This is a genomic window from Sorangium sp. So ce1014 (genome assembly GCF_051521505.1).
In the GTDB taxonomy this organism is placed as follows: Bacteria; Myxococcota_A; Polyangia; order Polyangiales; family Polyangiaceae; genus Sorangium.
The window spans coordinates 2,362,030-2,418,938 of the sequence record NZ_CP150356.1 but is presented as its reverse complement, the minus strand read 5'-3'; the positions used below and the strand labels follow the sequence as shown (position 1 = coordinate 2,418,938).

Annotated in this window: 50 protein-coding genes and 1 tRNA gene (2 of these 51 only partly in view); 14 read left to right on the top strand and 37 right to left on the bottom strand. The window is 71.0% G+C overall.

Going from position 1 to position 56,909, the window contains the following annotated elements:
• Positions 1–505, bottom strand: the 5' portion of a protein-coding gene (locus tag WME75_RS09295) for an NAD-dependent epimerase/dehydratase family protein (protein WP_437488696.1). Its footprint begins 377 nt before the window's first position; the window shows 505 of its 882 coding nt (coding positions 1–505); it begins with the start codon at positions 503–505; its stop codon lies off the left edge, out of view.
• 140 nt (positions 506–645) lie between these two features.
• Here WME75_RS09295 and WME75_RS09290 point away from each other — a divergent pair, with 140 nt between their 5' ends.
• The gene (locus WME75_RS09290; protein ID WP_437488693.1) at positions 646–2,124 is read left to right on the top strand and encodes a protein kinase domain-containing protein; all 1,479 of its coding nucleotides are present in this window, start codon (positions 646–648) and stop codon (positions 2,122–2,124) included.
• Between the two features lie 31 nt (positions 2,125–2,155).
• Here WME75_RS09290 and WME75_RS09285 read toward each other — a convergent pair whose 3' ends face one another.
• Both WME75_RS09285 and WME75_RS09280 read right to left on the bottom strand, forming a co-directional pair.
• Positions 2,156–3,664, bottom strand: a complete 1,509-nt coding sequence (locus tag WME75_RS09285; protein WP_437488690.1) for a phenylacetate--CoA ligase family protein — start codon at positions 3,662–3,664, stop codon at positions 2,156–2,158.
• Positions 3,665–3,765: 101 nt separating this feature from the next.
• Complete coding sequence (locus WME75_RS09280) at positions 3,766–4,791, bottom strand: NAD-dependent epimerase/dehydratase family protein (RefSeq protein ID WP_437488687.1); 1,026 nt, start codon at positions 4,789–4,791, stop codon at positions 3,766–3,768.
• A gap of 134 nt (positions 4,792–4,925) precedes the next feature.
• On the opposite strand from WME75_RS09280, the gene WME75_RS09275 reads away from it, so the two are divergent.
• Positions 4,926–5,921 (top strand): ATP-binding protein, encoded by a 996-nt coding sequence (locus tag WME75_RS09275; RefSeq protein WP_437488684.1) that lies wholly within the window; start codon positions 4,926–4,928, stop codon positions 5,919–5,921.
• Positions 5,922–5,954: 33 nt separating this feature from the next.
• Here WME75_RS09275 and WME75_RS09270 read toward each other — a convergent pair whose 3' ends face one another.
• Positions 5,955–6,560: a hypothetical protein gene (locus tag WME75_RS09270; RefSeq protein WP_437488683.1), complete on the bottom strand. Its 606-nt coding sequence runs from the start codon at positions 6,558–6,560 to the stop codon at positions 5,955–5,957.
• Positions 6,557–7,267 (bottom strand): thiamine phosphate synthase, encoded by a 711-nt coding sequence (locus tag WME75_RS09265; protein ID WP_437488680.1) that lies wholly within the window; start codon positions 7,265–7,267, stop codon positions 6,557–6,559. Before WME75_RS09265 ends, WME75_RS09270 begins: the two co-directional genes overlap by 4 nt.
• 123 nt (positions 7,268–7,390) lie before the next feature.
• On the opposite strand from WME75_RS09265, the gene WME75_RS09260 reads away from it, so the two are divergent.
• The gene (locus tag WME75_RS09260; RefSeq protein ID WP_437488678.1) at positions 7,391–8,767 is read left to right on the top strand and encodes a hypothetical protein; all 1,377 of its coding nucleotides are present in this window, start codon (positions 7,391–7,393) and stop codon (positions 8,765–8,767) included.
• A 124-nt stretch (positions 8,768–8,891) separates the two neighbouring features.
• Here WME75_RS09260 and WME75_RS09255 read toward each other — a convergent pair whose 3' ends face one another.
• The 15 genes from WME75_RS09255 to WME75_RS09185 all read right to left on the bottom strand — a co-directional run bounded on the left by WME75_RS09255 (position 8,892) and on the right by WME75_RS09185 (position 26,273).
• Positions 8,892–10,454 carry an acyl-CoA carboxylase subunit beta gene (locus tag WME75_RS09255; RefSeq protein WP_437494776.1) on the bottom strand — a complete coding sequence of 521 codons (1,563 nt, stop codon included), beginning with the start codon at positions 10,452–10,454 and terminating at the stop codon, positions 8,892–8,894.
• A 158-nt stretch (positions 10,455–10,612) separates the two neighbouring features.
• A complete protein-coding gene (locus WME75_RS09250) occupies positions 10,613–11,398 on the bottom strand; it encodes an enoyl-CoA hydratase/isomerase family protein (protein ID WP_437488676.1) in 786 nt (261 codons plus the stop codon).
• Complete coding sequence (locus WME75_RS09245; RefSeq protein ID WP_437488674.1) at positions 11,395–12,333, bottom strand: 3-keto-5-aminohexanoate cleavage protein; 939 nt, start codon at positions 12,331–12,333, stop codon at positions 11,395–11,397. The genes WME75_RS09250 and WME75_RS09245 overlap by 4 nt, the downstream gene beginning before the upstream one ends.
• A gap of 16 nt (positions 12,334–12,349) precedes the next feature.
• Complete coding sequence (locus tag WME75_RS09240; RefSeq protein ID WP_437488671.1) at positions 12,350–12,847, bottom strand: MarR family winged helix-turn-helix transcriptional regulator; 498 nt, start codon at positions 12,845–12,847, stop codon at positions 12,350–12,352.
• A gap of 134 nt (positions 12,848–12,981) precedes the next feature.
• Positions 12,982–14,355 (bottom strand): PAS domain S-box protein, encoded by a 1,374-nt coding sequence (locus WME75_RS09235; RefSeq protein WP_437488668.1) that lies wholly within the window; start codon positions 14,353–14,355, stop codon positions 12,982–12,984.
• A gap of 33 nt (positions 14,356–14,388) precedes the next feature.
• Positions 14,389–14,799: a hypothetical protein gene (locus tag WME75_RS09230; RefSeq protein WP_020734190.1), complete on the bottom strand. Its 411-nt coding sequence runs from the start codon at positions 14,797–14,799 to the stop codon at positions 14,389–14,391.
• 34 nt (positions 14,800–14,833) lie between these two features.
• Entirely contained in the window at positions 14,834–15,325 is a 492-nt protein-coding gene (locus WME75_RS09225) for an ATP-binding protein (RefSeq protein WP_437488665.1), read from the bottom strand.
• Positions 15,325–16,314 (bottom strand): PP2C family protein-serine/threonine phosphatase, encoded by a 990-nt coding sequence (locus tag WME75_RS09220; RefSeq protein ID WP_437488662.1) that lies wholly within the window; start codon positions 16,312–16,314, stop codon positions 15,325–15,327. Before WME75_RS09220 ends, WME75_RS09225 begins: the two co-directional genes overlap by 1 nt.
• 48 nt (positions 16,315–16,362) lie before the next feature.
• Positions 16,363–17,280, bottom strand: coding sequence for a slr1658 superfamily regulator (locus WME75_RS09215; RefSeq protein ID WP_012234413.1), 918 nt, complete (start codon positions 17,278–17,280; stop codon positions 16,363–16,365).
• A gap of 24 nt (positions 17,281–17,304) precedes the next feature.
• Positions 17,305–19,701: a SpoIIE family protein phosphatase gene (locus WME75_RS09210; protein WP_437488659.1), complete on the bottom strand. Its 2,397-nt coding sequence runs from the start codon at positions 19,699–19,701 to the stop codon at positions 17,305–17,307.
• A 44-nt stretch (positions 19,702–19,745) separates the two neighbouring features.
• Entirely contained in the window at positions 19,746–20,912 is a 1,167-nt protein-coding gene (locus WME75_RS09205) for a methyltransferase domain-containing protein (RefSeq protein WP_437488657.1), read from the bottom strand.
• A 55-nt stretch (positions 20,913–20,967) separates the two neighbouring features.
• Positions 20,968–21,543 (bottom strand): hypothetical protein, encoded by a 576-nt coding sequence (locus WME75_RS09200; protein WP_437488654.1) that lies wholly within the window; start codon positions 21,541–21,543, stop codon positions 20,968–20,970.
• An 846-nt stretch (positions 21,544–22,389) separates the two neighbouring features.
• Positions 22,390–23,598, bottom strand: coding sequence for a tetratricopeptide repeat protein (locus WME75_RS09195; protein WP_437488651.1), 1,209 nt, complete (start codon positions 23,596–23,598; stop codon positions 22,390–22,392).
• Positions 23,595–25,157, bottom strand: a complete 1,563-nt coding sequence (locus WME75_RS09190; protein WP_437488648.1) for a SpoVR family protein — start codon at positions 25,155–25,157, stop codon at positions 23,595–23,597. The genes WME75_RS09195 and WME75_RS09190 overlap by 4 nt, the downstream gene beginning before the upstream one ends.
• Before the next feature lie 6 nt (positions 25,158–25,163).
• The gene (locus tag WME75_RS09185; protein WP_437488646.1) at positions 25,164–26,273 is read right to left on the bottom strand and encodes a DUF444 family protein; all 1,110 of its coding nucleotides are present in this window, start codon (positions 26,271–26,273) and stop codon (positions 25,164–25,166) included.
• A gap of 198 nt (positions 26,274–26,471) precedes the next feature.
• Here WME75_RS09185 and WME75_RS09180 point away from each other — a divergent pair, with 198 nt between their 5' ends.
• The 3 genes from WME75_RS09180 (at position 26,472) to WME75_RS09170 (ending at position 29,354) form a co-directional block, all read left to right on the top strand.
• On the top strand, positions 26,472–27,521 hold the full coding sequence (locus WME75_RS09180; protein ID WP_437488643.1) for a hypothetical protein: 1,050 nt from the start codon (positions 26,472–26,474) through the stop codon (positions 27,519–27,521).
• 33 nt (positions 27,522–27,554) lie between these two features.
• Complete coding sequence (locus WME75_RS09175; RefSeq protein ID WP_437488640.1) at positions 27,555–28,541, top strand: hypothetical protein; 987 nt, start codon at positions 27,555–27,557, stop codon at positions 28,539–28,541.
• 198 nt (positions 28,542–28,739) lie between these two features.
• On the top strand, positions 28,740–29,354 hold the full coding sequence (locus WME75_RS09170; RefSeq protein WP_437488637.1) for a hypothetical protein: 615 nt from the start codon (positions 28,740–28,742) through the stop codon (positions 29,352–29,354).
• 80 nt (positions 29,355–29,434) lie between these two features.
• On the opposite strand, the gene WME75_RS09165 is transcribed toward WME75_RS09170, so the two are convergent.
• The 4 genes from WME75_RS09165 to glnE form a co-directional block, all read right to left on the bottom strand.
• On the bottom strand, positions 29,435–29,650 hold the full coding sequence (locus WME75_RS09165; RefSeq protein WP_437488634.1) for a hypothetical protein: 216 nt from the start codon (positions 29,648–29,650) through the stop codon (positions 29,435–29,437).
• A gap of 714 nt (positions 29,651–30,364) precedes the next feature.
• Positions 30,365–31,804 carry a carboxypeptidase regulatory-like domain-containing protein gene (locus WME75_RS09160; RefSeq protein ID WP_437488632.1) on the bottom strand — a complete coding sequence of 480 codons (1,440 nt, stop codon included), beginning with the start codon at positions 31,802–31,804 and terminating at the stop codon, positions 30,365–30,367.
• A gap of 424 nt (positions 31,805–32,228) precedes the next feature.
• A complete protein-coding gene (locus WME75_RS09155; RefSeq protein WP_437488629.1) occupies positions 32,229–32,771 on the bottom strand; it encodes a hypothetical protein in 543 nt (180 codons plus the stop codon).
• Between the two features lie 49 nt (positions 32,772–32,820).
• Entirely contained in the window at positions 32,821–35,973 is a 3,153-nt protein-coding gene (gene glnE, locus WME75_RS09150; protein ID WP_437488626.1) for a bifunctional [glutamate--ammonia ligase]-adenylyl-L-tyrosine phosphorylase/[glutamate--ammonia-ligase] adenylyltransferase, read from the bottom strand.
• 125 nt (positions 35,974–36,098) lie between these two features.
• Here glnE and WME75_RS09145 point away from each other — a divergent pair, with 125 nt between their 5' ends.
• Both WME75_RS09145 and WME75_RS09140 read left to right on the top strand, forming a co-directional pair.
• Entirely contained in the window at positions 36,099–36,827 is a 729-nt protein-coding gene (locus WME75_RS09145; RefSeq protein ID WP_437488624.1) for a metallophosphoesterase family protein, read from the top strand.
• 146 nt (positions 36,828–36,973) lie between these two features.
• Positions 36,974–37,906, top strand: a complete 933-nt coding sequence (locus WME75_RS09140; protein ID WP_437488621.1) for a diguanylate cyclase — start codon at positions 36,974–36,976, stop codon at positions 37,904–37,906.
• 118 nt (positions 37,907–38,024) lie between these two features.
• Here WME75_RS09140 and WME75_RS09135 read toward each other — a convergent pair whose 3' ends face one another.
• The 3 genes from WME75_RS09135 to fni form a co-directional block, all read right to left on the bottom strand.
• Positions 38,025–38,402 carry a response regulator gene (locus WME75_RS09135; RefSeq protein WP_012234398.1) on the bottom strand — a complete coding sequence of 126 codons (378 nt, stop codon included), beginning with the start codon at positions 38,400–38,402 and terminating at the stop codon, positions 38,025–38,027.
• Between the two features lie 2 nt (positions 38,403–38,404).
• Positions 38,405–39,250: a GAF domain-containing protein gene (locus WME75_RS09130; RefSeq protein WP_437488618.1), complete on the bottom strand. Its 846-nt coding sequence runs from the start codon at positions 39,248–39,250 to the stop codon at positions 38,405–38,407.
• A gap of 223 nt (positions 39,251–39,473) precedes the next feature.
• Positions 39,474–40,553, bottom strand: a complete 1,080-nt coding sequence (gene fni / locus WME75_RS09125) for a type 2 isopentenyl-diphosphate Delta-isomerase (RefSeq protein WP_437488615.1) — start codon at positions 40,551–40,553, stop codon at positions 39,474–39,476.
• A gap of 160 nt (positions 40,554–40,713) precedes the next feature.
• Here fni and WME75_RS09120 point away from each other — a divergent pair, with 160 nt between their 5' ends.
• Both WME75_RS09120 and argH read left to right on the top strand, forming a co-directional pair.
• Positions 40,714–41,673 carry a hypothetical protein gene (locus WME75_RS09120; protein ID WP_437488613.1) on the top strand — a complete coding sequence of 320 codons (960 nt, stop codon included), beginning with the start codon at positions 40,714–40,716 and terminating at the stop codon, positions 41,671–41,673.
• Positions 41,674–42,966, top strand: coding sequence for an argininosuccinate lyase (argH, locus tag WME75_RS09115; protein WP_437488610.1), 1,293 nt, complete (start codon positions 41,674–41,676; stop codon positions 42,964–42,966).
• Positions 42,967–42,975: 9 nt separating this feature from the next.
• Here the strand turns inward: argH and rpiA are convergent, their stop codons facing one another.
• From rpiA to WME75_RS09080, 7 genes are all read right to left on the bottom strand, one after another.
• Positions 42,976–43,674 carry a ribose-5-phosphate isomerase RpiA gene (gene rpiA / locus WME75_RS09110; RefSeq protein WP_437488608.1) on the bottom strand — a complete coding sequence of 233 codons (699 nt, stop codon included), beginning with the start codon at positions 43,672–43,674 and terminating at the stop codon, positions 42,976–42,978.
• A 26-nt stretch (positions 43,675–43,700) separates the two neighbouring features.
• On the bottom strand, positions 43,701–44,339 hold the full coding sequence (locus WME75_RS09105) for a phospholipase D family protein (protein WP_437488605.1): 639 nt from the start codon (positions 44,337–44,339) through the stop codon (positions 43,701–43,703).
• Positions 44,336–44,779 carry an acyl-CoA thioesterase gene (locus tag WME75_RS09100; RefSeq protein WP_437488602.1) on the bottom strand — a complete coding sequence of 148 codons (444 nt, stop codon included), beginning with the start codon at positions 44,777–44,779 and terminating at the stop codon, positions 44,336–44,338. Before WME75_RS09100 ends, WME75_RS09105 begins: the two co-directional genes overlap by 4 nt.
• A 5-nt stretch (positions 44,780–44,784) precedes the next feature.
• On the bottom strand, positions 44,785–45,363 hold the full coding sequence (locus WME75_RS09095; protein WP_437488599.1) for a DUF3501 family protein: 579 nt from the start codon (positions 45,361–45,363) through the stop codon (positions 44,785–44,787).
• Between the two features lie 59 nt (positions 45,364–45,422).
• A complete protein-coding gene (locus WME75_RS09090) occupies positions 45,423–46,799 on the bottom strand; it encodes a hypothetical protein (RefSeq protein ID WP_437488596.1) in 1,377 nt (458 codons plus the stop codon).
• A 154-nt stretch (positions 46,800–46,953) separates the two neighbouring features.
• Positions 46,954–47,382, bottom strand: coding sequence for a rubrerythrin family protein (locus tag WME75_RS09085; protein ID WP_437488593.1), 429 nt, complete (start codon positions 47,380–47,382; stop codon positions 46,954–46,956).
• Between the two features lie 81 nt (positions 47,383–47,463).
• Entirely contained in the window at positions 47,464–48,147 is a 684-nt protein-coding gene (locus tag WME75_RS09080; protein ID WP_437488591.1) for a Fur family transcriptional regulator, read from the bottom strand.
• A gap of 236 nt (positions 48,148–48,383) precedes the next feature.
• Between WME75_RS09080 and rpsU the strand changes: the two genes are divergently transcribed.
• From rpsU to WME75_RS09065, 3 genes are all read left to right on the top strand, one after another.
• Positions 48,384–48,608: a 30S ribosomal protein S21 gene (rpsU, locus tag WME75_RS09075; protein ID WP_012234386.1), complete on the top strand. Its 225-nt coding sequence runs from the start codon at positions 48,384–48,386 to the stop codon at positions 48,606–48,608.
• A 206-nt stretch (positions 48,609–48,814) separates the two neighbouring features.
• The gene (locus WME75_RS09070; protein WP_437488588.1) at positions 48,815–50,038 is read left to right on the top strand and encodes a glycosyltransferase; all 1,224 of its coding nucleotides are present in this window, start codon (positions 48,815–48,817) and stop codon (positions 50,036–50,038) included.
• A gap of 169 nt (positions 50,039–50,207) precedes the next feature.
• Positions 50,208–50,282: transfer RNA gene (locus tag WME75_RS09065), tRNA-Pro, on the top strand.
• A 152-nt stretch (positions 50,283–50,434) separates the two neighbouring features.
• On the opposite strand, the gene WME75_RS09060 is transcribed toward WME75_RS09065, so the two are convergent.
• Positions 50,435–52,033, bottom strand: coding sequence for an amidase (locus tag WME75_RS09060; protein WP_437488586.1), 1,599 nt, complete (start codon positions 52,031–52,033; stop codon positions 50,435–50,437).
• Positions 52,034–52,122: 89 nt separating this feature from the next.
• Between WME75_RS09060 and WME75_RS09055 the strand changes: the two genes are divergently transcribed.
• Entirely contained in the window at positions 52,123–54,837 is a 2,715-nt protein-coding gene (locus WME75_RS09055) for an ATP-dependent RNA helicase (RefSeq protein ID WP_437488583.1), read from the top strand.
• Positions 54,838–54,860: 23 nt separating this feature from the next.
• On the opposite strand, the gene WME75_RS09050 is transcribed toward WME75_RS09055, so the two are convergent.
• Positions 54,861–55,898, bottom strand: coding sequence for a hypothetical protein (locus WME75_RS09050; protein ID WP_437488580.1), 1,038 nt, complete (start codon positions 55,896–55,898; stop codon positions 54,861–54,863).
• Positions 55,898–56,909, bottom strand: the 3' portion of a protein-coding gene (locus WME75_RS09045; protein ID WP_437488578.1) for a bifunctional chorismate mutase/prephenate dehydratase. The gene runs 83 nt beyond the window's last position; only the last 1,012 of its 1,095 coding nucleotides appear in the window; the start codon falls outside the window, past its right edge — the gene reads right to left on this strand; its stop codon occupies positions 55,898–55,900. Before WME75_RS09045 ends, WME75_RS09050 begins: the two co-directional genes overlap by 1 nt.

Below are 56,909 nucleotides of genomic sequence, written 5' to 3'. Positions count from 1 at the left end.
CGCCGGTCATGCGGAAGTCGCCGCGCAGTAGCCGCTGGTGCAGGCCGCGGCCGGGGCCGTAGATGCCCGCGGCGCGCAGCACCACGGCGCCGCGCTCGCGGTACACCGCCTCGGCAGCGAGGCGCGCCGCGGCGCGCGGGCCGTCGGCCGACGTGGGCGTCGCCTCGTCGATGCGCCCCGAAGCGTCGCCGTACACGGCGGTCGACGACACGTACGCGATCGCGTGAGCGCGGCGGAGCGACGGCGCGATCGCGGCGTCGGTCGCGCCGTCGGGCGGGAAGGCGACGAGCACGTCCGCGCCTTCCGCCACGAGCCGGTCGACGGCCTCGGCGGTGAGCGCCGGCAGGACGCTCACCTCGATGCCCGCCTGCGCGAGCTCGGCGGCGCGCTCGGAGGAGCGCGTCGTCGCGACGACGCGGCCGCCAGACGCCCGCCGCAGGCCGGCGACCACCGCGCCGGTGAAGCCGCAGCCGAGGACGAGGAGCGGGGGAGAGGGATCGAGCATGGTCTGGCGACCCTTCTACCAGCAAAGAGAGGGGATCCCACGGATGGTCGAGGGCCAGCGCCGCCTCTGGTAGCCTGGTCGGCGCAGAGCGGGCGGCCGAGACACAGCGTGCTCGCCGCCGCAGCGACGCTTTTCAGCGCATGGCGGTCAACGTTTTCATCTCCTACGCCCCCGCGGATCGGTCGCACCTCGAAGCGCTCGAGGCGCACCTCGCCGCCCTCAAGCGGCAAGGCCTGGTGAGCACGTGGCACCGCGGCCGGATCGGGGCCGGCGCGGCGCGCGAGGAGTCGAGCGCGGCGGAGCTCTCCGCCGCCGAGGTGGTGCTGCTGCTGGTGAGCGAGGCGTTCCTCGCCTCGGACAGCTGCTACGAGCGGGAGCTCGGCAGCGCGCTCGAGCGGCATCGCCGGGGGGCGGCGCGCGTGGTGCCTATCCTGGTGCGCGCGTGCGACTGGGAGGGCACCGCGCTGGCGGAGCTCCAGGCGCTGCCGCGGGACGGCGGGGCGGTGACGAGCTGGGCCAACCCGGATGAAGCCTGGAGGGACGTGGTCCAGGACATCCGCGCGGCGCTGGAGGAAGCCGCCGTGAGCGCGCGGCCGGAGGCGGGACCCGTCAGGGCAGCGCCAACGAGCGCGCTCGCGGCGACCCTGCGCGAGGCCGAGGAGGCGATCCGCGCGATCGACAAGCAGATCGCCGCGGCGCAGAAGCGGCGGGTGAGACTCAAGGCCGCCAGCGCGAGCACCGCGGAGGTGGAACAAGAGATCGTCGACCTCCGGCGCAAGCGCCGGGAAGGCGGCCAGCTCCACGTCGGCGAGGAGCTCAGCGAGGGCCGGTACTTGCTGCTCGAGCGGATCGGCCGCGGCGGGTTCGCGACCGTGTGGCGCGCGCTCGACGCGGGGCGGGGTGATCAGCCGGTGGCGATCAAGGTGCTGCACCCGAACCTCGCGGGCGACGAGGGGCGGCGCGAGCGGTTCTTCCGGGGGGCGCGCGCGATGGCGGAGCTCGACCACCCCGGCGTGGTGCGCATCCTGGAGCCGAAGGGCGAGGACGGCGGCTGGCACTACTTCGTGATGGAGCTCGTCCACGGCGAGGACGTGCACAGCGCGGTCATCGGGAAGCGGCTGCCGGCGGAGCGGGCGATTCCGATGCTCCTCCGCGCCGGAGAGGCGCTCTCGTTCGCCCATGGGTGGGGGCTGGTGCACCGGGACGTGAAGCCGGCGAACATCCTGCTCGATGCGGAGGGAGTGCCGCGGATCACGGATTTCGATCTCGTATGGGCGCGCGACACGACCGGGGGCACGAGGAGCGGCGCGCTGGGGACCTTCCTCTACGCGGCGCCGGAGATGATGCACCGCCCGCAGGACGCGGACGCGCGCGCGGACGTGTACGGGCTCGGTATGACGGCCGTGTTCTGCCTGCACGGGGGGGAGCTGCCGCCGATCATGATGCGGTATCCGGGGCGGGTGCTCGAGCGGCTGCCGTGCAGCGATGCCGTGCGGAAGGTGCTGGAGCGGGCGATCGAGTTCGAGGCGTCGGAGCGTTATCCGGATGTGGCGGCGTTCTGCGAGGCGCTGCGCGGCGCCGCAGACGACGGTGAGGGCGGGCCGGGGCGAGAGGGCTGAAGAGCGCGCGGCCAGCAGAGGGCGGCGGGGATCACCCCCCCGGCTTTCTCGTGTACCGGTGCTTCACCCCGCGCGGGAAGTACTCCGGATCTCCCGCCGCCTTCAGCGTCACCCGCGGCGCGCGCTTCCCCGCCGGCACATAGCTCCTGAACTCGCTGTTCAGCCGGACGAGGTGCTCCTCGATCGACAGCGCCGCGGACTCGCGCCGCGCGTCGCTCTCGCCCTCCCCCGGCGCGAGCTCGACCACCACCGAGAGGAACGCGTCCCTGTCCGCGCCCTCGCGGACCTCCAGCACGAACTTCCCGGTCACCCACTCCTTCACGCCGGGCTGCTCGATGCCCACGACCACGTTCTCCGGATAGATGTTCGCCCCGAAGTACGACACCGTGAAATCCGAGCGCCCGAACACGTAGACGAACGGCAGCTCGCGGGCCCCGCGCTCCCCGTCGAGCTCCCGCCGCGGATCGAAGCCGAAGCCGGCGAGCGCCGCCATCAGGTCCGCGTGCGCGTAGACGCCCCCGCTGTCGAGGATCGCATAACGGACGAGCGGAACGCCGTTCTCGCCCGAGAAGAGGAGCATCCCCTCGCGCTGCTCGAAGAACCGCACCGCCGGGTCGTACTGCACGAGCGTGGGGAGCCGGTCCTGCCCGAAGAGGGCGCGCGCGGCGTCCGGCCTCCCGGCGAGGAACCTGCGGATCGCGATGCTGAGCGGCGTCTCGTTGCCCAGCACGCCCGCGTCCGCCGTCCCGTACAGCGACGCCGAATCGTAGCAGGGCGACGTCGACCCGACGCGCTCGCCGACAAGGCTCCGCCACTCCTCGCTGAACACCTCGCCGGCCATCACGAGCTTGATCCGGAGAGGCGCCCAGTCGATCCCGCGCGCCCGCCCCGTGTCGATCACGTCCTTCAGGAAGGGCGGATATCCGAGCAGGACCACCTGCTCGAACGCCGGCCCCAGATCCAGGACGACACGGAAGATCTCGTCCGGGTTGTTGCCCGGCGTGACGACCGTGATCGGATACCCCTTCGCCGCCAGGTGACGGCAGCACGCGGCGGTGTACATCCCGCCGACCCACGAGCCGAGCGCGAAGCACACGACCGCGAGCGTGCGGCGCGCGTCGGCCCGGAAGCTGTCGTGAAACACCTGCTCGAAGCGCCGGGCGACCGGGAGCTCGTCCGTGACGAAGCGCGGCCAGAACGTCGGCTTGCCCGTCGAGCCCGACGAGACGGCGACCATGTCGCAGGACTCGACGCGCCCGCCACGGCACAGGTCCGCGATCGGATGCCGGAGCACGTAGTTCTGCTTCGTGATCACCGGGAGCGCCGCGAAGTCCGCGGGGGTCCGGACAGCCGCCGGATCCACGCCGTGCTCGTCGAGGAAGCGGCGATACGCCGGGACGGTCGCGGCGACCTCGTGGAACAGCGAGAGCGCGCCGGCCGCCGGATCGACCTCGCGATGCCGCGACAGCGCCGCGTCGAGCGGCGTGCTCAGGAAGGCGTCGATGGCCGCCAAGACCCGCCTGGGTTGCACATCCTGCATCGCGAGATCTCCACTCCTTCGGACGTTTCACGGCGAGGCGCGCGGGCGGCGCACGACCTCCCGGCCCTCCCGCCTTCCGCGGGCTCAGCTTACCTCTTGTCTCACGTTGCGCCGGCGTTCCCCGCCCCCGCCCCGGCGGCGAGCGACACCTCCTCGGCGCGCCGCTCGTAGCCCGGCGGCGGCTCGGACGGCGGGTTCGCGAGCAGCGACGTGATCACCGTCTCCAGCCAGCGCCGGAGCGGCGTGTGCTGGAAGCCGAGCTCCGCCCTGGCCTTCGCGGGATCCAGCTCCGACATCCAGCGGTCGCTGAACGGCGACATCGCGACCGGGTCGATGCCGCGGGCCCGGAGCGCGGCCGAGGAGATCGGCGCGAGGCGCGCCGGTGCGCCGAGCAGCTCGGCGACGAGCGCGAGCAGCTCCGAGAGCGTCGGCGCCTCCTCCATGCAGAGGTTGTACGCCTCGCCGAAGGTCGACGGCGCGAGGAGCAGCTTCGCGATCGCCCTCACGACGTCGCCGCTGTACACGTGCCGCACGCGGTGCCTGCCGCCGTCCGGGACGAGCAGCGGGCCGGCGTCGAGCACGCGCGCGATGTAGCGCTCGAGGCGGCGGTGGGGGTCGCGCTCCCCGTTCACCATCGGGAGGCGCAGCACGGTCGCGGGGAAGCCATCGTCCCGCCAGGCGGCCGCGAGCACCGCCTCGGCGCCGCGCTTGTCCATGCCGTAGGCCCACGCCGCGCGATCTTCCTCGCCCGCGGGCTCCGGGAGCAGCGGGCCGTCGTAGTCGCGCTCGCGCGACGGCCGCGGGCACCCCTCGCGGACGAGGTACACCGAGCCGGTGCTGATCATCACGTAGTGGCCGACGCGCCCGCCGCCGAGCGCCAGGGCCGCCGCGCGGCCGTCCGCGGCCGTGTACGTGGTGAAGTCCACCGCGGCGTCGAACTCGCGGCCTCCGAGCGCCTGCGCGAGATCGTCGGCCGCGCGGTCGCAGCGGACCCGCGCGACGCGATCGCCGAACAGGTCGGGCGTCGCGCCGCGGTTCAGGAGGGTGACCTGGTGGCCCGCCGCGAGCAGGCGATAGACCAGGAAATGACCCATGAATCGAGTGCCGCCGAGCACGAGGACGCGCATGCGCGGCAACCTATCACCGCCGCTCGCAAGGATCGCTCATGAGGAGCGGCACGCTCGCGGCGCGGGCGGACGCCGGGCGGCCTCTCGCGCGAGCCGGGATCAGGCCGCGCCCCGGTCGTGCTAGATAACGGGCCGTGCCGTTCTCCCACATCCTTGGCCAGGACACCGCGGTCGGCACGCTCGTGCGCGCGCTCGAGGCGGGTCGCGTGCACCACGCTTACCGCTTCGAGGGCCCGCCCGGCGTCGGCAAGGAGCTCGCGGCCGTCGCGCTCTCGCAGGCGCTCGTCTGCACCGGGGGCGACCCGCTCGGCTGCGGCCGCTGCGACGCGTGCCGGCGCGCGGCCGGGCGCGCCGCGGGGCGCCCCGCCTCGCCGCTGCACCCCGACGTGCAGATCGTGGCGAAGAACTTCTACCCCGCCGCCGTCATCGGCCGGAGCCGCGACGAGCTGACCGAGATCTCGGTCGACCAGGTCCGCGCCATCGTGCTCGCGCACGCCGCCTACACGCCGCACGAGGGGCGCGCGCGGGTGTTCATCGTCCGCGACGCCGAGGACCTCAGCGTCGGCGCCGCGAACGCGTTCCTCAAGACGCTCGAGGAGCCGCGGCCCGGCACCCACTTCGTCCTGCTGACCTCGCGCGGCGATCGCCTGCTCAACACGATCCGCTCGCGCACCCTGCCCGTGCGCTTCGCCCCGCTCTCCGAGCCGATCATCCGCGGCATCCTCCGCGATCACGGCGTGCCCGAGGCGCGCCACGACCTCGCCGTGGAGCTCGCCGCGGGCAGCGCCTCCGCGGCGCTCGAGCTCGCGGACGAGGAGCAGACCGCCTCGCGCGACGCCTTCGTGAAGAGCGCCCTCGCGGCCGCGGCCGCCCGGGACCTCGGTCCCGCCGTCGCGTTCGCGGAGTCGGTGGATCGCGACAAGGGCGCCCTCAAGGACGACCTCCGCGCGCTCAACGCGGCGCTCGCCCGCGAGGCCCGCGCCACGGTCGAGGCCGATCCGCGCCGCGCCGTCGTCTCGGCCAGGCGCTACGCGGCGGTCTCCCGCGCCGTGACGCAGCTCGAGCGCAACGCCTCGCCGAGCCTGGCGATGGCCTCGCTGATCGCGGAGCTGCGCAGCGTCATCGGCTGAGGGACGCAGCGATCCCCGCAGGGCAGGCCCGCGTCAGCCCTCGCCGCCGCCGCCCAGCCGCTCGTATCCGCCGTCCTCGATGCGCCGTCCGGCCCAGGCGTGGATGCGCCCCTCGCTCGCGATCACCACGGCCGCGTCGTGCCCGCCGCCCTCGTACAGGGCGATGATCCCCGCGTGGCCCAGCGAGGGCGCGCCCTGCCCCAGGCGCTCCAGCGCCGCCGGCAGCCGCGACCGCCGCCGCAGGGTCATGCCCGCGATCTCGAGCGTCGCCGGCGGCTCCTCCGGCGAGTCGACGGCCGCGGGCGCGAGCCACAGGATCTCGCGCCGCGGCGCGGGGAAGGCCGCCACCGCCCCCTGCGCCGCGCCCTCGGGCGCGAGGAACACCGCGGCGACGACCTCGCCCCGCTCGCGCGCCACGATCGCGCCCGAGAGCCAGCGCTCCTCGATCCCGGCCAGGACCACGTCGCCGAGCGCGAACGGCAGCTCGTCCCACGGCGCGTCCTCGGGGGACGCCGCCGGCGCGGCGCGCTCGTCCTCGCCGCCGTCCTCTCCCGCCGCCTCCCGCTCGCGGCGCGCCGCCATGTAGCCGATGGTCGCGGCCACCGCCGCGGCGACCGCCGCGAGCAGCGCCAGGCTCATCGCGCGCCCCCTCCGGCCGGCGCCGCGGCCGCCGGCGCGAGGGCCTCCTGGAGCGCCCGCGCCCGCGCGCTCACCTCGTCGAGGGCGCGCGACGTCGGCGCGCCCTGCTCCGGCAGCAGCGCGGCGATGATCGCCGCGGCGGAGCAGAGCGGGCCCACGTCGCGCGCCCTCTCCAGCGAGATCCCGCCGATCGCCACGACCGGCAGCCCGGGCCGCGCCCGCTCGACCATCGCGCGCAGCGACGCGAGCCCCTCGAGACCGACCTCGGCGTCCGGGCGCTCCTTGCTCGAGGTCGTGAAGATGGGTCCGATCGCGACGTAATCGAGGTGCTCGGGCGGCCCCTGCAGCGCGGCCTCGAGCTGCGCGCGCGTGTGCGTGGAGAGCCCGACGCGCAGCGTGACGCCGGCGCGCCGCGCGAGCGTGTGCACCGCGGGCACCGCGAGATCGTCCTGGCCGACGTGCACCCCGTCGCAGCGCGCCAGCACCGCGAGATCCGCCCGGTCGTTCGCGAACAGCGGCACGCCCGCGCGCGCCGCGAGCGGCTGGATCGCGCGGAGGAGCGAGAGCGTGCCTGCCGTCCCGCCCCGCTTGTCGCGGAGCTGGAGGGCCGCGGGGCGCGCGTCGAGGACGGCCTCGGCGAACGCCGCCGGATCGAGCCCGCGACGCGCGAGCGAGTCGGTGTCGACGATGGCGTACAGACCGCGCATGACCACGCTTCGAGCGATGAGGAGAGCGGCCAGGTCCTCCGAGGGAGGCCGGGCGCGCTGGCCACGCTAAGGTTGACGCCCCCGGAAAGAAAGCGGAAGCGTTCGCTCCCGAACGGATCCTCCATGCGCACACGTCTCGCCCGGATCGCCTGTCTGTTCGTATCTGCCGCGTCGGCCATGTCGGCCGCCATGGCCGTTCTGGGGCTCGCGTCGAGCCCTGCGCTCGCGGAAGAGAAGTCGGGTCCCGCGCAGCCGGGAGAGAAGCCGAGCTCCGCCGTGCCGGCAGGGAGCCCGAAGGCCGACGCCGCCGCGCCGGCTGGCAGGGCCAAGGCCGCCGCGCCCAGGGCGGGCGCGAAGAAGAAGGCGTCCGAGCCCCCGCCCCTGCCGCCGGCGCCGGCGCGCGTCTGGCTCATCGCGCCGTCTTTCCGGGGGCCGTGGACGCTGCGGATCGACAACGACGGGGAGCGCCCCATGCGCATCCCGGCGGACGTGCGGCTGCTGCGCTTCGAGATCGACACGCTGAACAAGCGCACGAAGAAGACGGTCCGCTGCGCCGCCCCTGCGGGGCTCAAGCCGAGCGGCTTTCCGGAGCGGCGCGCGCTCCTGCTCGCGCCCGGCCAGTCGTACATGGAGCATTTCGATCCGCGCCTGCTCTGCTTCGGCAAGGACGCAGCTGCGCTCGCCGGCGGCTCGGTGGTGAGGGCGTGGTACGGCTGGGGCCCGCCGCCCAAGTGGTCGAGAAAGGCGCCCTCACCGCCGTTCGCCGTGGAGTCGACGGACGATCCGCCGGCGTTCGCCCCGGCGCCCGGGCTCGCCGCGCCCACCGTCGTGCTGAGCTACGGCCTGCCCCGCAAGGAGGCCGCCGCGGACGATCCGGACGGCGCCGAGCCGCCCTCTCCGGCAGGCGAGCAGGCGCAGCCGTCGGCCGACGCCTCCGGCTCGCCGGGCGGGCTGATCGTGGACGCCAACGCGCCTCGCCTGGAGCTCACGAGCGAGCCCTGGTCCGACGCGGCGAGCCCTCGCTCGATCGTCGTCCGGGTCAGCGCGAGGAACGCCGGCAAGCGCCCCATGACCGTGGCCATCCGGCCGCGGATGCTCGAGTTCTACGTCGCCGGTCCGAACGGCACGACCGTGTGCGAGGCGTCCCCGCCGATGGGGGCGATCCCGCGCGACCTGTACAGAACGCTGAAGCCCGGCGCGTCGGTCGACCTCTCGCTCCTCCTGCGCGAGGTCTGCCCCGGCAACACGTTCGCCCGCGAGGGCCTCTACCGGGTCACGGCCACGCTGCACGCGAACGAGCCGGGCACCCAGCTCGGCCTGGACGCGTACACCGCCATCGTCCCCGCCACGAACTCGACGCTCCTCCGCGTGAAGAGCGCGCCGGAGCCGTTCTACGCGGCCGCGCCGCGGCCCGTGCCGACGCCGAAGCCGCCGGAGGCCGATGAGGGCCAGGCGCCGGAACGGGACAACGAAAAGGATGACGATGCGAAGGACGAGTGATCCCTGAACAGGCTGGCCCACGCGTCGGCGCGGCGCCAACCTAGAAGGTTTCCCTCTCCTCTCGGTGTCCTGACGGTCTTCGTTCTCCTCCGAGCCGCCGCCCCCGCCGCGGCCGCACCCCGCGCTAGACCGGGAGGATCCCCCGCTTCTTCTCCGGCCGCTCCACCCGCTTCTTCCGCGCGAGCTCGAGCCCCCACGCGATCGCCCTGCGCGTGTCCCGCGGATCGATCACGTCGTCGATGAGCCCCCACCCGGCGACCTTCATCACATCGATGTTCTTCTGGATCGCCTCGACCATCCCCTGCTTCACCTCGGCGGACGGCGGCGTGTCCCCGAACATCTTCTTCGCCGCGATCCCGAGCATCCCCTCCGGCCCCATCACGCTGATCTCCGCGGTCGGCCAGCCGACGATGAGGTCCGGCTCGTACGCGCGCCCGCACATCACGTAATAGCCGGCGCCGTACGCCTTGCGCACGACCACCGTGATCTTCGGCACGGTGGCCGCGGCCATGACGTGCAGCATCTTCGCCCCGTGGCGGATGATCCCCTCGTGCTCGACCTTCGAGCCGATCATGAAGCCCGGCACGTCCTGCAGGAACACGAGCGGGAGGTTGAACGCGTCGCAGATCTGCATGAAGCGCGCGGCCTTGTCGGCGGCGTCCACGTCGAGGATGCCGCCCATCTGGGTCGGCTGGTTCGCCACGATGCCGACCGGCTGGCCGCCGATGCGCGAGAGGCAGGTGATGATCGAGCGCGCCCACCGCGGCTTCAGGTCGAGCCGATCGCCGTGATCGACGATCGCGTCGATCAGCTTCAGCATGTCGTAAGCGCGCCGCGGGCTCTCGGGCAACAGGTCGAGCAGCGACTCCTCCCGCCGCTCGATCGGATCGGTGACCGGCAGGCGCGGCGGCTCCTCGTCGCAGCTCGACGGGAAGAACGAGAGGTACCGCTTCACCGCGGCGACGCACTCGGCGTCGCTCGCGACCTCCGCGTCGCCCACGCCGCTCTTCGTCGCGTGCACCTTGCTGCCGCCGAGCTCCTGCTCGGAGATGTCCTCGCCGGTCATCGCGCGCACGAGCGCCGGGCCGCCGAGCGCCATCGAGCCGATGTCCTTGACCATCGGCACGAAGTCCGCGAGCCCCGGGATGTACGCGGTGCCCGCGGCGCCTGGCCCCACCATGGCGGCCACCTGCGGCACCACGCCGCTCATGTGCACCTGCTCGCGGAACAGGTGCCCCGTGCCGGCGAACAGCGAGATGCTGTCCGGGTGCATCGAGCCGGGATCGATGCGCGCCCCGCCCGAGTCGATGAACCACACCATCGGCCAGCGGCCGCGGAGCGCCATCTGCCGCAGCCGGGTCACCTTCTCCTCGCCCGTGTGCCCGATGCTGCCGCCCTTCACGGTGAAGTCGTACGCCGCCGCGCACACCATCCGCCCGTCGACCTTGCCGAACCCGCACACCACCGCGTCGGCCGGCGGCCGGTCCTTCCCGTCCGCTCCGGCCGCGATCCCCATCTGCGTGCCGTGCATCCCGACCTCGAAGTGCACGCCGTCGTCGAAGAACGCGGCGAGCCGCTCCCGCGCCGTCAGCTTCCCGCGGGCGTGCTGCTTCGCCACCCGCTCCTCGCCGCCCATCCGCCGCACCTGCTCCCGGCGGGCCTCGAGGTCCTTCACGAGCTCACGCATGTTCACAGGCCACCTCATCCTGCGGCCCCGCTCTCCGGCGCGCGCCTCGCCTTCGTGGCGCGCGCCGGAGAGCGGGGCCGCCTCAACCGAGAGCCGGCGAGCGCCGCGGACTGCGACGCCCTCCCGTCCCCCGCAAAGCTCTCACGCGCCCGGCGCGCCTACCTGCCCGACCAGCGGGGCTGCCGCTTCTCCAGGAAGGCCATGAGCCCCTCGCGCGCGTCGTCCGTCGCGAGGCAGCCGGCGAGCCGCTCGCGCAGGAGCGGCAGCGCCGACTCGAGATCGAGGTCGTCCTGCGCCGCGAACGCCTCCAGACCGAGCCGCACCGCGATCGGGCTCTTCGCGGCGAGGGTGGACGTCACCTCGTCGACCGCGGCGTCGAGCGCCCCCGGCTCCACCGCCTTGTTGAGGAGGCCGCACTGCGCGGCCTCGTCGGCGTCGAGGCGTTGCCCGAGGAGCATCATCTCCAGCAGCTTGCGGCGGCTCACGTGCCGCTGGAGCACCGCCATGATCATCATCGGGAACAGGCCGACGTTGATCTCCGGCGTCCCGAGCTTCGCGCCGCGGGCGCCGATCGCGACGTGCGACGCCGCGACGAGCCCGAGCCCGCCGCCCAGCGCGTGCCCGTTCACCCGCGCCACGATCGGCTTGCCCGCGTTCGCCATGGCGAGCAGCAGATCCGCGTAATCGCCCTTCACCTCGGGCTGCGGCGCCCCCTCCGCCCCCGAGAGCTGCGCGAAGTCGCCCCCGGCGCAGAACGCGTCGCCCGCGCCGGTCAGCACCACGCAGCGCACCGCCTCGTCGGCCATGCCGGCCTCCAGCGCGTGGAGGAGCTCGCTCACCATCGCCGGCCCGATCGCGTTCTTGCGCCACGGGTTGTTCAGCGTGAGCCGGAGGACGCCCCCCGCGGAGGCGGCCTGGATGACCGTGTACGCGCCCGCCGTCACGACGCCGCCCCCTCCGCTGGGCCCACCGCGTCGTCCCCTCGCAGCCCCAGGATCTGCCGGGCTTCCTCGACGGTCGCCGGCCTGCGCCCGACGTCGCGCACCATGCGCACGGCCACCTCGCAGAGCTCGCCGTTGCTGCGCGCCATCTCGCCGCTCGGCAGATAGAAGTGGTCCTCGAGCCCGCACCGCACGTTGCCGCCGAGCACGAGCGCCGCCGCCAGCATCCTCCACTGCCCGTGGCTGATCCCGATCACCTCCCACTCCGAGCCGGGCGGCATGATCTTGGTCTGGAGCTGGAGCGACTCCACGTGCGCCGGGATGCCGCCCAGCACGTTGACGATGAACGAGAACTGCAGCGGGGGCTTGAGCAGGCCCATGTCGATGAGCGGCCACACGCCCTGGGTGTGCCCTGTATCGAAGCACTCGAGCTCGGGCTTCGTCCCCGCCTCGTTCATGACGGCGAGCAGCTTGCCGATCTTCGCGTACGTGTTCGGAAACACCATATCGAAGTCGAAGCTCTTCCGTGCGCGCGAGTACTTCGAGTAGTTCATGGTGCCCATATTGAGGGCGGCGATCTCCGGGCGGCTCTCGCGGATATAGGTGCACTGCTCGCTGACGTCCTCGAGGAGGGTGCCCGACGAGAAGTTCAGGATCACCGGGCAGCGCCGCCGCACCTCTTCCTTGATCTTCGCGAACACGGCTGGCGAGAACGTCGGCGACCCGTCGTCGTTGCGCGCGTGGATGTGCACCGCCGCCGCCCCTGCGTCGTGGGCCCGCTTCGCCTCCTCGGCGATCTCGACCGGTGTGTACGGGATCGCGGGGCACTGCTTGCGGCTGGCGAGCACGCCTGACAGCGCGCAGGTCACCACGCAGATATCGGGATCTCGCTCGTCTGGCTTCCTCGGTTCCCCGGTGAACGTCGGCTTCTCTCTCATGCCCCCTGCCTCCCTTTCACGTCCTGTCGCCGCCGTCGCTCTTCTTCTGCCCGTCCTGGGCGACCCGCGCGACCACCTGCCGCTGTAGCTTCGTCAAGATCCGGAGCAGATCGCGCAGATCGGTCGAGCTCAGGCTCAGCAGCGCGCTCCGGAAGATCTCCATCGGCTCCACCTGGATCTCGCGGGCGAGCCGCGCCCCCTTCTCGCTGAGCCGGAGGTGCACGACCCGCCGGTCGGCTTTCGAGCGCTCGCGCCGGACAAGCCCTTCTCGTTCCATCCGATCGACGATCCCCGTCACCGTGCTGTTCTGTGCCCGGATGCGCTCCGACAGCGTGGACAGCGACAGATCCTGAAATGACTCGAGCAGCTTGAGGATGGTGAGCTGGGGTCCGGTGAGGCCGAACCCGCTCGCCATGCCCTTCGTGAGCCGGCGCGACTCCGTGTAGAGATAGAGGATCATCTCCACGATGGCGTCGATCTCCGGCCTCTCTGGCTGCGGCAGGGTCGCGGTCACGATGCTTCGTGTACGAAATATTCGCTCCCGCAGGGCGCGTCAAGGCGCGAGCGCCCGCGCCCCGCGCCTACCGAGCGGACGCATCGCTTCCCGTCCCTCCCCCTCCCGCTCCCCTCTCTCTACCGCTTCGCCCTCTACCGCTTCACCCTCTGCCGCCGCTTCCCTCGACGCCCGTCCGCCTGGATCTCCCGGATGCACCACCGCAGCGCCTCCTGGAGGTCCCGGTGCACCTGGACCGACGAGAGCTCGATCCCGAGCGACGACGCCGTCTGCGCCACCTGGGGCTGGACGCCGGCCACGACGCCCTGAGCGCCGAGCAGCTCGATCGTCTGCAGCATGCTGAGGAGGTGCTGCGCCGTCGTCGAGTCGACCTGCTCGACCCCTGTCACCTCGACGATCGCGTACCGCGACTTCGTCTCGACGATCGTGTGCAGCAGCTTCTCCGTGATCTCGGACGCTCGGTGTCGATCGATGCTCCCCACGAGCGGCAGCACGAGCACGCTGTTCCAGACCTGGATGATCGGCGTCGACAGCGTCTCGATCGCGGACTCCTGCCGCTCGATCACCGCCCGCAGCGACTCCTGCTGCTCGACCACCGCGCGGAGCGACTCCTCGGCGCGCATGCGTTCCAGCGTGATCGCGAACATCTCGCCGACGACCTGGAGCAGCGCCCGCACGCTCTTGTCCCACGCGCGGATCGAGCGCACCGCGTCGATCCCCACGACCCCCACGAGCCGCCCCGCGTACGCCGCGGGCATCCGGACGAGCGAAGCGATCCCGAGCTCAGTGAAGGCTCTCCGCTCGCTCGCGGCCTCATCCGGCAGGTCGGCCACGCGCGGCACGTCGCACACCTCGAGGCGGCACAGCCTCTCGACGAGCCACGGATACTCATCCCTGGAGACGACGGACCGCTCCGCGAGCAGCGACGGGACCCCTTCGGCGCACCACTCATGCGTGCTCAGGAACCGCCGCCCGTCCTCCGAGAGCAGGAACAGGCTCGTCCGGTCGGCGCGCAGCGTCTTGCCGAGCTCCGCGAGCGCTGACTGAAAGCCGCGGTCGATGTCCGCGAGCTTCACATTGATGAAATGGGCCGAGATCGACGCGACCAGCATCTTGGTCTCGATCCGCTGCATCAGCGCCCGCTCGACGCGCTTCTGCTTGCCCACGTTGCGCGCCCAGGCGTAGATGAGCCCCTCGCTGGGCACCGAGAGCATCGACCAGGACAGCCAGACGTAGAGGCCGCTCCTGCTCCTGCACCGGTTCTCCATCCCGAGCGTGACGGGCTCCTCCCGGAGCCGATCCAACTGCTCCCGGGTCGCGGGGAGGTCGTCCTGGTGTATGAGATCGAGGAGGTTCCGGCCGACGAGCTCCTCGGCCCTCAGGCCAAGCGTACGCTCCCAGGCCCCGCTCACGCGCAGGAACGCCCCGTCGACCCGCAGAACACAGAGCGGATCGGGACAGACAGCGAAGAACCTCTCCACGTCCGCTTCGTTCGCAGGTGCGTGCATCACCGATCGCCTTAGCCAGCCCACACCCCACGGCTACGGCTCTTTGACGTCCTCGAACGTCGTCCGCGCGGCCACGTGCTCCTCGTTCAGGTTGAGCAGGATCGGCAGGGTCTCGTGCTGCCAGTCGTCGTCGAGGATCCGACGCACGGTCACCCGCCCGGGCACCAGGTTGTACACGGCGTCCACGATATCCATGATGACGTAGAAGCCGTTCGAGTTGCAGAACCGCATCTTCACGAAGTCCATCACCGTGGACGTGATCGGATGCTGCGGGAGGACTCGCGCCAGCTCGTCGAGGTAGCTGGACAGGTACCGGTACGGGTTGTCGATCCGGATAGCGCCCTCGAAGGTCAAGACGAGGCGGTTGTCGTCATCGAGCCGGGCGACCGACTGAAAGACGCTCAGCCCGCCATCCGTGATTTCTCCATAGCTGAGAGCCTTCATACGCGACCTTTCGTGGAAAACATACGCAGCCTTTTCAAGGGAAAGTAGCCTGGACGACGAGAATTCCATCGACGTACTGCGTCGAGAGATGGAATTTGTTCTCTGCGGTCAGCCGAATGAGGCCGAGCCCGCCCCTGCGTCGGTCGTTGCGCCGCTCGCGCACCGTCCTGGCAAAGAGCTCCCTCGGGTCCTCCGCGGCGAAGATCTCGTCGAATACCGCCTTGACGGTTCGGTACTCTTCCGGCGTAACGCGGTTGGAAACCTTGATGAGTAGCCGGTCTGGGTCGATGCTCAGATCGAGTCGTACCTCGCTGTCACGCTCGGTCCCGTGCTGGATCACGTTGGTGACCAGCTCGGTGACGACCACGTTGACCTTCTGGCAGATCCGTCTGGGGTAGAACCTCACCAGCAGCGCGTCCAGAAAGTTCGCAAGCAGGCCGGCCACGTCGCCCGTGATGTGATCGACCGGAGATATATATATCGATGCACCGACCGACGTCTGCGAATGATTCTTCTCGGGCTTCATCAGGCGCACCTTCGCAGGATGATCAGTGTGATGTCGTCCGCGTCCGCCACTCGGAACCGCGTGTAGTCCTCGATGCACCGGTCGAGGATCACCTGCACCGGCTCCTCGCTGTGCTTGACCACGATTTCGTTGAGACGTTGCACGGAATATATCTCCCCGCTCGCGTCCTGCGCCTCGAACATCCCGTCTGTGTACAAGGCGAGGACGTCATCCTCCTCGAACGGCAGCTCGAACTCGTGAAACGGCTTGATGCGCAGACCGATGAAGTTGCTCACCCGATTGAACGAGCGCGGCGTACCGCGACGGACCAGGAGCCCGTACCCTCCGCCCGAGACGTAGCGGAGGAATCGGTCCGTAAACATGACGAAGTTCACCGTCGCGTACCGGCGAACTTCCCGGAGGAACGAGTAGGCGCTCCGGTTCACCCAATCCACGATGGCCCCTGGGCTGTCGAGCCGCTTGGTGGCGTGGGCGAACTGGGCCTTCAGAAACGCCATGATGAGCGCCGACGATACGCCGTGACCCGAGATATCGTAGACACCGATCGCGTGGCGCTCGCCGGGGAGATAGAAGAAGTCGTAATAGTCCCCTCCCACCTGCGCGAGCTGCTTGTGGAAGATGGCCATGTCGAACGAGGAGGCGATGGTCCCGCTCGCCTCCGGCAGCAGGGCGCGCTGAACCTGCCGCGCCACCGCGAGATCGTCGTCGATGGCCCGGTTGTACCCTTCGAGCTCGTTCTCGATGCTGGTCGCGTGCTCCAGGATGGCCTCGTGCACCAGGGAGAGGTCGTCGAAGTCTAGCTTCAGCTTATCGACGTACTCCAAGAGTGCGCTGCAGCGCTCCATGAAGTCGTTGAAGTTACCCTCCTCGCGCAGCAGTGTGTTCCACGCCTGCCGCTCCTTCACGATCGCCCTGATGGCATCCAGATTACTCTGCTTCTGTATGAAGCCTCTGGAGTGCATCGAGCTGAGGTCCTTAGGTGCAGTCATGGCTCGACCTGGACGCGATTCGGGTTGGACGGACGATCCCATCCGATCTCAATCACAGAGTATCATCTCGAAGTTCTGGTTGAACTTCTTGAGGTTGGGCAGCGACTTCCCCTGCCACGGGATGGACTTCGACCCGCGGACGATGAGCTGGAGCTCACCCTTCTTGCGGGTGGCGATCGCGAACTTGTAGAGGACGTTGATCCCCGAGCTGTTCAGGAAGTTCAGCGCCCTGACGTCGAGCGTGATGGTGGGTGGGTTCGTGGCCAGGACCTTGTCGAGCAGCTCCTCGATGGGGGCGTACTCGGTGGTGCCGCCAAGACGAAGGATGCCTTCCAGGTACACCACCACCTCGGAGGGATCGTACCAAACCCGGTAGTTACCACCTTTGATTTCCATTCTCGACCTTTCGTTCAAAATAGGAATCCTGGCCATCGTCTTGATGCTGAAGCTGTTGACCGAGATCGGGTCCAGCTTCCACCCAAGACTGACACCGTAGTCGTTCATGATGATCAGATAGCCGAGCCCCGACCCGGCGTTCTCTGCGTCCTCGGCGTTCGCCTCCGCCTGCCTCCGCAGGAGCTCTCCTGGGTCCTCCTGCGTGAGCTCCAGCAGCTTCTCGCGCAGCGAAGGGACAGCGGCGTTCGTGATCTGGTTGCTGACGAGGCAAACCAGGTCCTCGCGCCCGATGCCGACGGTCACGGTGATGTCACCGTGCTGGTTGAACTTGACGGCGTTCTCAACAAGCTCGTTCAGAACGTAACCGATGGCGCCTGAGACTTCGTCTCGGCTGATGAGCCTGTCCTCGCCGTCGATCTCCGGGAAGAGCTCTCCGAAGTACTCGGCCATGAAATTCGCCGTCAGGTTACACAGGCTCCATCTCACCGCGAACGAGTCGGGGTACAACGTCAGCGACATGTGTTCGCTGAACGAATCGTCTAAAGAGTAGACGCCGATGATTTCGCTCATGGTAATGCCCAGTCTCCCCCTTGCTCATACCCTCTTAATGACAAGTACCGTAATGTCATCATGGATTTTGTTGTAGCCAACGTGCGCCAAGACATCCTCGATGATAGCGTCCTTGATCTCTCTCGAGGTTCTTTCGTGGTTCCGCGAGATCACGTGACACAGGCGGTCGATGCCGTATTGCTCCTCTGAAGAGTCCTCCGCCTCGGTGATACCGTCGCTGAAGAGCGTCACGACGTCCCCGGGCTCGAGCGTCACCTCGATGCTGCTGATGAAGTCGCTGATATCCAGATCGATGCCGATCGGCAAGCCGAGCCCCATGGTCTCGATGCGATCGAGGGTGCCGTCCTTCCGGACGATGATCAGGTCCTCGTGCTGACCGGTGAACTGGAGCTGCCCGTCGCTGTAGTCGAGCAGGGTCAGCGACAGGTTCTTGTCCGAGCGGATCCGCTGGATGTTCTGGTAGATGACCTTGTTGACGATGCTCAGGAACTTCTTCGGGTCCCGCTCGTCGGCGGCGAGCAGCGTCCGGACGGCCGTCTGCACCATCAGCATCAAGACGCCGCTCTCCAGGCCGTGGCCGGTGACGTCGCCGATGCCCATCTTCACGAGCCCGCCGCTCTGGAGCACATCGTAGTAGTCGCCGCCGACCTCGTCGGCCGGGGCCATGTAGCCGGCGATGTCGAGGCCCGGGATCTCCTGGAGCTCGCTCGGCGCCGGCAGCACCATCAGCTGGAGCTGGCGAGCGACGTTCAGCTCGGCGCCGAGGCGGATGTTCTCCTGCGCGAGCTTCGAGTTCAGCTCGCTGATCTCCTCGTTCGCCTTCTCGAGGGCCATCGTCCGCTCGCTGACGAGCTCCTCCAGGTTCGCCGTGTACCGCTCGATGTCGGACGCCATCGCGTTGAAGGTCATGCCGAGCCGCCCGATCTCATCCTGGCTGTCGATGTTGACCCTCATCGAGTAGTCCTTGTTCATCAGCCGGTGCGCCGCCTCGGAGAGATCGACGAGGTTGGCCGTGATCCTCCGCGCGACCCAGGCGATGCCCACCAGCACGGCGAACAGGCTCAGCACGACGACGATGATCTGCTGGCCCAGGATGTTCTTCGCCGTCGACTGGATGGCGCGCTGGGCCGTGTGCACCGTGGAGAAGAGCTCGGACTCGGGCACCACGAACCCGAGCACCCAGTACTCCATGCCGATGGGCTTCTCACCCCGGTAGAAGTTCATCCCGGGCAGGCGCCGCAGGACGATGACGTAGGGCGTGGCCGGCTCGTTGGGCGCCCGCTGGATCGAGACCCGGTGGAAGACCGGCTTCTCGCTCGACGGCATCGCGATCTTCGCGACCTCGGGGTACTGGCTCTGGCTGAGGAGCCGCTTGACCTCCTTCACGCCCTCGTTCTGCCCGTCGCGCGTGCCGATCCCGAGGACCTTCTCCCCCTCGCTGTTGATCGCGAGCACGTTCGAGTCGGACATCGACATGAACGCGAAGCCCGATGACTTGATGTGCACGTGCCGGATGAGGGCCACCGCCTGATCCAGCGTGACGTCGATCGCGACCGCCCCTGCGCAGTCCGCCCGGTCCTTCGTCCAGAGAGGATTGAAGAACGTGACGATATTGCCGCCGGTCGCCGCGTCGATGTAAGGAGGATAGCCGGTCACGTCGGTCTTCGCGACCGGCTTGCTGCTGGGATCCGTCAACCACCTCTGCCATCCCTCGTAGATGCCGGGGAAGAAGGAGTCCCAGAAGTTCTTGTCCGTGTGCCCCGGATAGAGCCTATCGAACGTCTGCGCCATCTCGAGCCAGGGCGTCAGACGCATGATGGGTCGCTCTTTCGACCCCACGTAGTACACCTGGAGCTTCTCGCTCCCGTTCTTCCAGATGGCGGGGCCGAACAGATCGAAGATGGCGTTCTTCTTGACGTCCTTCAGGATCTCCGGCTTGATCGAGCCGTCCGGCTGGAGCATGTAGTGCCACACGCTCATCACGGACTGCTCGCCCGGCTTGTTCTGGGTCCACTTCCCGTTGGGATCGACCTGGAAATCGTCCCTGAAGAAGGGCGATTGGTCGGGGAGGTTGCCTATCGCCTCCGCGGCGTCCGGGTTGTCGATCAGCGTCTGGAAGATCGACGCCGTCATCCGGAGCTCGGAGAACGTCTGCTCGAACAGGAGGTCGAGCCGGAGCGCCGTCGTCTCGATGTAGTTCTCGAGGTACTCGTCGTTCGCGCGGGCCATACCGCCGTAGACCTCGGCGCTGGCCTCCTGCTCCAGTCGTGTAACGTTGTACAGGGCCGTCCCCGCGCTCGAAGCCAGAGCGATGAGAACGCCGAGCGAGGCCACGAGCATGAACTTCGTGCGGAAGCGCCCGGAGGACCGCTCGACGATCCATTGAACGATCGAAAATTTCTTGCGCTCCTTAGCTTCCATATGTCGGCTCGCGGCGCCTCATCGGCTCCTCCAGTTCACTCGATCTATCGCATCAGCCGTTCTGGCTTACGCCCGGAGCCGGCGAGGATCGGCCAGTTCGCGTACCCCTTGTCGCTCAGGATCGCAGAGACATGGGCCCGGAGCCCGATGCCAATCTCCTCGAAGATCACCGGATCAGCGCTCGCCGACGCCGCGACGTCGCCGCAGAATTTGATCCAGCTCTCCACGACCTTCGCGAAGTGGTTCGGGTCGGTGTTCATGTTGTTGATGTCGATGAGATCGCTGCGGATGTCCTCGAGGCCCGCGGTCGCGAGCAGCTCGCGGGTCCTCACGCCGATGTCGAAGTCCATCCCGACCATCCGGCTCAGCTCGAGGTACCGCCGGTACCCCATGCGGATGAGGTCCTGATCCGGAAAGCCGGTGACGCACGCGAGCATCTCGTTCGTGATGTAGACGCGGCCGCCGGGCTTGCAGATCCGGCAGAGCTCCTTCATCAGCTGGTCCGGCATGTGGAAGACCTGGATGGCGAGCCGGCAGGACACGAAGTCGAAGGCGTCGTCGGGGATCAGGAGCGCGGCGGCGTCGCCGTACTGATACTCGATGTTCTCGATCCCGAGGCTCCGCGCGTGCGCCTGGGCGTGCTTCAGGAATGCCCTGGAGTGGTCGACGGCGGTGACGTACTCCGGCTTGTACTCCGCGTTGAGCCGGACCGCGAAGTCCCCGAGCCCGCAGCCGATGTCGGCGACCTTCATGCCCGGACGCAGGCCGTGCCGGTGGAGAAGCTTGCGCTCGTGGTTGTACACGATCTTCTCCTGGGTCCGCAGCACCCGGACGAAGTCCTCATCCTCGATGACGCTCTGGATCGGATAGAGGGCCTTGTCGTACACCTCCACAGAGACGTTGGGATAGAGCTCCTCCATCACCTGGAACTTGCGCATCGCCCAGGGGATGACGCTCGAGATGATGAGGCGGATCTTGAGGTTCGGTCGCTCTTCCACGGCCCACCGGACGAACCGGTTGATCTCGAGGAACGCGACGTTGTTCATGTACTTGAGGCGCTTGAAGTCGAGGGTCAGCTCGCCTGTCGCGTTCTTCGCGGCGGTCTCCAGCGTCCCCCGGATCGCCCGCATCTGGTCGCCCACGAACGGCCGGAGCATGCCGGCGAGGGCGACCTCCTGGTCGTCCTGGTCGACCCGCATGTTGAAGGTCACCGACGAGCGCCAGGATGGCAGGCTCCCCGATGAAGACGACGGCGGGACAGCGTTCTCAGGGTAGATTGAAGCACTCATTTTCATCTACCTCAGTAAACGGCAGCTCGATGTTCAGTGTCAGCGAGGTCCCGTTCTTGGGTTCAGTAAGGCTTAGCGTCGAACCGTACACCACCGCGAGCTCCAGCAGACCTAGAGTCGTAACATCGTTGTCGGGCACGTCGTGCTCGAGCTGCTCTCGGTACCAGGCCATCGGATCCGGCTGATTGAGCAGCTGGACGGCGTGCTTGTAGAACGCCAGATTCTCGCTGCTGGCGGGCACCTCAGCCGTCACGATGATGCGACCGTGGTTCCTCTGGAAGGTGATGATGATGTCGCCCGACGGCTCGTGATTGCGATAGATGGCTTCAAGCAGCTCGTTGAAGAAGGTCGACAGCAGCGTCGCATAGCGCTCCGGGTCGTCCTCGTTTGCGCTCGCGTACCGCGCGAGGAAGTTCGCCATCTGATGGCAGTGGCTCCAGCGCTTGCTGAAGCCAGTGACCGAGAAGTTGGCTGAGATGATCATGCCGCTCGGCGCCATGACCGGCGGTGGTCGCAGCGTCGGGGCTACATCGGTCGGCTTCGAAACGGACATCAAGGCCTCGGGGTTGGTTTGCGAGAGGAGGCAGGACGCAGAGTACCTGGAGTCTGGGTGCCGCGTCGAGTGCATCGCGCTCCCGTTCGAGGTCGCCATGGTGAACTCGGACGAGCACAGCGCTAACGAGGACTGCCTTGAAGATGCCCGGATTGCTACAGGATCGAGACAATAATGTGATATAAATCACACTCGATCGTTGCTGAATATTTGTACAGGTAGAGAAAGGTACCCGTCCGCTGCGCCTCTGGGGGTCCGGACCGCTACCTGCGCAGTTGCCCGGGCTCAGCGCCTTGTGGGAAGACCGCGGCGCGGGTGCTCGTCGGCCCATTTGTCCACAAGTCGACGCGCGCGCGCCGTGCAGCGGCGACGTAGAATTCGCCGCTGCGCGCACCGGCCACAGATCCTGGCAGGCGGCGCCTGCTACCGTCGAAGCCCTCGAGAACACCGTCAAGGGAGGTAATCGAAAGCGCGTCGGTCCTGTCAACACTTTCATGCCATCGCCCGGCACTGCGGAGATGACTCAAGGCGTGTGGTCGCGAGTCGCTACGGAAGTGTGCGGATCTCGGTGGGGCGACCTACCCAGTGCAGGCGGGCGAGGAGCGCGGAGGCGAATGGCCCTCTCCGGCGGGTGGTTTCACAGCGACGTACGGATCCGGGCGCGCACCCCCCGCGGTCCGGCCTCGCGAGAGCGCGCGCGGCCGCCGGCGACGCGCGTTCCGTGAGCTCGCTTGGCCCGCCAACTCGCTCTCTCCGCCGACCGCGGCGAGCGCTGGGGGCCAGGCGCGCGCTCGACGACGATTGCGCTTGACACGCGCCCGCGCGGCAGCCGCGAATAGGCGGCTGTCACCGCGGCGCGGCGCCGCGCCGCTCGATCGCGTCGAGCTCGTCCATCACGGCCTTCACGCGCGGATCGGTGGGATCCACCGCGCGCGCCTTCTCGTACGCTGCGCGCGCGTCCTTCAGCTGGCCCGACTGCGCCAGCGCGTTGCCCAGGTTGATCCAGGCGCTGCCGAGCCTGTCGTCGAGCCGCAGCGCCTCGCGGTAGAGCGCGGTCGCCCTGGGCAGGTCGCCGCGGAGGTGGTGCGCATACCCGAGGTTCGAGCGGTACGTTGCGCGCGTCGGGTCGCGGGCCACGGCCGCCTCGAGGTACGGGACGGCGCGCGCCGGATCGTTCGCGGCGAGGAGCGCCGTCCCGAGATCGTTTTGCAGGCGCGCGTCGGCCGGCGCGAGCTTCGCGGCGCGCTCGTAGGCGCGGATCGCGTCCGCCGTCTTCCCCGCGGCGAGCAGCGCCGTCCCGAGGTTCGCCTGCCGCTCGGCGTCGCCGGGGGCGAGCTCGGCGGACCGCGTGAGCTCGCGGACGGCGTCCTGCAGGTTGCCGAGCGCGAGGTGCGCGACGCCGAGCGCGGAGCGGGCCTCGGCGTCGCTCGGTGCGAGCTCCGCGGCCCGCGCGAGCTCGGAGAGCGCCGCCTCGGCGCGGCCGAGGACGAGGAGGGCGCGGCCGAGCTCGAGGTGCGCCGGCGCGTGGCCGGGATCGAGCTTCACCGCGCGCTTCAGCTCCGGAACCGCGGCGAGCAGCGTCCTGTCGCCCGGCGCTCCGTTGTAATCGGAGGACACCCCCGCCCTGGCGATCGCCGCGCGCTGGGTCCCCACGATCGCCGCGGGGTCTCTCCTGTCGAGCAGCGCGGCCGCGCGATAGGCCTTCTCCGCGGCGGCGAAATCACCTCCCGCGTAGGCGGCGTCGCCCTCCTCGAGCTTCCTGTCCGCCGGCGTGCCGGTGCCGCGCGCGACGCGCGGAGGAGGGCTCGCCGCCGCGGCCTCGCTGGTGGACGGCGCGTCGAGCGGGACGCCCGAGCCGAGCGCCGGCGCTCCCGCCGCGCTCGCGGCGGACGCGCTCCCCGCCGGCGGCGCGGCAGGGGCCGGCGGCGGCGCGGGCGGGTCGAGCGAGGCCGATCGCGCGGGCGCCTCCGCCGGCTGCCGCGCCGCCGGCGCGCCGGCGCAGCCGGCGAGCGCGAGCAGGACCGCGAGCCGGCGGATCGATCCGCAGGAGCTCACAGCTTGTACGGGGTCATCGCGTGCTCCTTGCCGTCGTACCGGAGCAGCACAGGCTTGTTGTCCATCTTCGTCGCCACGCCGACCGGCCGCTTCCAGCACCGGACGAGCGCCATGAGCGTCTCGCGCGCGTAGTCGGCGCGCAGGTCGAAGCCGCCGTGCACGTGCTCGAGCAGGAGCTCGCCGCGGTTGCCGTAGTTGGCGTCGACGACGCGGATGTAGGGGTCGCCGAAGTTCGTGAGCTGGAAGAGGAGCTTCTCCTTCACCTCCTTGAACTCGCGGCTCTCGATCTCGAACCTGTCGTTCCGCCCCGAGAAGCCGAACGTGTACATCTTCTGATCGATGATGAACTCCGGTGTCAGGAACTCGTCGATGAAGGTCACGTCGTTGTAGAGCGCGCGCACCTGGAAGATCTTCTCGCGGCCGAGGCCGAGCCGCATGTCCCAGGTGCGCTTCGCGTCGAGGTCGGTGCACTCCTCCCATTCGCGGCCGAAGCGGCCCTTGTTCCACCGCTCCTCGATGTAGCGATAGAGCTCCACGCCGACCTTGTAGGGGTTGAACCGCCCCGGCGCCGTCGCCATGACACCGGCGTTGTTCTCGGCGTAGTCGATGATCTCCGACGCATCGAGGACCTTCTCGGTCATCATCCTCGAGTGCCAGTACGAGGCCCACCCCTCGTTCATGATCTTCGTCTGGCGCTGGGGCACGAAGTAGTAGGCCTCCTCGCGGATGATCTCGAGCACGTCGCGCTCCCACCGATCGAGCGGCGCGTGGTCGAGCAGGAACTTGAGCACGTCGCGCTCCGGGCGCTCCGGGACCCTGCGATCCGGCTTCTTCTGGTCCTGCCGCTTCTTCTTCTGCGCCGCGAGGATCTCCTCCGGGTTGATGAAGGAGTCCATGTACTCCTTGGCGCGGAGCTTGTAGGTGTCCATCGGCTCCTCCGTGGGCTCCTCTTCCTCCCTGGGCGCCGGGCGGCCGGTGAACGGGGCCCACGGGTCGATCAGGTTCTCGAGCGAGAGGCAGTGGTCGACGAACGCCTCGACCTTGTTGATGCCGTGGCGCTCGATGTGGCGCGACACGCGGGCGCCGTGGTTCGCCATCTTGTCGATCCACTTGCGGTCCGGATCATAGGACTCGCTCTTGCGCACGGGGTCGACGAGCGGGCCGCGATAGTCGAGATCGGTGGACCGGAAGCAGAAGTTGTTCTTGAAGAAGTCGACGTGCGCGTACACGTGCGCCATCACGAGCTTCTGGTCGGTGAGCGAGTTGCCCTCGAGCAGGTAGGCGTACGAAGGGTTGTTGTTGATGACCATCTCGTAGATCTTCGAGAGGCCATACTCGTAGCTCTTCGACAGCTGCTCGTACTCCATGCCGAACCGCCAGTGCGGATAGCGGCTCGGGAAGCCGCCGTACGCGGCGATCTCGTTCATCTGGTCGTACGTCAGCATCTCGAAGATGACCGGGAAGAAGTCGAGCCCGAAGTCCCGGGCGATCTTCTCGATGCGCTCCTTCTCGGTGCGCAGGTACCGGGGGAGCGCGGTGTTCAACGCGAACTTGCTCATACCGCTCTACTTCCCCTTCCCCAGGAAATCCTTGATGCTGCCCACGATGGCGTCCTTGTCCCTGATCTCGCTCACCACGACCCGGTCGTCATGCGAGAAGTGCTCCTTCAGATCCTTGATGAACTGGCCAGAGCCGTACGGGCTCTCGACCTGCCCGTAGGCGAACATGTTGACCCGCGGCAGGAGCTGGTTCTTGAGCACGTCCACGCAGGAGAGCGTGTCGTCCATCGACCAGTTGTCGCCGTCGGAGAAGTGGAACGGGTAGATGTTCCACTCGTGCGGCGGGTAGTCGTTGTCGATGATCTGAGAGCAGAGCTTGTAGGCGCTCGAGATCATCGTGCCGCCGGACTCGCGCGTGTGGAAGAACGTGTCCCGGTCGACCTCGCGGGCGATCGCGTCGTGGATGATGAAGCGCGACTCGAGGCCCTTGTACTGGCGCGTCAGCCACGCATCGATCCAGAACGACTCGATACGCACGATCTCCTTCTGCTCGTCGCCCATCGAGCCGGAGACATCCATCATGTAGATGATGACCGCGTTCGCGACGGGCTCGGTGATCGTCTTCCACGAGCGGTACCGCTTGTCGTCGGGGATGGGGACGACCACAGGCGCCGTCGGGCGGAACGTCCCGCTCGAGATCATCCGCTTCAGCGCCTCGCGGTACGTCCGCTTGAAGTGACGCAGCGACTCCGGGCCGACCCGGCGGATGCCCGAGTAGCGGTCGTGGGCGTTCGAGATCTTGCTCTTGCCCTTGTCCATGATGTCGGGCAGCTCGAGCTCCTCGCCGAGGATGCCGGCGAGCTCCTCGAGCGTGACGTCGACCTCGAGGAGGTGGTCGCCCTCGCCGCTGCCCGCCTGCCCCTGCCCGGGCTGCTTGTCGTCCGAGCCTCCCACAGGATCGCCGGGGTTGCCCTCGCCCTGCCCCACGCCACCGCGCTGCTTGTCGCCGAAGCGGAAGCGCGGGATGTCGATCTGCGGAATGGGAATCGAGACGAGGTCCTTTCCCTTTCGCCCGATGAGCTCGCCCTGCGAGATGTACTTGCGCAGGTTCTCGCGGATGCGGCCGCGAACGATCTGACGGAAGCGCCCGTGATCCTGGTCGATCTTCAACGACACGCTGGCGAGTGTAGCATCGGAAGCGGCCCCGGGTCCGAACGTTCGGCGGGCCGCCGAGGTCTCCCGCACCGCCGTCTCGCGCTCCCCCTACCGCCGTCCCCTACCGCTCCGTCCCGCCACGCTTCACGCCGCTTCACGCCGCTTTCCCCACCGTCACGCCCGCCCGTCATGGACTGCGCCCGTGATAGCCTCGAGCCCGTGCTTTCCCGAGCGCCCGCCCTGCTCCTGGTGGTCCTCCTCGCCCTCGCGGCGCCGGCCCTGGGCTGCGGCTCACGCGAGCAGCTCGTCGGGCTGTCCGAGCTCGCGGACGCAGGGGGCGCCCCCGACGCACGTCCGGACGCGACGGTGTGCCGGGAGGACGGGCTCCCCTGCCGGGGCGCGGCCGACTGCTGCAGCGCCGCGTGCGCGCGGGGGATCTGTGGCGGCGGCAGCTGCGCGCAGGACGGCGCGCCGTGCGACGCCCCGGGCGACTGCTGCACGGGAGCGTGCTGCAGCGGCGCCTGCCGCGATGGCGGCTGCGTCGAGGCGTGCTCGCCCGATGGCTCCGGCTGCGACGCGGGCGCGGACTGCTGTTCCGGGCGCTGCAACGCGGGTGTCTGCGGCGGGTGCAGCCCCGACGGGGAGGCGTGCGGCTCGGCCGACGCGTGCTGCTCCGGCGTCTGTGACGAGGGCGTCTGCGGGGGCGTGGCCTGCTCGCACGAGCCGTGCGCGATCGGCGCGCCGCTCACGGCGGACTGCGGCGGCTGCGAGGCGGAGATCTGCCGGTTCGACCCGTTCTGCTGCAGCTCCAGCTGGGACGAGATCTGCGTCGGCGAGGCCACGGGGCTCTGCGGGCTGACCTGCGGCGCGTGCGCCGGAGACGGCAGCGCCTGCGCGTCCGACGCGGCGTGCTGCAGCGGCGCGTGCGATCCGGTCTCCGGGTGCGTGACCGAGTGCAGGCCCGACGGCCGGCCGTGCGCGGGCTCGGACGAGTGCTGCGACGACGACTGCCAGAACGGCCTCTGCGGCGGCCCCGCCTGCCCGTCCGACGGGACCGCGTGCGGGGGCTGCGTGGCCGAGAGCTGCTGCGCGCAGCTCAACCAGTGCCTCATCAGCCTCGCCTGCGCCGAGGACGTGGCGTGCTTCTTCGGCTGCCTCGACGAGGGGAACGGCCCCGCGGTCTGCGGGTTCGAGTGCATGAACAGCCCCGAGACGTTCCAGCTGCTGCGCTGCGTGGGCAGGAGCTGCGGCGGCGGCACCTGCTTCTGAGGGACAATGCGAGGAGCGATCGTGCGAGGCGCAATGGGAAAGGTGTCCGCGCTGGCGTGGGGTCCGGTGCTCGCCGCGTTGCTCGCGGCGTCGGCGGCGCCCCTCGCGGAGGCCGCGCCGCCGCGGGCGCCGCCGGAGGAGGCCGCGCCGCGCGATCTCGCGGTGGTCGGCCTGCTCGTCGATCTCGAGAAGATGGTCGAGGTGCAGCAGTCGCTCGGCTGGACGATCGATCGGTACGAGATCGACGAGATCATGTCGCCGGCGCTGATGAGCGTGTGCTCGGCGACCGCGGAGACGCGCGCCACCGCGCTCGCCGCGCTCGACCGGCAGATCCTCGAGCTCGGCGGGCCCGTCGAGGAGGCGTTCCGGCGCGGCGGGGGCGATCTCGACGAGGTCGCGGAGCTCCTGTTCGCGACGCGGGTGCGCGCGCTCCTCGCCGAGGCGATGCGCCGCGCGCGCGGCGCCGGCGATGCGCCGGCCGAGTGCCCGTTCTGGCTCCGCCCTTCCCCGGCCTTCCGGGGGCGCGAGACCGACGCCTACCGGACCACGCTCAACGTGGAGGGGGGCGGCATCGTGGTCCTCGAGGGCGCGGCCGGCCGGGTCCTCCCCGGCGCCGGCGGCTCGGCGCGGATGCTGCTCGGCAGCGGGCTCGACGAGCGCTGGACGTTCCTGGCCGGCGGCGAGTTCGGCGGCACGGCGCAGCTCGAGCAGACGGAGACCAAGACCCGCTTCCCCATCAGCTTCGTCGCCGCGTTGCCGATGGTGCTGCGCTACCACGCCCGCACCTGGCACTACGAAGGCGAGCTCGCCTCGCTCGCGTACTTCACCCAGGACGACCTCCGCTTGAGCCCGGGGCTGCGCGCCGGCGCGCTGGTCGGCGTCTCGTCCCTGCGGATGCGGGGCGTCATGCCGTGGGCCGGTCTCGGCATCGCGGTCGAGCACGTGCTCGAGACCCACCGGCGCCCCGCCCAGTGGAACCTCAAGGGCGGCGTCCGCGTCGGCTTCGACTGGGATTTCTGAGCGCTTCCGAGCGGGTCTCCGGCGCCGATCTGCCGCGTGCCTGACGCGCAATAGGCGCTTTCGCCGGGGTGGGCTACAGCGATTCCTGATTTCGATTCCGGTACTTCCCGCCGATTTTCCGACCGGGAAAGAGGAAAGGCTGTGGCACCATGAGTCCACGAGCGAGCTCATGTCGAGAGAGCTCGGGGGGAGGGCTCAATGCCGAGAGGCGAGACAGCAAAGGATACGTCCAAGCAGCGGAAGCGGGTCGGGAGCGGCGAGCGCGAACAGGCTTCGCCCGCGACGTCCCAGGGCGAGGCCGGCCGGACGGCGCCGGGCAGGCGGACCAAGGCCGCGGCCAGCGGCGCGAGGAAGACCGCGAGCCCGACCCGGCGCGCGACCCAGGCCGGGAAGGGGGCGCGCAAGGCAGGAGCAGGCGCCGCCGCGCGACCGGGCACGGCGCGCACCACAGCGGGGGCAAAGGCGGGGGCGAAGCCAAGGACGGGCAGCGCGGCGAGGAAGGCGGCCGCCGGCCAGACGAGCGGGCCGCGGAGCGCCGCGGCCAAGAAGGCGGCTGCTACGAGGAAGCGGGCCGCCGCCGGAGGAGCGGCGGCGGGGCGCGCCCGGGGCACGGCCGGGCCGGCGGCGGCCGGCGGGCGGAAGACGGCGCGCAAGGCGGCGAGCACCAAGCGGGCGACACCGCAGCGCGCCGGCGCGGCGAGGCAGCCGCCTGCCGGCGGGCGCGGTGGAGCGCGGCGGACGAGGTCAGCGCAGCCGGGCGCGCAGAGGGCCGGCCAGAAGCGCGCGACCGCCGGAAGGCGGTCGGCCAGCTGAGCCGCAGCGTCGGGCGCGCCGCGCGTCGCGGAGCGCCCGCCTGCATTTTTCCTACAACAGCAGATCTCAGCGGTGCCCGGTCAGGGCTGCGACGGCGACGGCTCGCCGACCATGAGGACCACCCAGGTGGCGGTCAGGAAGTGGTACGCCGTCCCGCCGAGCCCCGACAGCGTCGCCCCCCCGCGCGCGCGCCTCGCGCAGAGCGGGCAGCCCGCGTCACCGCGCCGGCCAGCGAGGTACCGGCGCGAGGACGGCGGCAGGGACGCAGGACAGACCTGAATTTCATCGCCCTCCATCGCTCCGCACACCCCCCCCATCCCGCTCTGCGGCGGAAGCGCCTCCGTGCGCCCGGTACCCTGCAATGTCCCGGGAGACCGCGGCGCGAGGCCGCCTTCGCGAGGCCCGCGCTCGATGGTCCCACATGCAGCCGCTGGCGTAGGGCGATGCTGGACCATCGTAGGAATGCTCCTTCGGGCGAGCCGAAAACCAGCGACCCAGGCTCGGGAGTGGCACCGCACTGCGGTTGAGATTCATGCTAGCAGGATCCCCGGGCCATGCATGGATGACATTCCGTATGTGCGTGGTGCTTCCCACCGCGACAGCCTCTTGTCTCTGCTGTCGTCCTCCTTGCCGTCTTGCTCTGCTCAATCGCTGTCGCAACGCGGCGAGGAAGAGCGGCGGAATGGCTGGCAGCGTGAGCCTCCGGCCGATCGCGCGCAATGTGAGAACCGACGGTCCAGGGCTCACGGCCTCGCGCGTCAGGCGCAGCGGATTGAAGCAGGGTGTTCCGGAGAAACGCTCAGGCGTGGCCCGATGACGAGCGACGCTCGTCCAGGGGCGCGGGGCGCCCATTTCCCGCGTTCCCGCGCGTGGCCAAGCATCGTTTACGGCAGCTCGGGAGGGGGACGACGTCTGTCGGGAGAACGCTGAGTTCCGTCATGCAGCCCTGGCAGAGGGCTCCGGGGCCGGCCCACGGCGCAGAGCGGGCGGGCGGAGTCAGACGGGGGGCGTCACTGCGGAATGGGAACCTGCGGCACCTCGTCGTCGGGCACGATGCAGGACGACAGGTCGAACAGCATGAAGAGCAGCGCCTTCTCCTGAGGCGTCAGCTCCTCCTCGGAGCACCCCTCCGGGAAGGGCGGGCCGGTGACGTCGCCCGCGGAGACATGGATGTCCGTGAACACGAGGCGCCCGCACTGCTGATCTTCGTCGACGCCGATGGGCGTGTTGAATGTGAAGTACTGGACCCCGGCCGGCTCAGGCTCGTTGTAATAGATCCACCGGGTCGAGGTGCCCTCGACCACGTCGTTCACCGTGTGCTGCGCCCCGTTGATCACGATCTCGCCGGGCGCGGTCGACGCGCCGACGTTGACGAGCCAGTCCGCCAGGGCTTGCCCCTTCGGAAGCGTGGTGTCCACGAGCGCCGTGAGGGGGCTCACCGGGTCCTCGTTGAAGTTGTCCCAGACCGCCGTGCTCGGGAACGGCGCCGGCCCCCGCTTCAGCCAGACGTTGTGCCAGTGGGACGCGAACACGCGCCCGCCCATCGAGGTGTAATCGAGCATGGCCTGGCGCGCCGTCTCCGGCTTGTCTTCGACGTGCGGATCGGCCTCGCAGGCGAGGATCACCATGTCGTACTGGCGCAGGCTGTCGACGGTCCCCCAGAGGCTCGTGGCCGGCGTGAGCTCCACACCTTGATTGAGGCCTTCCGCATACCGCGTCGTCACGGGGTGCCCCGCGTCACCACGGCCAGCGAACAGGTTGATCCGCCCCGTCCCGGTCTCCGGAGTGAACTCGCTCTCGTCGATCCCGAGCTTGCGCAGCAAGCACTCGAGGGGATCGGCGCCGCCCGTCGTGAGGGCGATCTTGGGGATGTGCCCCTCCGCCTGGTTGCGCGGCAGCCGGACGACCCCCGCATCCGTCGCGGTGTCCTTGCATCTCTCGACCACCGGGAGCGTGATCTCGCGCCGCCACTTGCCCACCTGGACGACGAGCGGGATGCTCTCGCCAACCGGCACGTCCTCCAGGACGAAGCTTCCTTTCGTGTCGGTCAGCGCCGTCACGAGGGGCGAGCCCGAGAGCGTCGCGCTGCATTGATCGCACGTCGCGCCGTCGGTGAGCGGATCGAGCGGCGCATTCGGAACGTAGACAATCACGTTGTAGAGGGGCAGTTTGCCCGAGGGGTCGTAGACGGTGCCGCTCACCGTGGTCTTCGCCCCGTTCTCGCATTGGACCTGCTGGCATTCGAGGCCCTCGCACGAGCCGTTACCCCCCAGGCCGCCCCCGCCGACATTCGCCAGGAAGCCGCCGAAGCCGCTGCCGAAGCCGCCTCCGTCTCCGTCTCCGCCTCCGCCACCAGGCCCCGCGCCGCCGGATGCCGGGATCGCCGTGCCTCCCGTATCGCCGCAGGAGCAGCCAGCGATGACGCCCGGCGCTACAGCGATCGCAGCCATCAAGACTCCCGCCTTGCCCGACCAAGTCAACATTTCGAGCCTCCCGGGCGATGCGAGCAAAGGTACCCTGCTGCCGCCCAGTCTCTATCGTAGGCCAGAGCGTAGAAATCGGGAAGTATGTCCAGCAAAGAGCAGGGATGAAGCGATAGTAGATCAGGGTGAGCCCTGATACTCCTGACCACTGCCTCCGCGCAGGACGCGCGCATCTCGGCGTCGGACGGATCGAACAGCGGATCTCCGCGCCTGCGACATGTGCGCGACACGATCACACGAAGGATCGACGCGTGGGTGATTGTGATGGAGCACGCCGCTCCAGCGGCTGCGCGCAATCGCGCCGCGAGCGAGGCGAGCGACGCCGCGGGTGCTGCCGGAGCTGGCCGCGCGCGGCGACGGCTGTCCGGGGCTGTTCGATCCGGACCGCCGGTCAGTGCGGATCGACCCGCGTCAGCCCGAACCAGAGCACGACGTGCCACCGCTCGTGCCATTTCAACAGCACCGGCCCGATCGCGACCCCGGTCGACACGGTCCGCAGCTCGTCCTTGAACGCGCTCACGGGCCAGGGATTGCCGAACGCCTTCTCGCCGTAGGTCAGCGCGAGCGTCGGCTCTCCGTCGAGCTCCGAGGGCACGAGCTGCGCCTTGAAGCGGCACACCTTGCTCCCGAGGACCACGTTCGTGCCGGAGTTGCCTCCATGGTCGAACTCATTCCCTTTCCAGGGCATCCAGCTCGACGCGAGCGCCCTGATCAGCGGGCGGGTCGCCAGGTGAACCCCGGCCGTCGGCTGCAGGGCGAGCAGGCGCCCTCGCGGCGCGTCGCCGAGCTCCGCCGGATCCGCCGGCGTCCCTGTGCCGTAGATCTGCCTCAACGCATCCGGGTGCGCGCCGATGAGGCTGTCGAGGGAGGTCACCTGGGTGAAGCGATGGCGCCCGTTCGCCGCGCCTGCGTTCTTCTCGCTCTGAGTGTTCATCGGATCGCCTGACATTCCACCGCGCCCGGTCGAGGGTCAACGGCAACCATCAGCGCGCGTCGCCCGGCGCGCTCGCCTCCCCCCCGGACCCCGCGCTCGGCGCCGCGCCGGGCGCGACGATGGCCTCGTACGCACGGCGGACGCGCTCGGTGATCGCGCCGTAGCGCGCGAGCAGCTCCCTCGCGGCCTCGGCCGCGGTGCGGCCCCGGATGCCCGTCCGCCGCGCGAGGAGCGGGACCCCGGGCGCGTTCTCCTCGAGCAGCTGCGAGGCGTCGGCGTGCACGATGCGGATCCGCTGCTCCAGCTTGCGCAGGAACGCGTGGCCCTCCCGGAAGATCTCGGCGTGCGCGGCCGAGAGGTGCCCGGCCGAGGCGAGCGCGTCGATCGCCCCGAGCGTCTCGGTGGTCCTGACGCGCGGGTCGGCGCCGTGGCGGATCTGCAGGAGCTGCACCGCGAACTCGATGTCCGCGAGGCCGCCCCGCCCGAGCTTGAAGTCGCGGCGACCGCGGCGCTCGTGCGAGAGCTCGCGCTCCATGCGCAGCCGGAGGCGGTGGATCTCCTCGGCGATCCGCTCGAAGTCGTCCGCCTGGAGGTACGCGGCCTCGTGCGCGATCGCCATCGCCTCCGCCCCGAGCCCGGAATCGCCGGCCGACGCGCGCGCCCGGATCAGCGCGAGGCGCTCCCAGATCGCCGCGCGGATGTGCCGCGCGGGCGACGGCTCCGGCTCCGCCGGGTCCGCCCCGTCCGCGGGGCGGATGCCGTGATAGCGAGCGAACGAGTCGATGGACGTGACGAGCAGCCCCTGGCTGCCCGACGGGCGCAGGCGCGTGTCGAGCTCGTAGCCGGGGCCCGCCGCGTGCGACATCGAGATGAGCCGGATGATCTGCCGCGCGCGCCGCGCGTAGTAGGTGCCTGGATCCGAGCCGGGACCCTGATCGCCGGACGGGGCGCACGTCGGATCGAACAGGAAGAAGACGTCCAGGTCCGAGCCGTAGCCGATCTCGCGCCCCCCGAGCTTGCCCATCGCGATCACGGCGAGCCCCCGCACCGGCTCCCCGGGCGGCGTCCCCAGCGCGAAGCGCGTCGCGGCCTCGAGCGACGCGTCGGCCAGATCCGAGAGCGCGAGCGTCGCCTCGCGCGTGCCGACCTCGCCGCTCAGGTCCGCGAGGCCGACCTCGATGGTGACGCGCGCCTTCGCGCGCCGGAGCGCGGCGATGAGCGCCTCCTCCGGATCGTCGTCCGGCGCGGCCTCGCTGAGGCTCTCCTCGATCGTGTGCCTGATGACGTCGGCGCTCGGCGCGCCGCGCGCGAACAGGACGACGTCGACGAGCTCGGGGTACCTGACCATGGCGTCGCCGATGAACGCGCTCGACCCGAGCGCCTCGACGAGCCGGCGGAGCGCGCGCGGATCGTCGCCGAGCATGCGCGCATAGACGGCGGAGTGCCTGATGCGGGAGAAGCACAGCCGGAGGAAGCGCGCGGCCTGCTCCGGATCGGCGGCGTCGACGACCGCGGCGAGCAGCGTCTCCGCGAGCGACGAGGACGCCTCGCGGCTGCGGGCGCCCAGCAGGCCATCCGGGTGGCGCGAGAGCTCGAACAGATCGTCGGCGACGTCGCGGAACCGCGCGGTCAGCGAGGTGTTCGCGCCCGGCTCGGGCGGCGCGCCGGCGGGCTGCGCGTCGAGGTCGGCCGCCGCGACGTCGGCGGCGGCGGCCTCCGGCTCTCCCCCCGCGCCGCCGAGGACGAGCACGGCGTGCTTCGCGAGCGCCTCGGCGAAGGCGTCGCGATCGCCGTGATCGAGCGCGGCCATCGCCTCGATCCACCGCGACGGCCGGGAGCTCCCCTTCGGCAGGAGCGACAGGAGCCGGGCCTTGATCCGGCTCCGGCGCTGCGCTGTGTCGGCGAGGAACGCCGCGGCGTCCTTGAAGCGCAGCGTCCGGGCGAGGCGCTCGATCTCCGCCTCGCTGTCGGGGAGCTGGTGCGTCTGCAGCCCGGTAGCGGACTGGACCGCGTGCTCCGCGCGCCGGAGCGCGAGGTAGCCCTCCACGAGCTCCCGCCCTTCCCGGTCGGTCACGTACCCGAGCGCGCGCAGGCGCCTGAGGCCATCGAGCATGCCCTGCGCGCGCGCCCGGGGCACCCGCCCTCCCCAGATGAGCTGCAGGATTTGCACGAAGAACTCCGCCTCGCGGATCCCGCCGGGGCCGAGCTTCAGGTCGCGCGACGCGTCGTGCGAGAGCTCCGCGCGGGCGCGGTCGACGAGCTCGATCATGTCGACGGCGAGCTGCGGATCGACCTGGCGCCGCCACACGAACGGGCCGAGCACCCCGAGCGCCTCGGCGCCGAAGTCGAGATCGCCGGCGATCTCGCGGGCGCGGAGCAGCGCGGCGCGCTCCCAGAGGCGGCCGAACGACTCGTAGTAGCGCTCGGCGGCGGCCAGCGAGTTGACGAGCGGGCCGCTCCGCCCCTCGGGGCGAAGCCGGAGATCCACGCGCCAGACGAACCCGTCCTCCGTGACCTCCTCGAGCGTCGCCGTGAGGCGGCGCGCGACGCGGGCCCAGAAGTCGTGCAGGGTGACCGAGACGGCGCGGTCGTCGGAGGGGCCCACGTGCCCTTCGTCGGTGTCGTAGAGGTAGATCAGGTCCACGTCGGAGCCCGCGTTGAGCTCGTCGCCGCCGAGCTTCCCCATGCCGAGGACGACGAACTTGGATCGCGCGCCGGTCGCGGTGCGCGGCTCTCCGAACCGCGCGGTCACGGCCGAGACGGCCTCCGCGAGCGCGACCTCGATGGTGGCCTCGGCGAGCGCGGTGAGCTCACGCGCGGTGACGTCGATGTCCGCGCCCCCCGCCGACGGCGGGAGCATCTCGCGCAGCGCGATGCGGATCCGCTCCTCGCGCGCGATGCGCCGGAGCTCCCGCCGGACGCGAGCGGCGTCCGAGACGTCGCCGATGCGGCCACGGATCCGCGCCAGGTAGGTGGCGCGGTCGCGGGCCGTCTGGTGCCCCTCCGCCGCGAGCCGCTCCGCGAACTCCGGATTTGCCTCGATGATCGCGCCGATCGCGGGGTAGGCGGCCGTGAGGAGCGCCGCGATGGCGAAGGCCATCGTCCCGGGGTGCAGGCGGGGCGCCAGCCGCGCCGCGCGGTCCTTCACGCGTTGCTCATCGATCGCGTTCGCGATCTCCAGGAGCCTCGAGACCTGTTGCATGGCGGGAGGCTAGCAAGACCGTGGGGGCGCGAACGCCGGTTCCGCAGCGCCCGACCGCCAGTTTATCGCCGCCAAGCGTCGCCTCGCGCCTTGGCGGCGTCGCTCTCAGATCCTATGCTCGCCGGGTGCGATTGCTCTGCGTTTCGGATATCCACGGCCACGCCGACGCGCTCGCGGCGGTCCTGGCCACCGCCGAGCGCCGAGGTTACACCCAGCTCCTGGTCGCCGGAGATCTCTGCTTTCCCGGTCCGAAGCCGCTCGAGACGTGGCGCCGGCTGACGCAGGCCAAGGCGGTTTGCGTACAGGGCGTATCGGATCGCGCCCTGGCGACGCTGGACATCGACAAGGTCAGGCCGCGAAGCGAGCACGAGCGGGCGCGGCTCGATCGTCTGGCCCAGACGCGCACCGAGCTGGGCGAGCTGATCCTTGCGCGGCTGGCGCGGCTCGCCCCGACGCACCGCCTGCCGCTCGAGGACGGCGGCGAGCTCGTCCTTGTCCACGGCTCCCCTGCGGATCCGCTGGAGCCGATCTCGCACGACATGACGGACGAGGAGGTGCTCTCCCTCCTCGGCGACGACCCGGCGGATGTCGTGATTTGTGGTGGCTCCCACGTCCCGTTCGACCGGATGGTGGGCGGCGTGCGCATCATCAACGTCGGCTCGGTGGGTGAGGCGCCGTGCTCGGTGCGGAGCGACGTCGACCGGATGCGCGGCGGAGCGCGTCCTGCCGGCGAGCTTGTGCGCAGCGGGGCCGTCTCCTACGGGGCCGGGCACGCCGATGCGACGTTCGTCGAGCTCCGGGCGGGCGAGCTCTGGGTCGAGCAGCTCGTGGTGCCGCTCGGCAGGGCTGCCTGAGCGCTCCGGTGAGCGGGAGCGCCGCGCGCGAGACGCTGGAAACGCGGGCGGAGCTCGTCGCGCATCCTACCAGGCAAGGAACATCGTCTGTGCCATGCCCTCCCGCTTGAACCTATATCAAGGATTTAGGATCATCCTCAGGGAGCATGGGCAACTACTCCCCCGACGATGACTTCGAGGCCACGCGGGTGGCCAACGTTGGGGAACTCCAGAAGGAGCTCCCGGCGCGCTCGCCGAAGGATCGCGCCTACCTCATCGTGCTCGCCGGCTCGAACGTCGGCGAGATGTACCGGGTCGAGGGCGCCGAGATCGTGATCGGCCGGGCCGCGGGGACGACGATCCGGCTGAACGACGACGGCATCTCGCGGCGCCACGCCCGCCTCCTCCAGATGGACAGCCAGGTGCTCATCGAGGACCTCAACAGCTCCAACGGGACGCTGGTGAACGGCGAGCACGTGACGCGCCTCGCCCTGCACGACGGCGACAAGATCCGCCTGGGCTCGACGACGATCCTCAAGTTCACCTACCACGACCACCTGGACGAGTCGTTTCAGCAGCAGATGTACGACGCCGCGCTGCGCGACGCGCTCACGAAGGCGTTCAACAAGAAGTACTTCCTGGACCGGCTGGAGAGCGAGGTCTCGTATGCGCGGCGGCACAGCGCGCACCTGTCGCTGCTCATGTTCGACGTCGATCATTTCAAGAGGATCAACGACACCTTCGGGCACCTCGCCGGCGACTACGTCCTTGCGAGGATCGCCAAGATCGCGAGCAACACGGTGCGGACCGAGGACGTGTTCGCGCGCTACGGCGGTGAGGAGTTCGGCATCCTGTGCCGCGGCGTGACGCTGGAGAACGCGGGCATCCTCGGCGAGCGGCTGCGCCTCCTCATCGAGGGGTCGCTCTTCGAGCACGAGGGCGTCCGCGTGCCGACGACGATCAGCGTCGGCGTCGCGGCGCACCCCGTGGTCCCGGTGCAGAGCGGCGCGGAGCTCATCGCCGCGGCTGACGAGGCGCTCTACGAGGCGAAGCGCACCGGCCGCAACCGCGTGCTCCTGAAGTTCGGCCCGAAGCCCTGAGCCTGGCGCGGGGCTCGCGGCGACGCCGGCCGTCGAGGCCGCGCCGCGCTGCCCGGGCCGCCTGACCGGCCGCGAGAGCGCCGTGGCCCCGGCTGGCGGCGCAGGGCCGGCGCGGGCCTCAATCGATCTTGAGGAGCTCCTTGACCTTGGCGATGACCTGCGGCGCCTGGATGGGCTTCGTGATGTACGCGTTCGCGCCGAGCTGCAGCGCGCGCTGGCGATCCTCCTGAGACCCCTCGGTGGTGATGATGATGATCGGGGTGTCCTTGTGGACCGGATCGGTGCGCACGCGCTTGACGAGCTTGAGCCCGTCCATGATCGGCATGTTGATGTCGGTGATGATCACGTCGTACTTGGTCGAGGCGAGCTTGCGGAGACCGTCGACGCCATCGTCCGCCTCGGTGACGCGGAGGTTCTTCACGCGCGCCAGCGCGAAGACCAAGAGCTGCCGCATCATGGGCGAGTCTTCAACGATCAGACACGAGTACTCGGCCATGATCAGTCCTCCAGGTCCAGGAATGCCTGGACGCCGGGCACCTTCCGGCCGGCGTCGGTGAAGAGCCGCGCGTTGATGAGGGCGGGGGCGGCCTGGGCCCCGAGGAGCTTGAAGAGCTCGGTGTCCACGTTCACGAACTCCGTCTTTTGCGGGAGCGTGCTGAAGATCGCGATGACACCCACGGTGCGCCCGTTGAAGTCGAGCGGGATCACTGCCGCCGGCTCCTCGATGCTCCCCTTGGAGACGTCCTTGGCCTCGTCGAAGAAGATTTCCCCCTTCGAGAATGCCTGGCCTGCGATGCCTTCGGTCACCGGCATGCGCACAATCTCCTCGACGGCCACACCTTCGCTCGCGATCGAGACGAGCTCCTTACCATCAGGAGACGCCAGGTACACGGAGAAGGCGCCCGCCCCGAGGAACTGCGCCAGGAGCTCCTTCAGGTTGCGGAGGACATGGCGCACGTTGCGCGCCGCGTGCAGCTGCGAGAGGGCGACGTACAGGTTCGCGAGGTTCGCGAGCTCCCCCTCCGCCTCCGAGTAGCGGCTGTTGAAGCGGTCCGAGGCCGCCACCATCCGCACCGACTGCGTCACGAGGTCGCGCTTCTCCTGCTCGAGCTCCTCGATCTTGCGGAGCAGGTCACGGATGGCCGAGTCGCTCGCGAGGTGCGCGCGCAGCTTGCCGTTCTCCGATTCGAGCTCGGTGATCTTGTCACGAAGGCGCTCGTTCTCGCGGAGGAGCTCCTCGGTCAGCTGCGCCCCCTTGCGGAAGAACTGCTGAATGAAGGCATCACGCTCCTTCTTCAGGTCCTCGGGGGGACGATCGCTCGGACGCCCTTTTTTCTCCGTCATTTTATCCCGGGGTTCTCCAGAGCTTCGGACCGTATCATGCGGGGCTGACCGGACGGAAGCGTCGAGCGCGGGCCGCCGGCGCCGCCCGGACCCGCCGCCGAGGGGGCGAGCGCCCGGCGCCTCGCGGCCCCGGCCGCGGTCAACGATGTCGACTCGGGCGCGCTCGCCCTACCTCGGGGACCGGACCCCCGCCTTCCCGGCCCGGCCACCCCCGCCTCCACGACTACGCCTTCTCCATCTGCTTCAGCAACTTGGTCCACTGGCGCAGCTCCCGCCCGAGCAGCGCAGGAGTCTTCCGGAGCGACGCGACGTCGCGCGCCCCGACGAGCAGCATGACCGCCCGGAGCTCCGCCTCGATGCCCTCGAGGTACCGCACCGCGGCGTCCCGTCCTCCCGAGACGAAGGCCTGGAGCACCGGACGAGCGATCCCGGCCGCATGCGCGCCGAGCGCGAGCGCCCGAGCGATGTCAAGGCCGCTCGTGATGCCCCCGGTCGCGATGATCGTCTTGAAGCGAGGACGGATGGTGCGGGCGATGAGCACCGACGCGGCCGTCGGGACGCCCCACTCGCGCAGCGCCTCGCCGAGGGAGCGGGCTGCGCCGCTGGCGCGCGCCGTCTCGACCGCGACCCACGATGTTCCTCCGGCGCCGGAGACGTCCAGGTTGCGGACGCCCGCCTTGACCAGGCGGTACGCGGTTCCGGGGCCGATCCCGCAGCCGGTCTCCTTCGCGACGACCGGCACGCTGAGTCCATTCGCCAGCCGGCTCATCGCCTCCAGCGCGCCGGTGAAATCGCGGTCGCCGCCCGGCTGGACCAGCTCCATCGCGGGGTTCATGTGGACGCAGAGCGCGTCGGCGCCGACCTGGGCCACGAGCTCGGCGACCGCCTCCGTCGACAGCGACCGCGCCTGCACGGCGCCGATGTTCCCGAGGACGAGCGTCGTCGGGGCGTGCTCGCGGACCTCGTACGAGGCGGAGGCGTCGCCGTTCAGCATCGCCCGCTGACTCCCGAGGCCAAAGCCGTACCCGCGCTCCTCCGCGATCTGCGACAGCTCCCGGTTGATCGCCTGCGCGCGCTCCGTCCCGCCGGTCATGGCCGCGATCAGGAGCGGAGCGCGGAGCCGCTTGCCGAGCAGCAGCACCGAGGTGTCGATCGCGTCGAGGGAGAGCTCCGGCAGCGCGTCGTGGATCAGCTCGACCTGTTCCAGAAGCGTGGTCTTGGCCCGGAATCCGACATCACCCGTCGCGCAGAGCTCGATGTGGTCGGCTTTCCTCTCGGAGATGTCGTTCGCCTCTTCCGTCATGGGGGCACAACTTTACGCGGTCGCTGACCGCCGTCGAAAAGGAAGTGGCATGGACAAAAAATCGCCAAAAATCGCGCCCCGAGGCCCGCGCCGGCGTCCGCCCCCCCTCCCCTTTCACCTACCGCGCGACCGGCGGGCGGCCGTGGCATAAACTAGCCACATGGACCTCCCGGACGAATCCCAGATCCGCTGGATCCTTCGCACGACCTCCACGCTCCTCCAGCACGGCGCAGAGCCGGTGCGGGGGCTGGTGCAACCGACGGCCGAGTTCTTCCCCGATCCGTACGACGGCTCCCCCAAGACGGTGGCCGCCCTGATGCTGCGGGTGCAGGAGCACGCCGGGCTCCAGGATCTCCCGGTGGAGCTCGCGGTGGTCAGCCCGGAGGGGCAGGCCAGCACCGTGAGCTGCTCGAGCGGTGCCTGCGGCGGGATGGCGCTGGAGACGAAGCTCGAGCGGGTGGCCCGGCGCGATGACGGCGGCTACCGGGTCGCCGTCTCCGCGGGCGAGCTCCGCAACCCGACGGTGCTCACGACGGCGTTCGTGCGCGCGGTGTCGTTCATGTTCCTGAGCGAGGCCGGCACGTTCGACGCGCTCGTGCCGCCGGACCGCGAGCCCGCCGTCGATCTCGCCGCCGTGCTGCTCGGCTTCGGCGTGCTCGCGACGAACGGCTCGTACCTGTACGCGAAGGGCTGCGGCGGCGTGCAGGTGCACTCGGCGACCAAGATGCCGGTCGACGAGCTCGCGCTCGCGCTCGCCATTCACTGCCGGCTGCACGACGTGCCCGACCGGACCGCCGCGCGGCACCTCGACGTGACGCCGCGCGCCCACTTCGACGAGTCGGCGGTCTGGGCCAGCTCCAACATCGCGCTCGTCCGCATGCTGCGCTCCGCCCCGGATCGTATCGCCGCGGACGACTACGCGATCGGCGAGTCGAGGAGCTGGCTGGCCCGCGCGCTCGGCTTCGGCAAGCGCCGGCCGGCGCCGACGGCGGACGACGACCTGCGCGAGCTCGAGCGAGAGCTCGCGGCCGGCGCGGCGAAGACGCGATCGCTGGATGAGGGCAAGGCCAAGAAGCTTGCGGAGATCCGTGCTCTCGTGGACGAGAGCCTGGGGAGCTGAATGAGCGTACGACTCTGGGACAAAGGGGGCGCGACCGACGCCCAAATGCTGCGTTACACCTCGCGCGACGACTGGCAGCTCGATCAGCGCCTGCTCGCCTACGACCTGCGGGCCACGATCGCGCACGTCCGCGGGCTCGCGCGGATCGGCGTGCTCAGCGAGACGGAGCGGGACGCGCTCGTCCGCGAGCTCGAGGTGCTCGCAGCGCAGAACGAGGCCGGCGAGCTGCGGCTCACCGAGGACGACGAGGACGGTCACAGCGCGATCGAGGCCGCGCTGGTCGCCCGCATCGGCGACGCGGGCAAGAAGGTGCACACCGGCCGGAGCCGCAACGACCAGGTGCTCGTCGCGATGCGCCTCTACGAGCGTGACGCCCTGGACGAGCTCGCCGAGCAAGCGACGGCCGGCGCCCGCGCGCTGCTCGATCTCGCCCGGCGCGAGGCGGAGACGCCGATGCCCGGCTACACGCACCTGCAGCGGGCGGTGCCGTCGTCCGTCGGCTACTGGGCCGCTTCCTTCGTCGAGGGGCTCACCGACGCGGTCGATGTCATCCGCGCGACGCGGGCGCTCGTCGACCGCTGCCCGCTCGGCGGCGCCGCCGGCTTCGGCGTGAACCTGCCGCTCGATCGCGCCGGCGTCGCGCGCGAGCTCGGGTTCGCCGGCGTGGCATTGAACCCGCTGGCCTCCCAGACGTCGCGCGGCATCATCGAGGCGCAGATCCTCGCGGCCGCGTGGCAGGTCGTCGCCGTGATCCGCCGGCTCGCGTGGGATCTCAGCCTGTTCGCGATGAGCGAGCTCGCGTTCATCCGGCTCCCGGAGGCGTTCACCACCGGCTCCTCGATCATGCCGCAGAAGCGCAACCCGGACGTCGTCGAGCTCATGCGCGCGGCCTGCTCCGTCGTGCAGGGGGCGCTCGCCGAGGTGCAGTCCCTCGTGGCGCTCCCGTCCGGCTACCACCGCGATCTGCAGCTCACGAAGGGCCCCACGATGCGCGGCCTCGACGAGGCGCTCGCGACCTCGCGCCTCTTGCCGCGGCTCGTCGAGGGGCTCGCGTTCGACCGCGAGCGCATGGCCCGCGCGATCACGCCCGAGTGCTTCGCGACAGATCGAGCCGTCGAGCTCGCCGTGCAGGGCATCCCGTTCCGCGAGGCCTACCGGAGTGTCGCGGCCGAGATCGCGTCGCTCCCCGCCGGCGACGCCGCGGCGAGTCTCCGCGCGCGCGTGTCGCTCGGCGCCCCAGGCAACCTCGCGCTCGACGACCTGGCCCGCAGGCTGGAGCGGCAGGCGCGCTAGGCGGTCGCTTTAGCGGCGCTTGCGGAGCTCGCGGACCGCGCCTGTGTCTGCCACCAAGACGAGGGTGGCCATGTCGAGGAAGAGCCCGGTGTCGACGACACCGGGGATCTTGCGGATGCGGGCGTCGACCGCAGCGGGCGCGTCCATCGGGCCGAACGCGGTGTCGAGGATCCAGTTGTGGTTGTCGGTCTGCAAGGGGTACCCGTCCGCGTTCTTGCGGATCGCCGGCTTGCCCCCGAGCGCGGTCAGGTGCCGCGCGGCCGACGTGCTGGCGAAGGGCACGACCTCGACCGGGATGGGCACGCGTGAGCCGAGCTTCTCGACGAGCTTCTCGGGGGTCACGAGGATGATGAACTCCGCGGCCTCGTAGGCCACCACGCGCTCGCGGAGGAGCGCGCCGCCGAGGCCCTTGATGAGCCCGAGATCGGGCGCCACCTCGTCGGCGCCGTCCACGGCGACGTCGAGGCGCTCGACCTCGTCGAACGGCACCATCGGGATGTTCTCGCGGCGGGCGAGCGCCGCCGAGCGCTCCGACGTGGCGACACCCCGGATCTGGAGGCCGCCGCGGACGCGCTCGCCGAGGCGGCGGAGGAAGGCCTCGGCCGCGCGCCCGGTGCCGAGCCCGAGCAGCATCCCGCTGTCCACGCGCGCGAGCGCGGCGACGGCGATTCGATCGAGGTCGGAGGGGTCCGGTCCCGCGGTGCTCATGGGCTGCTCATCGGTCATCAAGGCCGTCAGCGCAACGGGATTTTGTCGAGCTCGTCGAGCGGCCCCGGGCAGAGGGGCCGGAGCCGACAGCCTTTGCACTCGGCGCCCGTCCAGATCGCCTCGAACGTCGCCTGCATCTCGTCGAGCAGGAGGTCGTCGTCCGTGAGCACGCCCGCCTCGAAGTTCCTCCGCCCCTCGCCCTTCGCCCCGAGCCCTGCGCCGGTGAGGTTCGCGGAGCCGAGGTACAGGAGCGCGCCGTCGACGGCGATCATCTTCAGGTGGACGCGCGGGCAGCGCCGCATCGCGATCGGCGACCGGGGCCGGCGGCGGAGCTCGGCGCGGAAGGCGCGCGACGGGACGCCGGCGTGCAGCAGGCGCAGCTCGACCCCGCGGGCGGCGAGCGCGTCGAGCAGGTCGAGGAAGGACATGTACCGGCCGCGCGCCCGCGCCCTCGATCCGATGGGCGCCTCGACGCGCAGCTCCTTCACGTTGGCCGTCGCGATCCACACCGAGACGCGGGCGTTCGCGACGGCGCCCATCACGAGCGCGTCGTAGTGCGCCCTGTCGCGGAGGAGCGTCAGCTCGACCCGCCGCTTGAGCTGGGTCCGCGGCGTCACCTCTCCGGTGCGCGCGCGGGCGCGCGGGCGCGCCGGCCGCGCGCTCACACCCGTTGACCGGCGCCGGCAGGCGCCTGCTCGATCTCGAGGTGGGCGCTGAGCAGGGCCCGGACGTCCTCCGGCATCGGGACCGACGCCAGCTGTACCAGGTCGGTGGTGACCACCGTGTGCCGGAGCTCGGCCGCAAGAACACCGTCGTGGGTGCGGACCATGCGGTACCGGAGCGTGGCGCTCCGCCTGCCGATGCGGACGACCGACGTCTCGATGCGGAGCGTCTCGCCGTAACGCACCGGCGCCGCGTAGTCGGCCTCGACCCGCACCGCCGGCAGCCCGATCCGCCGCTGGAGGATGAGCCCGGCGTAGCCTCCCTCGAGCGGCGCGAAGAAGCGCTCCATCGCCTCGTGCGCGTAGTTGAGGAAGCGCGCGAAGAAGACGATGTTCGCGGCGTCGACGTCCTCGAACTTGATCGGGCGCTCGAGCGAGACCATCGCGGCTAGGAGAGATCCTCGGCGAGCTTCTCCAGGGTCGCTCTCCCGAGCGGCGCCTTCACCGCGTAGCGCGGGTGCGCGATCGCGAGCGACACCGTCGCCTTCTTTGCCTTGATCCCGGCCTGCGCCTCGGCCGGGAGATCCACCTTGAGGTAGTGCACCGCCGTCGTGCGGTCCTCCAGGATGGCCTCCTCGCGCTTGCCGCGCGCCCGCGCGGCGATGCCGTCGACCTCGAGCGACACCGTGTCCTCTAGCCCGACCAGATCGACGAGCATCTGATCGCGCAGCGCCCGGTCCGGGATCTCGACGAAGAGCGTCAGGCTGAGCTGCCCCTCCCCCGGGATGAGATCGTTGTACGTCGCGATCTCGTGGAGGATGCCGCTCTCGCTCGTGATGCGCTCGGTGCGGAGCATCTCCTGGATCTGGAAGAGCACGGAGTCGCGGTTCTCGAACACCGCGGTCATGTGATCTCCGATCCGCACGCGGCGGGGCCGCTTCTCCTCGATGATGCGGCTGCGGAATCGCTCCCGGATCGCCTCGTATTCGCCGATCCCGAGCACCTCGTTGCGATCGATGGGACGCATGACGGCTCCTCTCTTCGACGTCTCGTTCACGTCTCCCGTACGTCTCCCGTACGTCTCCTTCACGACTTCGGACCGAGATACGGCGTCGGTCCGAGCCCGTACGCGTGGGCGAGCGCCTCGACCGGGTGCAGCACCTGCGCGCCGTTCTCCTTGACCATCCTGAGACCGGCGAGGGTGCAGTCGCTGACGATGACGTCCGCGTCCGCGACGCCGCGCACGAGCTTCGATGCGTACTTGCGGCCGGTCTCGTAGTGGGCCGCCTTCATCCCCCACGTGCCGTCCACGGCCGAGCACTGCTCGATGACGCGCACCTCGGTGTCGGGCACGACGCCGAGCACCCTGGCGCCCGGGAAGCCGATCTTCTGGGCGCGCAGGTGGCACGCGGCGTGGTACGCGATCGTGCCGAGCCCCTTCTTGAACTCGCGGTTGAGCTTCTTCTCGCGCCCGAGCTGGACCAGGAACTCCATCATGTCGAGCGTCGCGGCCGCGACCTCGCGCGCCTCTGCCGTCTGCAGGTACTCCGGCCACTCCTTCTTCATCGTGTAGCCGCACGTCGGGCCGACCACGACGATCTTCCTGCCCATGCGGACGTGCGGGAGCAGGAGCTCGACGTTCTGCTTCACCTTCGCGGTGAAGGCCTCGAGATCGCCGCCGTCGAGGTTCGGCATCCCGCAGCACGTCAGCGCGCCCGCCGGGGCGTCCTGGGGATCGTCCGCGGAGGTGCAGCCGGGCACGTGCACCGCGTAGCCGTTGTGCTCGAGGACGCGGACCGCTGCCTCGGGGACACCGGGCGTGTTGTACTCGCCGTAGCAGGTCGCGAAGAGCACCACGGCGCCTTGCTTGCCGGCGTCCGGCGCGGCGCTGTGCTCCACGAACCACGACGAGAACGGCTTGCGTGCCATCTCCGGGAGCGGGAACTCCGACGAGATCCCGGTCACCTTCTCCTGCACCTTGCGCAGCAGGCGGCTCGCCTGCACGAGGTTCGCCAGCGGCGCCGCCGGGCCGGAGCCCAGCGCGCCGATCAGCTGCGGCTCGCCGAGGATCCGGTCCACCAGCGGGATGCCCTCCCGCTGGGCGCGCACCGCGCGCTCGCGCGCGAGCACGCGCGGGAAATCCAGGAGCTCGTAGGCGTGCTCGTCAGCGGTGTACGGGCACTTGATGTAGCAGAGCTTGCACTGCCAGCACTCGTCGCCGATGGCCTTGAAGTCGTCGTAGGCGAGTGCCTCGGCGCCCTCGGCGACGCCGGAGTCGATGTCCCTGTCGACGCGGGCGAAGAGCTCGGGGAACGAGCCGCAGTACCCGACGCACATGCGGCACTCGTGACAGATCTGGAAGGTCCGCCGCAGCTCTGCCTCGAGGTCGCGGGGATCGAGGTATCGCTCGTCGTTCGGCGATGTCGCCGGTGGACGGTCTGGTGCACGCCGAATGACGCTCACGGGTCGGTTCCTCTCAACATCCTCTGGAAATACGAGACGATGGGGCCGCTCGCCGCGTGGCGCGGCACCGGACGGCGACGGCGCATGCGCCCCGGGTCGAGCCGCCGACGGCTCGGCGCGATCCGGGGCGCTCGCGCTCTCTCATGGGTCGAGCTCAGAAGTCGAGCGACTGCAGCGCCTTCTGGAAGCGCCCGGCGTGAGACTTCTCGGCCTTGGCGAGCGTCTCGAACCACTCGGCGATGTCGTCGAAGCCCTCGGTGCGGGCCTCCTTGGCGAAGCCCGGGTACATCGTCTCGTACTCGTGGGTCTCGCCGGCGACGGCGGCCTTCAGGTTCTTCTCCGTGTTGCCGATCGGCAGACCGGTCGCCGGGTCGCCGGCCTGCCGGAGGTAGTCGAGGTGGCCGTGCGCGTGGCCCGTCTCGCCGTCCGCCGTGTCCTTGAAGAGGCCCGCGACATCGGGGCGACCTTCGACGTCGGCGACCTTTGCGAAGTACAGGTAGCGGCGGTTGGCCTGCGACTCCCCGGCGAACGCGTCCTTCAGGTTCTGGTGCGTCTTCGTGCCCGTAAGCTGCTTGGTGGTCATGGTGTTCGCTCTCCTTGGTTGAACGGCTGGGACAATGGATCCCTGGTGCCCGCAGGTCAGCTCGGCGGCGCGGAGGCTCCGCTAGCCATGTTCAGGGCGCCGCGCCCGTCGAGCCCCTGCGGGACGAAGTCGATTATTTTCCTCGCTGCGCCCGGCATGGCGCGCCGCTGCGTGCGCGCTCTCGTCCTGCCTGCCCTTCGCGCAGGCAGCGCAGAGCCCCCGGTAGATCCGCTCAACCGCGCGGACCTCGAAGCCGGGCGCGGCCGTGAGCGGCCCGGGGACGATCTCGTCCGAGCGCTCGGCCAACAGCTCGCTCGGCTCGCATGGCACGTCACGGACGAGCCCGCAGCGGTCGCAGACGGCGTGATGGTGCGCGTCCATGTTCGGATCGAAGCGCGAGGCGCCGGGCGACAGCGACAGCGCGACGCACAGCCCCGCCGACGCCAGCGCATCCAGCGTGTTGTAGACGGTGGCGAAGCTCATCGTCGGCAGCGCCGGCCGGAGCCGCTCGAACAGCTCCTGCGCGGTCGGGTGCGTCGGATCGGCCGCGAGCTCGCGCACGATCGCCAGGCGCTGCGGCGTCAGCTTGAGCCCCGAGGATCGCACGCACGCCAGCATGGACGCGACCCGGGCATCCTCCTCGATCCCCTCGCGCTCGAGGCTGCCCGCGCGCCACCGACCCTCGCGGGGCGCAGACCCCTTGACGGCAGGTGTTCGCGGGGTGGCCACGGCGAGAGTGATACTTAGAAAGTTTATCAGTTGCAAGTTTTAACAATCACCGGCAGATGAGCCTGGTAAATCCAGGTCGAATCAGGCAGATCTGTCGCTTCGACCGCGGACGACGCGCCGCCGCGTCGCGCTCCGTGCCTGGGGGATGGCTCTTGCGAGGCCAGAAAGCCTCTGCCATAGTGCGCGCCCCGCGCTGCCGGGCCCCCGCCGGCTTGCATTTCGCCCGCCAACTGGGCCAAGTTTTTTCCCAGCTAAAGAGGACGCTTCGAGACATGCCGACCGACGCCATTCAGTGCAAACCGCTCGAGGTCGCCGTGGGCGACAAGGGCATCGAGCGCGCCATCAAACACCTCAAGAGGAAGATGGCCGCCGAGGGGATCCTCCGCGAGCTGAAGCGGCGCCGGCACTACATGAAGCCGTCCGTGAAGCGGCGGAAGAAGGCCTCCGAGGCCGCTCGCCGCCGCCGGAAGCGGTCGAAGATGGACATGGTCGCCTAGCGCGACCGTCCCTCGCGCAAGGGCAACCGGCCAAGACGCAGAAGACGCGCGCGGACGCTTGAATCAAGCCTCCGCGGCGTGCTCTGCGTCTTGTCATTTTGTCCAGCGACCGCCTCGACGACGTGATGTGACACGGGCTGCGCGCGTCCATGCGGCGCCGACGCGGAGGCAACGCGCGTGGCGCGCCCCGGCTCCCTGAGGTCTCGATGCGCGCCGTCGTGGTCACGACGTCCTATCCGATCAGCGACGAGGATCCTTCGGGCCACTTCGTGCGGTCGTCGGCGCAGGCGCTCGCGCGCAGCGGCGCCGAGGTTCACGTGATCGCCGCCGGGGGCTCGGTCCTCGACCCGCCCTCGTGGGACGGCGCCCTCGTGGTCCATCGGGCAGGCGGGGGCGCGCTGTTCGCGTGGCCGGGCGCCGTGGCACGCGCGCGCGAGTCGCCGATCCGGCTGCTCTCCGCGGCTCCGTTCGCGGCCGCCGTGCTCGCTCGACTCCGTCAGCTCGGGCCGGTCGACCGCGCGGTAGCGCACTGGATTGTCCCGTGCGCGTGGCCGCTCCTTCTCGCCCTGCCGCGCGCGCCGCTCGAGGTGCACGCGCACGGCGCCGACGTGCGGCTCCTGCTCCGCGCGCCGCGCGCCGCGCGCGCGGCGGTGGTGGGCGCGCTCCTCCGCCGCGACGCGCGCTTCGTCTTCGCCGCGCGCGCGCTGCGCGACGCGCTCGCGGGCGCGCTCGCTCCGGAGCAGGCGCGCGCGCTCGCCCTCGCCTCGCGCGTCGCGCCGCCCGCGATCGATCTGCCGCTCGTCGCCGAGCGCGCAGACGCCCTCCGGAGCGAGCTCGTGCGGCGCCCCGGCGAGCGCCTCGCCGTCGTGGCGTGCCGGCTGATCCCGACGAAGCGGGTCGAGCTCGCGATCGAGGCGGCGCGCGCGGCGGACGCCGGGTTGCGGCTCGTCATCGTCGGCGACGGTCCGGAGCGCGCCGCGCTTGAGCGCATCGCGCGCAGCGGCGCCCCCGCCGCGGCGCGCTCGTGCGGCGCCGGCAGCGTGGACAGCGCCGCGGGCAGCGCGGGCAGCGCGGGCAGCGCGGGCAGCGCGGGCAGCGCGGGCAGCGCGGGCAGCGCGGGCAGCGCAGGCAGCGCAGGCAGCGCGGCGGTGCGCTTCACGGGCACGCTCCCGCGAAGCGAGGCGCTCGCGTGGATCGGCGCGGCGGACGTGCTGCTGCACCCGTCATCGCACGAGGCCGCCCCCACGGTGATCCGCGAGGCGCGCGCGCTCGGCGTGCCCGTCATCGCGTGCGACGCGGGCGACGTGGTCGCGTGGGCCAGGGACGACGACGGAATCCTCGTGGCGGAAGGCACGGCAGAGAGCCTCGCAGCCGCGCTCCGCGCCATCCCACCGCGCCGCTCGGATCGCGCGCCCGCGCGTTCGCGCTGAAAGCAGCGGCCTCCTCGCCGAGCAAGCCGCGGCGCGCCCCCGGCTCCGGCCAGCGCCGGACGCCCCGTCCGGAGCGGGTCTGCGATCCACGACGCGATGCCCTTGCAATTCTCAAGGCTTCGATTAGGGTCCGCCTCGCTCCGCACCGAAACGTGGCGACGGAGTGGCTCGGGGCGTAGCGCAGCCTGGTTAGCGCACTTGACTGGGGGTCAAGGGGTCGGTGGTTCGAATCCACTCGCCCCGACTGGTCCGGCGGAGAAAATTCTCCGGCGGACCTTTCGGCTTTGTAGGGCTCAATTGCTTGTCGACCGTGGAGCGCCGGGCAGCGGCGGCATGGCCCCGTCATCGCGTCCCGGGATCGCTCACGTCGCCCGGCACCCGGGGGCTCACGCATCGTCAGGCGAGCGGAGGCGGTGAGACGGGCGTGACGGGCCGATCCGGCTCGCCGGCGAGCTCGTCCTCGATGCTGATCATGGCCGCCAGCACCACGTGGTCGCTGAAGGGGAAGCCGACCACCTGCACCCCGACGGGCAGCCCCTCGCTCTTCGCATCGACCTCGGCGGCCCGCTTCTCCAGCCGGTCGCGCGGCCGCGCGCGGCGCGCCTCGCCTCCGCGCACGCGGGTCACCGGGACGACGCCGGCCGGGAACTGCGTGAGGTTCCAGAGCATCGCGGAGCTGCCCGCGAGGACGAAGTCGCGCGACGCGGCGTGCGGCAGCGCCGGCGTGGCGTACGGCGGGCAGAGCAACAGATCGAGCGACTCGGCGCGCATCGCCGACGCGATCGCGGCGCGCGCCTCGCGAAGCGCGTGCGTGGCGCGCCAGAGCTCGGCGACGGACTTCGGCCCCGTGACCTCGAGGAGACGCTGGAGCCGCCGCTCGCCCGCGAGCCCGGCGACGCGCGCGGCGGCGCGACGCGCGAACGGCGGGAGCGACGCCATCGTGCGGAGCGAGCGGAGCGAGACGTCGATGTCGCCCGCGTCGCCGCCCAGCTCGCCGCCCTGGAGGAGCGACAGCGCCGTCGCGCCGCCGTCCGCCGAGAGCGCGGCGAAGTACCCGTAGACCGCGTCGGGGATGCCGGGCGGCGTGAACGGCACCACCGTGGCGCCCCGCGCGCGCAGGGCCGACGCGGCCTTCACGACGGCGCGGGCGACGGCGGACGAGGAGGGGACGAGCCCGTCATCGCAGTAGAACCCGACGCGCAGCCGCGCCACCTCGACGCTCGCCGGCTCGGTGAACGGGAAGGGCGGCACGCGCACGTCCAGCTCGGCCATGGTCGCGGGGTCGAGCTCGGACATGACGAGCGCGATGTCGCGCGCGCTCCTCGCCATCGGCCCGACCTGCGAGCGGATCGCCTCCTGCCCGAGCAGCGCCGAGTTGCTCCCCAGGTTGGTCCAGCGGTCGAGCGTGGGCTTCATGCCGACGATCCCGCAGCAATGCGCGGGGACGCGGATGCTGCCGCCGATGTCCGTGCCGATGCCGAGCGGCGACATCCCCGCTGCGACGGCGGTGGCCTCGCCGCCGGACGAGCCGCCCGGGCTGTGATCGAGGCTCCACGGGTTCGCCGTCTGGCCGAAGAGCGGGTTGCGCGTCTCGTTGTACAGGAGCAGCTGCGAGACGTTCGTGCGCCCGAGGATCACGGCCCCCGCGCGGCGGAGCAGCGCGGTGACGCCCGCGTCGCCGGCGGCCCGGTGGCCCCTGCGGGACGCGACGCCGAGCGTGGAGGCCATGCCGGCCATGTCGAGCGACTCCTTCACGGTGATCGGGAGCCCGTGGAGCGGGCCGCGGTTCTCCCCGCGACGGCGCTCGCCGTCGAGCCCGCGCGCGGCCGCGAGCGCCTCGTCGTGGAGCACCTGAGTGAACGCGCGGAGCCGCGGCTCGAGCGCCTCGATGCGCGAGAGGTGCGCCCGCGTGACCTCCTCGGAGCTGACCTCGCGCGCGGCCAGGAGCGAGGAGAGCGCGGTCGCGGAGAGGCGGGTCGGATCGGTCGCGCTCACGGTGAATCGACGAGTATCACAGGTCCGCGCGCTCGAAGGGTTGCTAGGCTCCGGGGCCCCGCGCCGTTCGCGGGGGAAGCGCCGGAGCCATGCAACCGCTGCCGATCGATCCGATCCTCCCCGATCTCTGCTCCACCCTGCGCGCGCGCCCGAGCGTGGTGCTCGAGGCGCCGCCCGGCGCAGGCAAGACGACGCGCGTGCCGCGCGCGCTGCTCGACGCCGGCTTCGCGGAGCGCGGCGAGATCCTGGTGCTCGAACCGCGGCGGCTGGCCGCGCGCCTCTCGGCGCGGCGCGTGGCCGAAGAGCTCGGCGAGCGCGTGGGCGAGACCGTGGGCTACACGATGCGCTTCGAAGAGGCCGCCGGCCCGGCGACGCGGATCCGCTTCGTGACCGAGGGCGTGCTGACGCGGCGGCTCCTGGTCGATCGCGAGCTCCGGGGCGTCAGCGCCGTGGTGCTCGACGAGTTCCACGAGCGGCACCTCGCGGGCGACGTCGCGCTGGCGCTGCTCCGGCGGCTGCAGCGCGGCGCGCGGCCCGATCTCCGCCTCATCGTGATGTCCGCGACGCTCGACGCCGGGCCGATCGCGGCGTTCCTCGGCGCGCCCGAGGCCCCGGCGGCCGGGGCCGGCGACGCCCACGGCGCGCCGCCGGCCGAGGCCCCCCGCTGCGCGACCCTGCGCGCCGAGGGGCGGATGTTCGACGTCGCGATCGAGCACCTGCCGGTCGCCCGCGCGAGCACGTCGGCCCACGCCGCGGGCGACCGCCGCGCTCCGGCCCACTGGGGCGACAGGACGCTCGAGAGCCTGGTCGCCTCGTCGGTGCGTCAGCTCATCGAGGAGGGGCTCGACGGCGACGTGCTGGTGTTCCTGCCAGGCTCCGCGGAGATCCGCCGGTCGATGGAGGCGTGCGCGCCCCTCGCGAAGAGCGAGGATCTGCTGCTCCTGCCGCTGCACGGCTCGCTGTCGCCGGCGGAGCAGGACCGCGCGGTGCGCCCCGCGGACCGGCGCAAGATCATCCTCTCGACCAACGTGGCCGAGACCTCCGTGACCATCGATGGCGTCGTGGCGGTCGTCGACAGCGGCCTCGCGCGCGTGGCCGCGTACGCGCCCTGGTCGGGGCTGCCGACGCTCCGCGTCGCGCCCATCGCCCGCGCCTCCGCGGCGCAACGAGCGGGGCGCGCCGGTCGGACGCGGCCCGGCCGCTGCCTCCGGCTCTACACGCGCGGAGACCTCGCCGCGCGGCCGGAGCACGAGGCGCCCGAGATCCGCCGGCTCGATCTCGCGGAGACGGTGCTCGATCTCTGCGCCGCGGGCGTCACGGATCTCGAGGGGTTCGGGTGGCTGGAGGCGCCGCCTGCTGCCGGGCTCGCCGCGGCCGAGGCGCTGCTCGTGCGGCTCGGCGCGCTCGACGAGGGGCGGCGCATGACCCCGACCGGCCGGCGAATGCTGCGCTTCCCGGCGCACCCGCGGCAGGCGCGGATGATCGTCGAGGCCGAGCGGCGCGGCGTCGCCGACGACGGGTGCACCCTCGCGGCGCTCGTCGCGGAGCGCGACCTCGGCGCGCCCGCAGGCCCACGCGAGGGCCGCGCGCGGAGGAGCGACGCGCGGCACAGCTCCGATCTGCTCGCCGCGCTCCAGACCTTCGAGGAGGCGGACCGCGCGCGCTTCGCCGCCGACCGCCTGCGGTGGCTGGGCGTCGATCCGGCGCGCACGCTGGCGGTCGAGCGGACGCGCAAGCAGCTCTCGCGGCTCGCCGACCACCGGAGCGCGGCGCCCCCGGAGACGCTGGAGGCGCGCGAGATCGCGCAGCGCATCGCGATCCTCTCCGGCTACCCCGACCGGGTGGGGCGCCTCCGCCGCCCGGCCAACGCTTCGGGGCGGAGCGGGCGCGAGGTCGTGCTCGCCGCCGGCGGGACGGCCGCGCTCTCCGAGGCGAGCGTGATCGACGATGTCGACCTTGTCGTCGCGGTCGACATCGAGGAGCGCAGCGAGGGGCGCTCGGCGCGCGCGGTCGTCCGGGCGGCGAGCGCGATCGAGGCCGACTGGCTGCTCGACCTCTTCACCGACGCGATCCGGGACACGACGGAGGCGACGTGGAACGCGGCCGCGGAGCGCGTCGAGGTCGTGCGCCGGCTCTCGTACGACGGCCTCGTGCTCGACGAGGCGCGGCCGGCCGCGGGCGCGGGCGGCCCGCTCTCGGAGGCGGCGGCGCGGGAGCTCGCCGCGCAGGCGAGGGCGAAGGGGTGGCGAGCGTTCGTGAAGGGCGACGCGCTCGCGGGCTGGCTCCTGCGGGTCGCGTTCGTGCGCGCGCACTGCCCGGACGCCGGGCTGCCCGACGTGGGCGAGGAGGCGGTGCTCGCCGCGCTCGAGGCGCTCTGCGAAGGGCGCAGGAGCTTCGCAGAGCTCCGCGACGCGGACCTCGCAGGCGCCGTGCACGCCTCGCTGAGCCCCGCGAAGGCGCGGGCGCTCGCCGAGCTCGCCCCCGAGTCGATCGTCCTGCCCGGCGGCCGGCGGGCGCGCCTCGAGTACGTGGCGGGCGCGCCGCCGTCGCTCGCGTCGCGGCTACAGGACTTCTTCGGCATGGCGGAGGGGCCGCGCGTCGCCGGCGGACGGGTGCCCGTTGTGCTGCACCTCTGCGCGCCGAACCAGCGCCCCGTGCAGGTCACGACCGATCTCTCGGGGTTCTGGGCGCGCCATTACCCGGCCATCGCCAAGGAGCTCCGCCGCCGCTACCCGAAGCACGCGTGGCCGGACGACCCGGCGCACGCCGCGCCGCCGTCGCGCGCGCCGCACCGCAAGACGTGAATCAGGCGTGAATCAGGCGTGAATCAGCGCACGAGCGCCGCGGTCCTCGCCGTCTCGGCGGCCGTGCGGAGGAGCATGCGCACGATCCCCTCGCCGAGGGGCAGCGTGAACCCGACGTCGCTCTCGCGCTGCGCGACCTGCATCGGGGGGACCGAGCCGTAGCCGAAGCCCCACGACGAGAGCAGGCTCGCGATCCTGGCGATCTGCTCGAGGTTGCGGAGCGCGACGGCGCCGTTCGCCGCGCTCTGCGGGTCCGTGTACGTGAGGGCGCCGGCGAAGTTGACCCCGGGCGGCTGGAAGTTGCCGATGACGCGCACGTACTGGAGGCCCGCGAGGAACGGGAGCTGGCCTGCCGCCGACGCGACCGCAGGCTGGCTGGAGAGGTCGCCGGCCAAGGCGAACGACGCGCTCTTCGTGCCGAGCAGCTCGACCATCCACGAGGGCACGGAGCGCTGCAGCTTGCTGAAGCGGAGCCGGTCGAGGGCCCGCCGCAACCCGGTCTCGTTGCCGGTGAGGATCGTGTGCGGCGTGAGCACGACGAACCCGACGTTGCCGGCCGTGAAGAGATCGTTGTCCGCGTAGCGCGTCTTCACGAGCGGCGCGCCGATGACGGTGACCGTCCTGGCGTCAGCGGAGCGGCGGATCGCGTCGACGTCGAAGTTCCCCTGCATGACGGCGCAGAAGTCCGCGCCCTGCATCGCGTAGAGGCCGCCGTAGATCTTCACGATGTCGCGCGCCGGGACGAAGTTCGACTCCGGGCCCAGCGGGAGCAGGCTCGTGATGAGCTGGTTGACCTCGCCCCCCAGGCCGGAGGTGAACATCGCCGCCGCGTCGAGGTAGCCGAGCATCACCACGCCGCTCGGCAGGACGGCCAGGGGATCCCGATCGATCGCCGTCGCGTCGATCTTCTCTCCGCCGACCAGCGCGAGGCTGTCGTCCGCGCCCCCGCACCCGGCGAGCGCCGGGACGGCGGACGCGGCGATCGCGAGAACGACCGCGGCGCGGCGCAGAGCGGCGGCGCCCAGGGAATGCAGCAGCGTCCGCACCCTCGTGTTCGTCATCAAGGTCGCTCGTGCGGCGGGTCGGGGCGCTCCAGCGGGAAGGAGCCGATGATCTTCAGCATCTTGGTCTCGCGCTTCACGCCCTCGAGCGCCGCGACGAGCGCGCGATCGGTCGTGTGGCCGCTGACCTCGACGTAGAAGACGTAGTCCCAGCCCTCGCCGGGGACGGGGCGGGAGTGGACCCGGCGGAGGTTGCAGCTCCGCTCCTTGAAGTGCTGGAGGATGTCGTGGAGCCCGCCGGGGCGGTCGTGGACGCTGAAGAGGAGCGCCGTGGCGTCGTGGCCCGAGCGCGGCGCGGGGAGCCGCGACAGCACCGCGTAGCGGATCCGGAGCTCCCCCTCGTCGCCGACGTTCTCGCGGGCGACCCGGAGCTCCTGCGCGCCGGAGAAGCCGCGGGGGACGATGGCGGCGCTGCCCTCGGCCTCGGCCGCGAGATCCCAGGCGGCCTCCGGGCACCGGACGTCGAGCACCAGCGCGCGCGGGTGCTGGAGCTCGAGGTAGTTCACGCAGGCCACGTGGTCCTGCGGCGAGGCGTACACCCGCTCGACGTCGGCGAGGTTGCCAGTCCGGTTCACCAGGTCGAGCGCCTGCACCAGCTGGCGCTCGCCGACCACCTTGAGATCGGCGCCGCCGATCGCCTGGATGGTCGGGAAGATGGGCCCCTCCTTGAACGACTCGTACGGGACCACGGCGAAGTCCGCGCGCGAGCGCGCGACCTCCTCGATGGAGGCGATGGGGCTGTCCGCGCGGACGAACTCGCCGCTGACCCCGAAGTGATCGTGCGCCGCGGTCCAGCCATAGTCGCCCTCGGCGCCCAGGTACGCGACCCGGGGCGCGACCTCGAAGGCGCGCGAGGCCGCGTCGATGGCGACGAAGATCCGCCGCACCGCGCGCTGCGGGAACGGCGGCGTCACGGCGCGCTCGAGCGCCTGGATGTGGGCGGCGTCGGCCGTGGGGGCGAACCGGGCCGTGCCCGTCCTCAGCTTGGCAAGCTCGTGCGCGATGCGCGCC

Coding starts and splice junctions, on each gene's coding strand:
- WME75_RS09290 (WP_437488693.1), top strand. CDS start 646: ATGGCGGTCAACGTTTTCATCTCCTACGCCCCCGCGGATCGGTCGCAC.
- WME75_RS09120 (WP_437488613.1), top strand. CDS start 40,714: ATGGACCTCCCGGACGAATCCCAGATCCGCTGGATCCTTCGCACGACC.
- WME75_RS09285 (WP_437488690.1), bottom strand. CDS start 3,664: ATGCAGGATGTGCAACCCAGGCGGGTCTTGGCGGCCATCGACGCCTTC.
- argH (WP_437488610.1), top strand. CDS start 41,674: ATGAGCGTACGACTCTGGGACAAAGGGGGCGCGACCGACGCCCAAATG.
- WME75_RS09210 (WP_437488659.1), bottom strand. CDS start 19,701: ATGGAAGCTAAGGAGCGCAAGAAATTTTCGATCGTTCAATGGATCGTC.
- WME75_RS09095 (WP_437488599.1), bottom strand. CDS start 45,363: ATGCGTCCCATCGATCGCAACGAGGTGCTCGGGATCGGCGAATACGAG.
- WME75_RS09155 (WP_437488629.1), bottom strand. CDS start 32,771: ATGAACACTCAGAGCGAGAAGAACGCAGGCGCGGCGAACGGGCGCCAT.
- WME75_RS09160 (WP_437488632.1), bottom strand. CDS start 31,804: ATGGCTGCGATCGCTGTAGCGCCGGGCGTCATCGCTGGCTGCTCCTGC.
- fni (WP_437488615.1), bottom strand. CDS start 40,553: ATGACGGAAGAGGCGAACGACATCTCCGAGAGGAAAGCCGACCACATC.
- WME75_RS09265 (WP_437488680.1), bottom strand. CDS start 7,267: ATGCGCGGTCTGTACGCCATCGTCGACACCGACTCGCTCGCGCGTCGC.
- rpsU (WP_012234386.1), top strand. CDS start 48,384: ATGCCGACCGACGCCATTCAGTGCAAACCGCTCGAGGTCGCCGTGGGC.
- WME75_RS09260 (WP_437488678.1), top strand. CDS start 7,391: ATGCGCACACGTCTCGCCCGGATCGCCTGTCTGTTCGTATCTGCCGCG.
- WME75_RS09055 (WP_437488583.1), top strand. CDS start 52,123: ATGCAACCGCTGCCGATCGATCCGATCCTCCCCGATCTCTGCTCCACC.
- WME75_RS09245 (WP_437488674.1), bottom strand. CDS start 12,333: ATGAGAGAGAAGCCGACGTTCACCGGGGAACCGAGGAAGCCAGACGAG.
- glnE (WP_437488626.1), bottom strand. CDS start 35,973: ATGCAACAGGTCTCGAGGCTCCTGGAGATCGCGAACGCGATCGATGAG.
- WME75_RS09230 (WP_020734190.1), bottom strand. CDS start 14,799: ATGAAGGCTCTCAGCTATGGAGAAATCACGGATGGCGGGCTGAGCGTC.
- WME75_RS09070 (WP_437488588.1), top strand. CDS start 48,815: ATGCGCGCCGTCGTGGTCACGACGTCCTATCCGATCAGCGACGAGGAT.
- WME75_RS09130 (WP_437488618.1), bottom strand. CDS start 39,250: ATGACGGAGAAAAAAGGGCGTCCGAGCGATCGTCCCCCCGAGGACCTG.
- WME75_RS09215 (WP_012234413.1), bottom strand. CDS start 17,280: ATGAGCGAAATCATCGGCGTCTACTCTTTAGACGATTCGTTCAGCGAA.
- WME75_RS09170 (WP_437488637.1), top strand. CDS start 28,740: ATGCCGAGAGGCGAGACAGCAAAGGATACGTCCAAGCAGCGGAAGCGG.
- WME75_RS09235 (WP_437488668.1), bottom strand. CDS start 14,355: ATGCACGCACCTGCGAACGAAGCGGACGTGGAGAGGTTCTTCGCTGTC.
- WME75_RS09165 (WP_437488634.1), bottom strand. CDS start 29,650: ATGGAGGGCGATGAAATTCAGGTCTGTCCTGCGTCCCTGCCGCCGTCC.
- WME75_RS09220 (WP_437488662.1), bottom strand. CDS start 16,314: ATGACTGCACCTAAGGACCTCAGCTCGATGCACTCCAGAGGCTTCATA.
- WME75_RS09050 (WP_437488580.1), bottom strand. CDS start 55,898: ATGACGAACACGAGGGTGCGGACGCTGCTGCATTCCCTGGGCGCCGCC.
- WME75_RS09085 (WP_437488593.1), bottom strand. CDS start 47,382: ATGACCACCAAGCAGCTTACGGGCACGAAGACGCACCAGAACCTGAAG.
- WME75_RS09100 (WP_437488602.1), bottom strand. CDS start 44,779: ATGGTCTCGCTCGAGCGCCCGATCAAGTTCGAGGACGTCGACGCCGCG.
- WME75_RS09140 (WP_437488621.1), top strand. CDS start 36,974: ATGGGCAACTACTCCCCCGACGATGACTTCGAGGCCACGCGGGTGGCC.
- WME75_RS09200 (WP_437488654.1), bottom strand. CDS start 21,543: ATGTCCGTTTCGAAGCCGACCGATGTAGCCCCGACGCTGCGACCACCG.
- rpiA (WP_437488608.1), bottom strand. CDS start 43,674: ATGAGCACCGCGGGACCGGACCCCTCCGACCTCGATCGAATCGCCGTC.
- WME75_RS09175 (WP_437488640.1), top strand. CDS start 27,555: ATGGGAAAGGTGTCCGCGCTGGCGTGGGGTCCGGTGCTCGCCGCGTTG.
- WME75_RS09190 (WP_437488648.1), bottom strand. CDS start 25,157: ATGAGCAAGTTCGCGTTGAACACCGCGCTCCCCCGGTACCTGCGCACC.
- WME75_RS09225 (WP_437488665.1), bottom strand. CDS start 15,325: ATGAAGCCCGAGAAGAATCATTCGCAGACGTCGGTCGGTGCATCGATA.
- WME75_RS09280 (WP_437488687.1), bottom strand. CDS start 4,791: ATGCGCGTCCTCGTGCTCGGCGGCACTCGATTCATGGGTCATTTCCTG.
- WME75_RS09270 (WP_437488683.1), bottom strand. CDS start 6,560: ATGAGCCTGGCGCTGCTCGCGGCGGTCGCCGCGGCGGTGGCCGCGACC.
- WME75_RS09255 (WP_437494776.1), bottom strand. CDS start 10,454: ATGCGTGAGCTCGTGAAGGACCTCGAGGCCCGCCGGGAGCAGGTGCGG.
- WME75_RS09135 (WP_012234398.1), bottom strand. CDS start 38,402: ATGGCCGAGTACTCGTGTCTGATCGTTGAAGACTCGCCCATGATGCGG.